Source organism: Nocardia sp. NPDC127606 (assembly GCF_042671725.1).
GTDB lineage: Bacteria > Actinomycetota > Actinomycetes > Mycobacteriales > Mycobacteriaceae > Nocardia.
The window spans coordinates 115344-171412 of record NZ_JBHXWQ010000006.1; the positions used below are offsets into that span (position 1 = coordinate 115344).

The 56069-nt window shown below is 68.5% G+C and carries 61 protein-coding genes (2 of these 61 cut by a window edge); 34 read left to right on the plus strand and 27 right to left on the minus strand.

Annotated elements, in window-relative coordinates:
• Positions 1-582, plus strand: partial view of an AMP-dependent synthetase/ligase gene (locus tag ACFVJ5_RS25020; RefSeq protein ID WP_379223567.1) — the 3' portion only. The gene continues 1215 nt to the left of window position 1, outside the view; the window shows 582 of its 1797 coding nt (coding positions 1216-1797); its start codon lies off the left edge, out of view; it ends in the stop codon at positions 580-582.
• Between the two features lie 52 nt (positions 583-634).
• Here ACFVJ5_RS25020 and ACFVJ5_RS25025 read toward each other — a convergent pair whose 3' ends face one another.
• Positions 635-1345 (minus strand): cutinase family protein, encoded by a 711-nt coding sequence (locus ACFVJ5_RS25025; RefSeq protein WP_379223568.1) that lies wholly within the window; start codon positions 1343-1345, stop codon positions 635-637.
• Between the two features lie 83 nt (positions 1346-1428).
• Positions 1429-1851: a hypothetical protein gene (locus tag ACFVJ5_RS25030; protein ID WP_379223570.1), complete on the minus strand. Its 423-nt coding sequence runs from the start codon at positions 1849-1851 to the stop codon at positions 1429-1431.
• 125 nt (positions 1852-1976) lie between these two features.
• Here ACFVJ5_RS25030 and ACFVJ5_RS25035 point away from each other — a divergent pair, with 125 nt between their 5' ends.
• Positions 1977-3581: a molybdopterin-dependent oxidoreductase gene (locus ACFVJ5_RS25035; RefSeq protein ID WP_379223572.1), complete on the plus strand. Its 1605-nt coding sequence runs from the start codon at positions 1977-1979 to the stop codon at positions 3579-3581.
• 50 nt (positions 3582-3631) lie between these two features.
• On the opposite strand, the gene ACFVJ5_RS25040 is transcribed toward ACFVJ5_RS25035, so the two are convergent.
• The 3 genes from ACFVJ5_RS25040 to ACFVJ5_RS25050 all read right to left on the minus strand — a co-directional run bounded on the left by ACFVJ5_RS25040 (position 3632) and on the right by ACFVJ5_RS25050 (position 6585).
• Positions 3632-5104: a DHA2 family efflux MFS transporter permease subunit gene (locus ACFVJ5_RS25040; RefSeq protein WP_379223573.1), complete on the minus strand. Its 1473-nt coding sequence runs from the start codon at positions 5102-5104 to the stop codon at positions 3632-3634.
• A 28-nt stretch (positions 5105-5132) separates the two neighbouring features.
• Positions 5133-5789, minus strand: coding sequence for a PadR family transcriptional regulator (locus ACFVJ5_RS25045; RefSeq protein ID WP_379223575.1), 657 nt, complete (start codon positions 5787-5789; stop codon positions 5133-5135).
• Positions 5790-5976: 187 nt separating this feature from the next.
• Positions 5977-6585, minus strand: coding sequence for a hypothetical protein (locus ACFVJ5_RS25050; protein WP_379223577.1), 609 nt, complete (start codon positions 6583-6585; stop codon positions 5977-5979).
• Positions 6586-6784: 199 nt separating this feature from the next.
• Here ACFVJ5_RS25050 and ACFVJ5_RS25055 point away from each other — a divergent pair, with 199 nt between their 5' ends.
• From ACFVJ5_RS25055 to ACFVJ5_RS25070, 4 genes are read left to right on the plus strand one after another with little or no spacing between them, the layout of a single operon-like run.
• Positions 6785-7717 (plus strand): ABC transporter substrate-binding protein, encoded by a 933-nt coding sequence (locus tag ACFVJ5_RS25055; protein WP_379223954.1) that lies wholly within the window; start codon positions 6785-6787, stop codon positions 7715-7717.
• A gap of 28 nt (positions 7718-7745) precedes the next feature.
• Entirely contained in the window at positions 7746-8894 is a 1149-nt protein-coding gene (locus ACFVJ5_RS25060; protein ID WP_379223578.1) for an ABC transporter ATP-binding protein, read from the plus strand.
• A complete protein-coding gene (locus ACFVJ5_RS25065; protein ID WP_379223580.1) occupies positions 8891-9550 on the plus strand; it encodes an ABC transporter permease in 660 nt (219 codons plus the stop codon). Before ACFVJ5_RS25060 ends, ACFVJ5_RS25065 begins: the two co-directional genes overlap by 4 nt.
• Positions 9547-10251 carry an ABC transporter permease gene (locus ACFVJ5_RS25070; RefSeq protein WP_379223582.1) on the plus strand — a complete coding sequence of 235 codons (705 nt, stop codon included), beginning with the start codon at positions 9547-9549 and terminating at the stop codon, positions 10249-10251. Before ACFVJ5_RS25065 ends, ACFVJ5_RS25070 begins: the two co-directional genes overlap by 4 nt.
• Here ACFVJ5_RS25070 and ACFVJ5_RS25075 read toward each other — a convergent pair.
• The 5 genes from ACFVJ5_RS25075 to ACFVJ5_RS25095 form a co-directional block, all read right to left on the minus strand.
• Entirely contained in the window at positions 10234-10443 is a 210-nt protein-coding gene (locus ACFVJ5_RS25075) for a ribbon-helix-helix protein, CopG family (protein WP_379223583.1), read from the minus strand. The two genes, ACFVJ5_RS25070 and ACFVJ5_RS25075, sit on opposite strands and share 18 nt — an antisense overlap.
• 70 nt (positions 10444-10513) lie before the next feature.
• Positions 10514-11734: an NADP-dependent malic enzyme gene (locus ACFVJ5_RS25080; protein WP_378638290.1), complete on the minus strand. Its 1221-nt coding sequence runs from the start codon at positions 11732-11734 to the stop codon at positions 10514-10516.
• A gap of 422 nt (positions 11735-12156) precedes the next feature.
• Positions 12157-13713, minus strand: coding sequence for an FAD-binding protein (locus tag ACFVJ5_RS25085; RefSeq protein ID WP_379223585.1), 1557 nt, complete (start codon positions 13711-13713; stop codon positions 12157-12159).
• Positions 13714-13764: 51 nt separating this feature from the next.
• A complete protein-coding gene (locus ACFVJ5_RS25090) occupies positions 13765-14031 on the minus strand; it encodes a hypothetical protein (protein WP_379223587.1) in 267 nt (88 codons plus the stop codon).
• Complete coding sequence (locus ACFVJ5_RS25095) at positions 14028-14882, minus strand: PHP domain-containing protein (protein ID WP_379223589.1); 855 nt, start codon at positions 14880-14882, stop codon at positions 14028-14030. Before ACFVJ5_RS25095 ends, ACFVJ5_RS25090 begins: the two co-directional genes overlap by 4 nt.
• Before the next feature lie 67 nt (positions 14883-14949).
• Here ACFVJ5_RS25095 and ACFVJ5_RS25100 point away from each other — a divergent pair, with 67 nt between their 5' ends.
• On the plus strand, positions 14950-16038 hold the full coding sequence (locus ACFVJ5_RS25100; RefSeq protein WP_379223956.1) for a magnesium and cobalt transport protein CorA: 1089 nt from the start codon (positions 14950-14952) through the stop codon (positions 16036-16038).
• On the opposite strand, the gene ACFVJ5_RS25105 is transcribed toward ACFVJ5_RS25100, so the two are convergent.
• The 3 genes from ACFVJ5_RS25105 to ACFVJ5_RS25115 all read right to left on the minus strand — a co-directional run bounded on the left by ACFVJ5_RS25105 (position 16035) and on the right by ACFVJ5_RS25115 (position 18111).
• On the minus strand, positions 16035-16616 hold the full coding sequence (locus ACFVJ5_RS25105) for a suppressor of fused domain protein (protein WP_379223591.1): 582 nt from the start codon (positions 16614-16616) through the stop codon (positions 16035-16037). The genes ACFVJ5_RS25100 and ACFVJ5_RS25105 overlap by 4 nt on opposite strands.
• A 4-nt stretch (positions 16617-16620) precedes the next feature.
• Positions 16621-17115, minus strand: coding sequence for a general stress protein (locus ACFVJ5_RS25110; RefSeq protein WP_056813349.1), 495 nt, complete (start codon positions 17113-17115; stop codon positions 16621-16623).
• Between the two features lie 66 nt (positions 17116-17181).
• Positions 17182-18111: an HpcH/HpaI aldolase/citrate lyase family protein gene (locus tag ACFVJ5_RS25115; RefSeq protein WP_379223958.1), complete on the minus strand. Its 930-nt coding sequence runs from the start codon at positions 18109-18111 to the stop codon at positions 17182-17184.
• A gap of 52 nt (positions 18112-18163) precedes the next feature.
• Between ACFVJ5_RS25115 and ACFVJ5_RS25120 the strand changes: the two genes are divergently transcribed.
• The 9 genes from ACFVJ5_RS25120 to ACFVJ5_RS25160 all read left to right on the plus strand — a co-directional run bounded on the left by ACFVJ5_RS25120 (position 18164) and on the right by ACFVJ5_RS25160 (position 25859).
• Complete coding sequence (locus ACFVJ5_RS25120) at positions 18164-19462, plus strand: magnesium transporter MgtE N-terminal domain-containing protein (RefSeq protein ID WP_379223593.1); 1299 nt, start codon at positions 18164-18166, stop codon at positions 19460-19462.
• Complete coding sequence (locus tag ACFVJ5_RS25125; RefSeq protein ID WP_379223595.1) at positions 19459-20049, plus strand: DUF1003 domain-containing protein; 591 nt, start codon at positions 19459-19461, stop codon at positions 20047-20049. The genes ACFVJ5_RS25120 and ACFVJ5_RS25125 overlap by 4 nt, the downstream gene beginning before the upstream one ends.
• 111 nt (positions 20050-20160) lie before the next feature.
• On the plus strand, positions 20161-21519 hold the full coding sequence (locus tag ACFVJ5_RS25130; protein ID WP_379223597.1) for a lytic transglycosylase domain-containing protein: 1359 nt from the start codon (positions 20161-20163) through the stop codon (positions 21517-21519).
• A 96-nt stretch (positions 21520-21615) separates the two neighbouring features.
• Entirely contained in the window at positions 21616-22479 is an 864-nt protein-coding gene (locus ACFVJ5_RS25135; protein WP_379223598.1) for a lytic transglycosylase domain-containing protein, read from the plus strand.
• Between the two features lie 73 nt (positions 22480-22552).
• Positions 22553-23689: an Mrp/NBP35 family ATP-binding protein gene (locus ACFVJ5_RS25140; RefSeq protein ID WP_379223600.1), complete on the plus strand. Its 1137-nt coding sequence runs from the start codon at positions 22553-22555 to the stop codon at positions 23687-23689.
• Positions 23690-23808: 119 nt separating this feature from the next.
• Positions 23809-24129: a DivIVA domain-containing protein gene (locus tag ACFVJ5_RS25145; protein WP_378638270.1), complete on the plus strand. Its 321-nt coding sequence runs from the start codon at positions 23809-23811 to the stop codon at positions 24127-24129.
• Positions 24126-24758: a DNA-3-methyladenine glycosylase I gene (locus tag ACFVJ5_RS25150; protein WP_379223602.1), complete on the plus strand. Its 633-nt coding sequence runs from the start codon at positions 24126-24128 to the stop codon at positions 24756-24758. Before ACFVJ5_RS25145 ends, ACFVJ5_RS25150 begins: the two co-directional genes overlap by 4 nt.
• Before the next feature lie 106 nt (positions 24759-24864).
• On the plus strand, positions 24865-25032 hold the full coding sequence (locus tag ACFVJ5_RS25155) for a DUF3117 domain-containing protein (RefSeq protein WP_011211259.1): 168 nt from the start codon (positions 24865-24867) through the stop codon (positions 25030-25032).
• Complete coding sequence (locus ACFVJ5_RS25160) at positions 25029-25859, plus strand: putative RNA methyltransferase (protein WP_379223960.1); 831 nt, start codon at positions 25029-25031, stop codon at positions 25857-25859. Before ACFVJ5_RS25155 ends, ACFVJ5_RS25160 begins: the two co-directional genes overlap by 4 nt.
• Before the next feature lies 1 nt (position 25860).
• On the opposite strand, the gene glgA is transcribed toward ACFVJ5_RS25160, so the two are convergent.
• Complete coding sequence (gene glgA / locus ACFVJ5_RS25165) at positions 25861-27027, minus strand: glycogen synthase (protein ID WP_379223962.1); 1167 nt, start codon at positions 27025-27027, stop codon at positions 25861-25863.
• 110 nt (positions 27028-27137) lie between these two features.
• On the opposite strand from glgA, the gene glgC reads away from it, so the two are divergent.
• Complete coding sequence (glgC, locus tag ACFVJ5_RS25170) at positions 27138-28355, plus strand: glucose-1-phosphate adenylyltransferase (RefSeq protein WP_379223604.1); 1218 nt, start codon at positions 27138-27140, stop codon at positions 28353-28355.
• Here glgC and ACFVJ5_RS25175 read toward each other — a convergent pair.
• On the minus strand, positions 28352-28984 hold the full coding sequence (locus ACFVJ5_RS25175) for an O-methyltransferase (protein WP_378915470.1): 633 nt from the start codon (positions 28982-28984) through the stop codon (positions 28352-28354). The genes glgC and ACFVJ5_RS25175 overlap by 4 nt on opposite strands.
• Positions 28985-29360: 376 nt before the next feature.
• Here ACFVJ5_RS25175 and sigE point away from each other — a divergent pair, with 376 nt between their 5' ends.
• The 9 genes from sigE (at position 29361) to ACFVJ5_RS25220 (ending at position 36534) form a co-directional block, all read left to right on the plus strand.
• Positions 29361-30023, plus strand: coding sequence for an RNA polymerase sigma factor SigE (gene sigE / locus ACFVJ5_RS25180; protein WP_378638262.1), 663 nt, complete (start codon positions 29361-29363; stop codon positions 30021-30023).
• A 59-nt stretch (positions 30024-30082) separates the two neighbouring features.
• Entirely contained in the window at positions 30083-30451 is a 369-nt protein-coding gene (locus ACFVJ5_RS25185) for a hypothetical protein (protein WP_379223606.1), read from the plus strand.
• Positions 30452-30461: 10 nt separating this feature from the next.
• Positions 30462-32024, plus strand: coding sequence for a trypsin-like peptidase domain-containing protein (locus ACFVJ5_RS25190; RefSeq protein WP_379223608.1), 1563 nt, complete (start codon positions 30462-30464; stop codon positions 32022-32024).
• 33 nt (positions 32025-32057) lie between these two features.
• Positions 32058-32477, plus strand: a complete 420-nt coding sequence (tatB, locus tag ACFVJ5_RS25195) for a Sec-independent protein translocase protein TatB (RefSeq protein ID WP_379223610.1) — start codon at positions 32058-32060, stop codon at positions 32475-32477.
• A 191-nt stretch (positions 32478-32668) separates the two neighbouring features.
• Positions 32669-33526: a hypothetical protein gene (locus tag ACFVJ5_RS25200; RefSeq protein WP_056813397.1), complete on the plus strand. Its 858-nt coding sequence runs from the start codon at positions 32669-32671 to the stop codon at positions 33524-33526.
• 116 nt (positions 33527-33642) lie between these two features.
• A complete protein-coding gene (locus ACFVJ5_RS25205) occupies positions 33643-34209 on the plus strand; it encodes a hypothetical protein (protein ID WP_379223612.1) in 567 nt (188 codons plus the stop codon).
• Positions 34210-34310: 101 nt separating this feature from the next.
• Positions 34311-35390, plus strand: a complete 1080-nt coding sequence (locus ACFVJ5_RS25210; protein WP_379223613.1) for an XdhC family protein — start codon at positions 34311-34313, stop codon at positions 35388-35390.
• A gap of 102 nt (positions 35391-35492) precedes the next feature.
• Entirely contained in the window at positions 35493-36086 is a 594-nt protein-coding gene (locus tag ACFVJ5_RS25215; protein WP_379223615.1) for a TetR/AcrR family transcriptional regulator, read from the plus strand.
• A gap of 1 nt (position 36087) precedes the next feature.
• Entirely contained in the window at positions 36088-36534 is a 447-nt protein-coding gene (locus ACFVJ5_RS25220) for a DUF6640 family protein (protein ID WP_379223617.1), read from the plus strand.
• A 55-nt stretch (positions 36535-36589) separates the two neighbouring features.
• On the opposite strand, the gene ACFVJ5_RS25225 is transcribed toward ACFVJ5_RS25220, so the two are convergent.
• The 5 genes from ACFVJ5_RS25225 to ACFVJ5_RS25245 form a co-directional block, all read right to left on the minus strand.
• Positions 36590-37528 carry a glucosyl-3-phosphoglycerate synthase gene (locus ACFVJ5_RS25225; RefSeq protein WP_378638247.1) on the minus strand — a complete coding sequence of 313 codons (939 nt, stop codon included), beginning with the start codon at positions 37526-37528 and terminating at the stop codon, positions 36590-36592.
• Complete coding sequence (gene folP, locus ACFVJ5_RS25230; protein ID WP_379223619.1) at positions 37525-38496, minus strand: dihydropteroate synthase; 972 nt, start codon at positions 38494-38496, stop codon at positions 37525-37527. The genes ACFVJ5_RS25225 and folP overlap by 4 nt, the downstream gene beginning before the upstream one ends.
• A gap of 124 nt (positions 38497-38620) precedes the next feature.
• The gene (locus ACFVJ5_RS25235) at positions 38621-40402 is read right to left on the minus strand and encodes a long-chain-acyl-CoA synthetase (RefSeq protein WP_379223621.1); all 1782 of its coding nucleotides are present in this window, start codon (positions 40400-40402) and stop codon (positions 38621-38623) included.
• A gap of 11 nt (positions 40403-40413) precedes the next feature.
• A complete protein-coding gene (locus tag ACFVJ5_RS25240; protein ID WP_379223623.1) occupies positions 40414-40962 on the minus strand; it encodes a TIGR00730 family Rossman fold protein in 549 nt (182 codons plus the stop codon).
• The gene (locus tag ACFVJ5_RS25245; protein WP_378652287.1) at positions 40956-41756 is read right to left on the minus strand and encodes a TIGR00730 family Rossman fold protein; all 801 of its coding nucleotides are present in this window, start codon (positions 41754-41756) and stop codon (positions 40956-40958) included. The genes ACFVJ5_RS25240 and ACFVJ5_RS25245 overlap by 7 nt, the downstream gene beginning before the upstream one ends.
• Positions 41757-41856: 100 nt before the next feature.
• On the opposite strand from ACFVJ5_RS25245, the gene ACFVJ5_RS25250 reads away from it, so the two are divergent.
• Complete coding sequence (locus ACFVJ5_RS25250; RefSeq protein ID WP_379223625.1) at positions 41857-42672, plus strand: hypothetical protein; 816 nt, start codon at positions 41857-41859, stop codon at positions 42670-42672.
• Positions 42673-42676: 4 nt separating this feature from the next.
• Here ACFVJ5_RS25250 and dapE read toward each other — a convergent pair whose 3' ends face one another.
• Entirely contained in the window at positions 42677-43771 is a 1095-nt protein-coding gene (gene dapE, locus ACFVJ5_RS25255) for a succinyl-diaminopimelate desuccinylase (protein ID WP_379223627.1), read from the minus strand.
• Positions 43772-43890: 119 nt separating this feature from the next.
• Here dapE and dapD point away from each other — a divergent pair, with 119 nt between their 5' ends.
• The 4 genes from dapD (at position 43891) to sigJ (ending at position 47720) form a co-directional block, all read left to right on the plus strand.
• On the plus strand, positions 43891-44841 hold the full coding sequence (gene dapD / locus ACFVJ5_RS25260; protein ID WP_379223628.1) for a 2,3,4,5-tetrahydropyridine-2,6-dicarboxylate N-succinyltransferase: 951 nt from the start codon (positions 43891-43893) through the stop codon (positions 44839-44841).
• Between the two features lie 170 nt (positions 44842-45011).
• Positions 45012-45629 carry a hypothetical protein gene (locus tag ACFVJ5_RS25265; RefSeq protein ID WP_379223630.1) on the plus strand — a complete coding sequence of 206 codons (618 nt, stop codon included), beginning with the start codon at positions 45012-45014 and terminating at the stop codon, positions 45627-45629.
• Between the two features lie 136 nt (positions 45630-45765).
• Positions 45766-46845 carry an NAD(P)/FAD-dependent oxidoreductase gene (locus ACFVJ5_RS25270; protein WP_379223632.1) on the plus strand — a complete coding sequence of 360 codons (1080 nt, stop codon included), beginning with the start codon at positions 45766-45768 and terminating at the stop codon, positions 46843-46845.
• Positions 46821-47720: an RNA polymerase sigma factor SigJ gene (gene sigJ, locus ACFVJ5_RS25275; RefSeq protein ID WP_379223634.1), complete on the plus strand. Its 900-nt coding sequence runs from the start codon at positions 46821-46823 to the stop codon at positions 47718-47720. Before ACFVJ5_RS25270 ends, sigJ begins: the two co-directional genes overlap by 25 nt.
• On the opposite strand, the gene ACFVJ5_RS25280 is transcribed toward sigJ, so the two are convergent.
• Complete coding sequence (locus tag ACFVJ5_RS25280; RefSeq protein ID WP_379223635.1) at positions 47695-48084, minus strand: PPOX class F420-dependent oxidoreductase; 390 nt, start codon at positions 48082-48084, stop codon at positions 47695-47697. The genes sigJ and ACFVJ5_RS25280 overlap by 26 nt on opposite strands.
• A 155-nt stretch (positions 48085-48239) precedes the next feature.
• Here ACFVJ5_RS25280 and ACFVJ5_RS25285 point away from each other — a divergent pair, with 155 nt between their 5' ends.
• Positions 48240-48911, plus strand: coding sequence for a molybdopterin-dependent oxidoreductase (locus tag ACFVJ5_RS25285; RefSeq protein ID WP_379223637.1), 672 nt, complete (start codon positions 48240-48242; stop codon positions 48909-48911).
• Between the two features lie 19 nt (positions 48912-48930).
• On the opposite strand, the gene ACFVJ5_RS25290 is transcribed toward ACFVJ5_RS25285, so the two are convergent.
• Positions 48931-50358, minus strand: a complete 1428-nt coding sequence (locus ACFVJ5_RS25290) for an acyl-CoA synthetase (RefSeq protein WP_379223639.1) — start codon at positions 50356-50358, stop codon at positions 48931-48933.
• A 125-nt stretch (positions 50359-50483) separates the two neighbouring features.
• Here ACFVJ5_RS25290 and ACFVJ5_RS25295 point away from each other — a divergent pair, with 125 nt between their 5' ends.
• A complete protein-coding gene (locus tag ACFVJ5_RS25295; RefSeq protein WP_379223640.1) occupies positions 50484-51335 on the plus strand; it encodes an oxygenase MpaB family protein in 852 nt (283 codons plus the stop codon).
• A 93-nt stretch (positions 51336-51428) separates the two neighbouring features.
• Positions 51429-52139: a hypothetical protein gene (locus tag ACFVJ5_RS25300; RefSeq protein WP_379223642.1), complete on the plus strand. Its 711-nt coding sequence runs from the start codon at positions 51429-51431 to the stop codon at positions 52137-52139.
• 28 nt (positions 52140-52167) lie between these two features.
• Here the strand turns inward: ACFVJ5_RS25300 and ACFVJ5_RS25305 are convergent, their stop codons facing one another.
• The 4 genes from ACFVJ5_RS25305 to ACFVJ5_RS25320 all read right to left on the minus strand — a co-directional run.
• A complete protein-coding gene (locus tag ACFVJ5_RS25305) occupies positions 52168-53790 on the minus strand; it encodes a serine/threonine-protein kinase (RefSeq protein ID WP_379223643.1) in 1623 nt (540 codons plus the stop codon).
• A 133-nt stretch (positions 53791-53923) separates the two neighbouring features.
• Entirely contained in the window at positions 53924-55027 is a 1104-nt protein-coding gene (gene dapC, locus ACFVJ5_RS25310; protein WP_379223645.1) for a succinyldiaminopimelate transaminase, read from the minus strand.
• Positions 55028-55035: 8 nt separating this feature from the next.
• Positions 55036-55359, minus strand: coding sequence for a ferredoxin (gene fdxA / locus ACFVJ5_RS25315; protein WP_056813450.1), 324 nt, complete (start codon positions 55357-55359; stop codon positions 55036-55038).
• Between the two features lie 108 nt (positions 55360-55467).
• Positions 55468-56069: the 3' end of a bifunctional FO biosynthesis protein CofGH gene (locus ACFVJ5_RS25320; RefSeq protein ID WP_379223647.1), read on the minus strand. The gene runs 1999 nt beyond the window's last position; 602 of the gene's 2601 nt are visible here — the last part of the coding sequence; the start codon falls outside the window, past its right edge; it ends in the stop codon at positions 55468-55470.

Here is a 56069-nt window from a genome sequence, read left to right on the forward strand (position 1 = left end):
GCCAAGATCGCCGAGGACGGCGAGCTGCTGCTCAAGGGCTCGGTCGTGTTCGACGGCTACTGGGGCAACGCCGAGGCCACCGAGGAGGCGTTCGAGGACGGCTGGTTCAAGACCGGCGACCTGGGCGCCATCGACGCCGACGGCTTCGTCACCATCACCGGTCGCAAGAAGGAAATCCTGGTCACCGCGGGCGGCAAGAACGTCTCCCCCGCGGTCCTCGAGGACTCCCTGCGCGCGCACCCGCTGATCAGCCAGGTCATGGTCGTCGGTGACGGCCAGCCCTTCATCGGCGCGCTGATCACCCTCGACCCGGAGGCCCTGCCGGGCTGGAAGGATCGCAACGGCGTCGCCGCCGACACCGCGATCGAGACCCTGATCGAGAACCCGGCGCTGGTCGCCGAGGTGCAGGCCGCGATCGACGAGACCAACAAGAAGGTCTCCAAGGCCGAGGCGATCAAGAAGATCCGCATCCTCCCGGTCGACTGGACCCAGGAGGGCGGCGAGCTCACCCCGAAGATGTCGCTCAAGCGCGCCGTCGTCATGAAGCAGTACGCGGGCGAAGTAGACAAGATCTACTCCTGATCCCACGCATACGAAAGGCCGGTTGCGTTCGCGCAACCGGCCTTTCGGCTGTTCAGAACCGTTGCGCCGCGAATTGTGCTGCGGTGACGGTCATTCCGTTGATGCTGTAGAGGCTGTGCACGGCATCGGGTTGGGCGAGTGGGGATCCGTCGCAGATGTTGTCCGAGGGGACACACAGCTCGATGGTCTTGTTCTTGTAGAGCGCGCCGACCGAGACCGCCGGTGCGTCCGCGTCGGCCATGAACCGATCCGACGGTTTGCCGAACAGCGCGACCGCCGCGACGTGCTCGGCCACCTCGGGCGCCATCGGCTCCGGCAGATACATCTCGTACTCCGGCAGCACACCCTCCGGCACACCGACGCCGGTCGCGAAACCGGCCAGCGCCGCGCCTTGGGAATATCCGCCGAGGACGATCCGGGCGCTCGGGCAGTTCGCCGCGAGGTATTCGACCCGTCGCTGGGCATCACCGATCCCCTCCACGACGGTGCGCGCGAAGGCCAGCCGGTCGGCGAAGTCGCTGCTGGCCGGGTAGTCGACGCCGTACGAGCCGACCGAGCGTCCGCCCGCGTTCGCGCGCAGCGCTTCGACGAAGGAGATACCGGTCAGACCGAGTTCGCCACCCGGCTCGGCGGTCCCGCGAGCGAACACCACCTCGATATCGGAACAGGGTGCGGCGGTAGCGGAATGGGTGGGCGATACCAGGGGAATCGCGGCTGCCAAGAAGACTGCAGACACGAATCGCGAAAAGGAACGTGCTGTCATTCCGCGCAGACTACCGACCGCGACCGTTCACCATCGCCTCGCCTCGGCCCGACGCGCCGCCGGGTGAGCGACTGCCCCGTCGTTCAGGCCACGCTCAACTCCCTGGACCGCAGCACCCGCAGACCCGCGACGCCGATCGCCAGATCGGCCGCGATCTCGAATAGTGCCGCGAACCAAGAGAATCCGGTGACCGCGGAGGCGGCGGGCGCGTTGATGAAGCTGTCGCTGAGCGGACCGAACCAGTCCGGGAGCAGGTGCACGATCGTGAAACCGATCGCGCTCGCGAAGCCGATGAACACCGCGGCGCGTGGGGCTGCCGGATGCCTGCGGAACACCAGGAACACCGTGAACAGGGCGAAGAGGATCTGCAGGGTGCCGAGGGCGTTCACCAGCGATGAGGTGGCGTCCATGCCGCGGCGTAGGTGGTCGGCGCCGTGAACCAGGAGGGCGACGGCGACGACCGCCGTCGTGGCGCGCAGTGTCGAGTCCGGTGCTGTCTCGGTCATCATGTCTCCTGCCGAGCGGGATCGCTTCTACTACACAGTGTAGTTTTGATCGCCGATCCGCGGGAGGTGTTCGGCCGTCACAAATCGGTCACCGGGGCGATCCGGCCGCGACGTACGCTCTGTACATGGCGTTCTTGCGGGCGGTGGCCGGGATCGTGGCCGCGGCACTGGTACTCGGTGTGGCGGAGTTGGTCGCGGTGTTCACCGGGTCCGGGAGCGCACCCGCCTACGCACTCGGCGCGACGGTGGTCGACCACACCCCCGACGGGATCAGGGAATGGGCGATCTCCACCTTCGGAACCAACGACAAGGCTGTGCTGTTCGTGTGCATGGGCATTGTGGCGGTTGTCGTCGCAGGGATCGCCGGGTACTTCGAGCGGCCGGCTCGACCGGTGGGGTCGGTCGCGTTCGCGATTTTCGGCGTGGTCGCCGCCGTCATCGGGACCGGGAGAGTCGGCGGGTTCGCCGGTGCGCTGCCCGCGCTGATCGGCACCGCCGCGGGGATTCTCGCATTGCGAGGATTGACCAGACGGATCGATGACACCTCCGACGCACGGCGATCGGCGACGGAACCCGCTGCGCCACAACTCGGTGCAGCCACCACGACGTCGGACGTGAACGGCGATGAAAGCCCGGTCCGCGCCGACGCATCGATCGCAGGGGCCGGGCGGCGGCGCGTACTCGGCGGCATCGCGGCGACCGGGGTACTCGCTCTCGGCGCCGGGCTCGCGGGTCGGCTGCTCGGCGGTGCTCGCCACGACGTGACGGCCGAGCGCGAGACCGTCGAATTGCCCAGGGCGACAGCACCGTTGCCGGAGCTGGCGCCGGATGCCGATCTCCGGGTGCCAGGACTCACTTCGTACATCACCCCGAACAGCGACTTCTACCGGATCGATACCGCGCTGATCGTTCCCCAGGTGTCCACAGACTCCTGGTCCCTGCGCATCCACGGGATGGTCGACCAGGAAATCACCCTCACCTGGGACGATCTCCTGTGCCGCACCCCGGTCGAACGCCTGGTGACCCTGGCCTGCGTGTCCAATCCGATCAACAGCGACCTCATCGGCAACGCCCGTTGGCTGGGCTACCGACTCGACGAACTGCTCGCCGAAGCGCGTCCGCACCCCGACGCCGACATGGTGCTGTCCCACAGCAAAGACGGCTGGACCGCGGGCAGTCCGCTCTCCGTGCTCACCGACGGCCGCGACGCCCTCCTCGCCATCGGCATGAACGGCGAACCTCTTCCCGTCCAGCACGGCTACCCCGCTCGCCTCGTCGTTCCCGGCCTCTACGGCTACGTCTCCGCCACCAAATGGGTCACCGAGCTCGAGGTCACCCGCTTCGACGCGGCCACGGCCTACTGGACCCGCCGCGGCTGGTCGGCGCAGGGCCCGATCAAAACCGGCACCCGCATCGACACCCCACGCGGGCGCGGCCGAATCCCGCAGGGCCGCACCGTGATCGCCGGTGTCGCCTGGGCCCAGCATCGCGGCGTCACCGGCGTCGAGGTGCAGGTCGACAACGGCGACTGGCGCCCGGCCCGCCTGTCCACCGAGGTCACCGTCGACACCTGGCGCCAGTGGACCTACGACTGGGAAGCCACCCCCGGCCAGCACACCCTGCGCGCCCGTAGCATCGACACCACCGGTCAGCCACAGACCGCCGTCGAACAAGGCGTCGTCCCCGACGGCGCCACCGGCTATCCCACCCTCACCATCCAGGTGAACTGAACCTGCCCGCCACGTTCGCACGTGACGGGCAGGCGATTCGACACTGGCGATCAGGCCGAAGCGTCGGCCTTCTCCCGCGTGGGAGCGTTTCCGGCGGACTTACCGTGACCGACGAACAGCGCCGAGGCGATGACGCCGATCACCAGGATCGAGGCGGGCAGGATCATCGACTGGGCCAGCGCGGTGCTGAACTCGTCGATGATCTGCGGCGGGAGCGGGCCGGTGGCCGCGCCTTCACCGACCGGGCCGCCACCGCCGAGGCCGTTGGCGGTCAGGCGGGCGGCGATCAGGGCGCTGATCGCGGCACTACCGAGGACCGAGCCGACCTGGCGGGTGGTGTTGTAGATACCGGCGCCGGCACCCGCCTGGGTGACCGGCAGGTTGTGGGTGGCCGTCGTGGCGAGCGGAGCCCAGATGCAGGCGTTGGCCAAGCCCGCGACGGCCGCGGCGAGCAGGAACCAGACGATCGACGAATCCGGGCTCATGAGCGCGCCGAACGACGCCACCGAACCGGCGAACAGCACGAATCCGATCGTCGGCAGCAGCCGGGGCGGCAGCTTGTCCGACACCTTGCCGATGAACGGCGCGGTGAAACCGGTGATGATCGCCATCGGCGCGAAGACCAGCGCCGACATGGTCGGCGTCATCTCGCGCACCGCCTGCAGGTAGAAGTACGAGGGCACCATCATCGAGGTGATCGCGGCGCCCATCGCGGCGATCGCCAGGTTCGACAGCGCGAAATTGCGGTCCCGGAACAGGCTCAGCGGCACCAGCGGTTCGCCCTTGTTGCGCGCCTGGTTGATCACGAACACCACCAGCATCACCACGCCGAAACCGATCAGCAGCCAGATCCGCAGCGACCAGTCCTGCGAATTGCCCTCCTGGATACCGAAAACCAGGGCGAGCATGCCGACTCCGCTGAGGACCACGCCGACGATGTCGAACTTGTGGTCGCTGGTCGGCAGCGCGGGCACCAGCCACACGGCCAGGCCGAACGCGATGATGCCCACCGGCACGTTGACGAAGAAGATCCATTCCCAGCCGAGGTTGTCGACCAGCACGCCACCGAGGATGGGGCCGATCAGCGTCGCCAGCCCGGCGACGCCACCCCACAGGCCCATCGCGGCGCCGCGCTTGTCCGGCGCGAAGGTGCGGGTGATCACGGCCATCGTCTGCGGCGTCATCAGCGCGGCGCCGATGCCCTGGGCGGCGCGCGCGGCGATCAGCATGCCGATGCTGCCGGACAGGCCGCACCACAGCGAGGCGCCGGTGAAGATCGCGAGGCCGATCAGGTAGATGTTCTTCGGCCCGAACTTGTCACCGAGCCGACCGGTGACCAGCAGCGGCACCGCATAGGTGAGCAGGTAGGCGCTGGTGACCCAGATGACGTTGGAGATGTCGGTGCTGAGGTCGGTCATGATGGCCGGATTGGCGACCGCGACGATCGTCATGTCCAGCAGGATCATGAAGAACCCGACCACCAGCGCGAAGAGCGCTAGCCACGGATTGCGTTGGGTGGTCATCGAATTCGTTCCAATCGAGGAGAAGGATTCAGCTTCGGGCGGCCCAGCGGGGCCGGGGCGCGGCTTCGGGGGAATCCCCACTGGGCCATTCGTGGATGTGATCGTCGGTGATCCGTTCGCCGGTGTCGGGGTCGTACTGCTCCCACGGCACGGCACCGCTGCCGAGTTCGGCGGCGAAGTCTTCGATCCACGTGAGCTCGGCGTGGATGGTGGCGCGAATGTATTCCAGGACAACGAAATAGCGGCGCGGGATGGCACGGCTGCGCGTCCAGTCGAGCAGCACGTCCATGTCGGCCAGCGACTGAGTCAGGTACTCCACGCGCTCGTCGAGCAATGCGACGACCTGTTCTTGCGGAAGGGTGTGTGCTTCGGCCAACGCCACCCGGAAGATCGGATATTCCTGCACCGGTGTCCGCAGCAGGTCAGCGATCCGCCCCCGCAGCGCGGTCCGCCCGGAATCGGTGATCCGATAGGTGGTCCGCTCCGGCCGGTTCCCGGCCCGGCCGATCCCCTCCGCCGCCACCATCTCGTCGTCGGCCAGCCGGGCCACCACGTGATACAGCGACCCGGGCCGCACCTTGACCAGCAGATCCTCCCGCCGAGTGATCAGCAGTTGATACATCTCGTACGGATGCATCGGCCGCTCGTCGAGCAACCCGAGCACCGCGATAGCCAACGGCGTCATCACATTCCGCCCGGGCTGCCCCACCCCGCCACCTCCACTCAGCACTATGTTCCACACCAAATATTCCAGTAGGAATATACGGAGCGGAACATAGCTTGGCAAGGGCGCGACAGAGCCACCGACACCGCTGCCGCCATGACAGAGGTTCGGAGTTGGCGGGGGTGCCTGACGATAAGGCGCAGCGGCGCTAGAGGCTGTGGGCGTCGAGCCAGGAGCGGGCGGCGTCGGCGGGGCGAGTGCCGGTTTCGATGTCGTGGATCAGATCGGCCAGTTCATCGGTGGTCAGTTCGCCTGCTACGTAGTTGAGCTTCTTCAGCTGTTGGCGGTCGAAGATGCCGCTGCGGTAGAGGGCGACGATGCTCTGGGTGCGGGCGGTGTCCTCGGGGGCCCCACCCTCCGCGCGGGGGCGCAGGTCGGTGCCGTCCGCGGCGTCGGAGACCGAAATGCCCTGAGGGAGCGCCGAGTTGACCGCGGCGACCACCTCGTCCGGTGTGCGGGCCGGGGAGGCGGGGTTCCAGCGGTCCACGAGGGCGCCGTTGCGGGCGGGCAGGACGGCGATGCGGCCCGCGTCGAGATCGGTGAGGGGGGTGGCCAATCCGGTCATGACGGTGGAGTCGGCGCCCGCACGGTCCAGTGCTTGGGAATAGATCTCGGCGAGCAGAACCGATTCCGTCGTCGAATTCCCACCCACCACAACCACCGGGCGCGCGTCGTCGGAGGCGCAGGAAATAGTGGTGAAAGCGCAGGCTGCGGCCAGGATCGCGGCGGCGGTACGACGCACAGCGACCGAGTACATCCGGCGACACCAACTTTCCGTATTTGCCGTCAACCCGCGCAATTCGGCCCGACGGCGGGCAGTATGAACTACCAGAATGTACCTGTGGCCCCCGGGTCGCACGCACAGCGCACTGCCCGCCTTTGCCGGAAGGACACCAGTGAAAACCGACTTCGCCTCCTCATCGCCAGGACAACGTCGACCGGCACGCCGCCTCGCGATGCGGGCGGGCCGGGTACTGGTTGCCGCGGTGGCGCTGGCCGCCGCCATGATCGCCTCCGCCTGCGGCAGCAACGATCCGCTTGCCGCCAAGGGTGATTGCACGAGCGACGCGTTGATCATCGGGTCGGCCAACTTCCCCGAGTCCGAGACCGTCGCCAACATCTACACCGAGGTGCTGCGGATCAACGGCTTCAAGGTCGACACCAAGTTCGACATCGGCTCGCGCGAGGCCTACATTCCCGCACTGCGCCAGTGCGCGATCTCGCTCATTCCCGAATACACCGGCAACCTGCTGCAATACCTCGACAAAGACGCCACGGCCACCGCCGCGCCCGAAGTGAACGCCGCGCTCACCACGGCACTCGGCGACGACCTCGCCATCGCGACGCCCGCCCCCGGCGAGGACTCCGACGCGGTGGTCGTCACCCGCGCCACGGCCGACAAGTGGAACTTGAAGTCCATCGCCGACCTCGCGCCGCACTCGGCCGAGGTGAAGTTCGGCGGGATGGCCGAATTCGCCCAGCGCCCGGGCGGACTGCCGGGCTTGAAGAAGAACTACGGCCTCGATATCACCGACGCCAATTTCGTGCCGATCGCCGACGGCGGCGGCCCCGCGACGGTGCGCGCGCTGGTCGACGGCCAGGTCACCGCGGCCGACATCTTCACCACGTCGCCGGCGATCGCGCAGAACGACCTGGTCGTCCTCGCCGATCCGAAGCACAACTTCGCGGCGCAGAACGTGGTACCGCTGTTCAACGCCGCGAAGAAGACCGACAAGGCCGTCGCCGTGCTCGACGCGGTCTCGGCCAAGCTCACCACCACCGAACTGATCTCGCTGAACACGGCCGTCTCCGGCGACAGCAAGATCGAACCGAAGGCCGCCGCGCTCGCCTGGATCACCGCCCAGGGGCTGAACTCCCCCATCGGTTAGGCGCAGCTGGGCTGCGAGGAGAAATCCATTGTCCGACATCGAATTCCGCGGTATCGACAAGACGTATCCGAACGGCACACACGCGGTGCGCGATCTGAACCTGCACATCGACTCGGGATCGTTCACCGTGTTCGTCGGGCCGTCCGGCTGCGGCAAGACCACCTCGATGCGCATGATCAATCGCATGGTCGACCCCTCCGCGGGCACCATCACCGTCGACGGACGCGACATCGCGACGGTCGATCCGGTGAAACTGCGCCTCGGTGTCGGCTATGTGATCCAGAGCGGCGGGCTGCTGCCCAACCGCAGGGTGATCGACAACGTGGCGACCGTGCCGATGCTGCTCGGGCAATCACGCAGGGCGGCCCGCGCGGCCGCGCTGGAGGTGATGGACCGGGTCGGGCTGGATCGCGATCTGGCCGAGCGGTATCCGGCGCAGTTGTCCGGCGGTCAGCAGCAGCGAGTCGGGGTGGCGCGGGCGTTGGCCGCCGACCCCCCGGTGCTGTTGATGGACGAGCCGTTCAGCGCGGTCGACCCGGTGGTGCGCGCGGAACTGCAATCGGAGATGCGGCGGCTGCAGTCCGAACTACACAAGACGATCGTGTTCGTCACCCACGATATCGACGAGGCGATCACGCTCGGCGACAAGATCGCGGTGTTCGGGCTCGGCGGGGTGCTCCAGCAGTACGACACACCGGAACATGTATTGGCCCAGCCCGCAACGGATTTCGTCGCCGGGTTCGTCGGAAGGGATCGCGGCTATCGAGGGCTGTCGTTCCGCAGCGCCGAAGCTGTTGCGCTGGCACCGATTCGGACGATCGAACCGGACGACATCGCCGAATTGCGGCTCACCCAGGGCGAATGGGCACTCGTCGTCGACGCGCTCGGCAAGCCGGGCGGCTGGATCGATGTCACCGGCGTGGAGCGGGTGCGCGCCGGAAAACCTTTGGACTCCAGCGTTTCCGCGGGCGGTTCGCTGTTCACCCCGGACGGCGACCTCCGGCAGGCACTGGACGCGGCGATCTCCTCACCCTCGGGAATCGGCGTCGCCGTCGACGAGGCGGGCGCCGTGCGCGGCGGGCTGCTCGCCACCGACGTGCTGACCCAGCTCGCCGAACAGCGGGAAGCCGAAGACTCCGAACGCAATCAGGAGTTCTTCACCCAGGGCACCTCGTGAGATATCTGATCGACAACTTCGCCGAGATCATGGCGATCACCCGCACGCACCTGGTGCTGGCGCTTGTCCCCCTGCTGCTCGGCCTGGTGATCGCGGTCCCGGTCGGCGCGCTGGTGCACGGGAACCGCTGGGCCCGGCGGATCACCACCACGACGTCGAGCCTGGCCTACACCATCCCGTCGCTCGCGCTGTTCGTGATCATTCCGCCGCTTGTCGGCATCTCGATGATCGACCCGCTCAACGTGATCATCGCGCTCACCGTGTATTCGACCGCGCTGCTGCTGATCGCGGTGCCGATGGCGCTGGATACGGTGCCCGACAGCGTGATCGATGCCGCCGACGCGATCGGGTTCGGCCGGTTGCGGCGCACCGTCACCGTCGACATGCCGTTGGCGCTACCGGTTTTCACCGCCTCGCTGCGCGTGGTGGTGGTCACCAACATCGCGATGGTATCGGTCGGCGCGCTGATCGGAGTCGGCGGGCTCGGGAAGCTGTTCACGCAGGGCTATCAGCGTGATTACCCCGATCAGATCGTCGCGGGCATCATCGTCACCCTGGTGCTCGCGCTGATCTTCGATCGGCTGGTGTTCCTGCTCGGCACCCTCGCGACCCCGTGGACCAGGGCCGACGCCCGCGTGAAAGGGGCACGCTCGTGAACCTCTTCGTCGAAGCCTGGAACTATCTGAGCGACAGCGCGAACTGGGGCGGACCCACCGGCATCGAACATCGGCTGCTACAACACCTCTGGTACAGCTTCCTCGCGGTGGCGTTGTCGGCGGTGATCGCGGTGCCGCTCGGGTCGATCATCGGGCACACGCGCCGAGGCAGTGCGGTGATGGTCGGCTTCGCCAATGCCATGCGAGCGCTACCGACACTGGGTCTGCTCACCTTTCTGGTGCTCGGACTCGGGCTCGGGCTGATCCCGCCGCTGCTGGCGCTGATCACTGTCGGCATTCCGCCGCTGCTGGCGGGGGCGTACGCGGGGATCGCGAATGTGGCCGCCGATGTGGTCGACGCCTCGCGGGCGATGGGGATGACGGAGCGCCAGATCCTGTTCCGGGTCGAGGTGCCCAACGCGATGCCGGTGCTGCTCGGCGGATTGCGCGGCGCCACTCTGCAAGTCGTCGCCACCGCGACCATCGCGGCCTATGTCAACCTGGGCGGGCTCGGCCGCTACATCTTCGACGGCATCGGACTCTACCGATACGACCTCGTGCTGGTCGGCGCGCTGCTGGTCGCGGTGCTGGCGCTGGTGCTCGACGGGCTGCTCGCGGTGGCGGTGTGGGCGAGCACCCCGGGCACCGGCAGGCTCACCCGCGCGGGGACCGACCCCCGGATCTCAGTCGTCGCCGAGTAGCGCCCGCAGGTGCGGGTCCTCGGCCAGCACCTGCTGCATCCTGGCACGTTCCCGGGCACGCTGAGCGTTGGCGTGAATCCACTCCTGCGCTGCCTGCACCATCGCCACATTCACCGAAACGCCGGTAGCCGCCGCGGCGGCCGCGAGCTGCTCGGCGACGTCATCGGGAAGCTGCACGGTGATGGTGGTCATCGTTCGATGATCCCAGACAACGCGACAGCGCCCCCGTTCCGGTGGGAACGGGGGCGCTGTCAGGGAGAAACTAGGCGACGCCCTCGGCGCGCGCCGCTTCCGCGACGGCCTCGGCCACGGCCGGAGCCACGCGCGGATCGAGCGGGCTCGGGATGATCTTGTCGACGGCGAGCTCGTCGGCGACGACACCGAAGATGGCGTTCGCGGCGGCGACCTTCATGCCCTCGGTGATCCGGCGGGCACCGGCGTCGAGCGCACCCTTGAACACGCCGGGGAAGGCGAGCACATTGTTGATCTGGTTCGGGAAGTCGCTGCGGCCCGTCGCCACGATCGCCACGTACTTGGCGGCCACGTCGGGGTGGATCTCCGGGTCCGGATTGGACATGGCGAACACGATCGCCTCCGGCGCCATCGAGGCGATGAGCTCCTCGGGGATGGTGCCCGCGGACAGGCCGAGGAACACATCGGCACCGGCCAGCGCGTCGGCCGGACCACCGGTCAGGCCGCGCGGGTTGGAGCGGGCGGCCAGGTCGGCCTTCACACCGTTGAGACCGTCGCGACCGGTGCTGACGATGCCCTTCGAGTCGAGCACGACCACATCGGGCACGCCCGCGGCGATCAGGATGTTCGCGCACGCCACACCCGCCGCGCCGGCACCGGAGACGACGACCTTCAGGCCCGACATGTCACGGCCCTGCACCGCGGCCGCGCCCTTGAGGGCGGCCAGCACCACGATGGCGGTGCCGTGCTGGTCGTCGTGCATGACCGGGCAGTCCAGCGCCTCGATGACGCGACGCTCGATCTCGAAGCAGCGCGGGGCGGAGATGTCTTCCAGGTTCACCGCGCCGAAGCTCGGACGCAGGTGGATCAGCGTCTGGACGATCTCGTCGGGATCGGTGGTGTCGAGCACCAGCGGGATCGAGTTCAGGCCGGCGAACTTCTTGAACAGCGCGGCCTTGCCCTCCATCACGGGCAGCGAGGCGCGCGGGCCGATGTCACCGAGGCCGAGCACGGCGGTGCCGTCGCTGACCACGACCACGAGCCGGTCGGTCCAGGTGTAGGTCTTGGTGAGCGCGGGGTCCTCGGCGATCGCACGGCTGACCTGGGCGACACCGGGGGTGTAGGCGATGGACAGATCGCGCTGGGTCTCGAGGGGTGCGCTGAGCTCGACAGACAGCTTTCCACCGAGGTGACCCGCGAAGATCTCCTCCTGGGTGATCGCAGCGAGGCTCGCTGCGTCATCGGCCTTGGGCGCCGCGGTGGCATTCGGTGCGTCAGTCACAGGTGACACGATTTCACTCCTGCTCGAGTCGGGCTCAACCGGGGGACGGTTACCGCCGGGTATATCGGAACTACGAATTTCTGGGGCGCCGGATTGCTACGACGCTGGATCGCTATCACGCTCATCGGGTGCGCGACCACACGCGTTTCGCGGTGGCAACCGGTACACGTGGCGCGGCACTGATCCGCCGAGCGGAACCGGACGGGTGTGTCCGGGCGAGCAAACGGGTCGACCAACGCTGCGACGGTGCGTCGCACGGCGGAAGGTCACCGATGTCCCCGAACCCGGCGGTGGCAAGGGAAGGGAATCCGCAACATTCTGCCAGCACGATGCGTCGATTGCCAAACCGCGTCACGTGTCGAGCGTAGCCCTGTCGAATTGCCGTGGCGTAAGCGAAAACTCGCAGCGCAGCGGGAACATCCGGTGAACTTTCACACCGTGGCGGGGGTGGCCGCGGTGAGCTCGCCGCCGAGCGGCTCCGGCCATTCCTCCCGGCGCACCCACACGTCGTCGAGCCCACCGCAGCGCAGCCGGACCAGCCAGTCCGAGTGCGCGGCGGGGTGGTCGATGCGCCGGTGGATACCGCGGCTCTCGGCGCGCACGAGCGCGCTGTAGCCCGCCCACCGGGCGACAGCGAGCAGGGCAGCCGCCTGGCGCGCCCGCAACTGCCCCACCCCGAGGCCGCCCAGGTCGAACTGGGCGCCGGGCCACATCGCGTCCAGCTCGGCGATGCTGTCACCGAGGCTGCCCGCGCTACGCCGGTAGCTACGGCGCAGCGGCAGCGTGTGCTCCTGCACCAGACCGATCACCGACCGCGGGTCGATGTGAGCGTGCGGCCCGAGGCCCGCGCCCGGCACCGGACTCGCACTGCTCGCCCTTTCGTTGGCGACCGCGAACGCGGCGGCGCCCTGCCCCGCCCAGGCGCCCGAGGCCAGCGCCCAGGCGCCGTTGAGGCCGCCGCCCGCGCCCGCCGCTCCGGTGACGATCTGTCTGCCGGTCACGTCGCCCGCACCGAACAGGCCGCGGATCGTCGTCGAGCAATCGGTATCGGCGAGGGCCAGCCCGCCCGCGCCACGGATGGTTCCCTCCAGCACCGCCCGCACGGGCACCCGTCCCGCGGCGTCGACCGCGCCGTGCCTGCTCAGCCAGTGCCGGACGGTGTCGGGCACCTCGCTCAGCGCCGCGAAGACCCGCCCGCCGTCCGCGATGGCGGTGAGCGCCGCCGGGTACCGGTCGGACAGTTCGGCGCCCGCTTCGTCGTAGAGGGCCGCGAAATGCACCGACAGACCGGGCGCGACCGCCGGATGCGGATGTACTCGCGACAGCACCGGCGCCAGTCCGTAGGCGCTGGAGAATTCCATCCCGCACAGTTCGGCGCCCGCCTCGGCCGCCATCAGCAGGCCCTCGCCGGTGCTCACCTCGGTGCCCGCACCGCCGGACAGGAACGCGCACCCACCGGTGGCGACCACGACCGCACCCGCCCGGATGGCCCACGGTCGAAACTTGTTGTGGCGCTGGACCCCCGCCGCACCGACCACGGTGCCCGCCGGGTCGACGAGCAATTGCAGCGCCGGATGATGATCGAGGATGCGCACGCCCGCCTCGAGCGCGCCGCGCCGCAGCCGGCGCAGGTAGCTCGCGCCGTCGAAGTGCACGTGGGCGGGGTCGCCGTTCGGATCGGGCACGCGATGGCGGGTGCCCGACCAGGTCTGCAATCGCCGGTGGGTCTCGTCGACCACGCGGTGCAGCCAGGCCCGATCACCGAGCCCGCCGCCGGCGACGAACGCCTTCTCGACAGCCTCGGCGCGGCCCGGACCGGGCGGAATGTCCCAGAGCACGGTCGTGCCGTACACGGTGGGACCGCTGGAACCGCAGCGGCTCTTGTCGACCAGCACCACCCGCGCGCCCGTCGCCGCGGCCGAGACGGCAGCCCAGAGCCCAGCGGGTCCGCCGCCGAGGATCAAGACATCCGTTTCGATGCTGGTCACAAAGAGAAATATTCGGGCACAGTTCACCCGACCGCAACCATTACTTGGCCGCTAACCCCACCATTGTGTCCAAAGCAATACACCAGCCGTGACCAAGACCGCCACGGACCCGAACAATGTGGACATTCCGCGGCGCCGGTCGGCGAAGACCTGCGCGACGACCACCACGACAGCGGCCACGAAATGCACCGACAGCGATTCCGCGCCCGGCCCGGGAAAGTCGCGGCGCGAGCCGATCACCGCCGCGCCGACGACCACGCACAAGAGCACGAGAACCCCACCCGCGACAACGCCGCTGACCGTGCGCACCAGCGTCACGGGGCGATCACCGGCGTCCCGCTCGCCTTGTCGATGAGTGCTTCGTACTGATCGGGATCGGTGCCACACGCGCCGATCTCGATGGTCTTGTTGCTGCCGTGATAGTCCGACGAGCCGGTGCGCACCAGACCCAGTTCTCGCGAAAGTCCGGTCAGCACAAGGCGATCGGCTTCGTTGTGATCCGGGTGATCGATCTCGAGCCCACCCAGGCCGAGCCCGGCCAGCTCCCTGATGTCGTCGAGCGCCAGCAGCCTGCCCCGCTTACGGGCGCGCGCATGGGCGATCACGCTGACCCCGCCCGCGGCCGCGATCAACTGCACCGCCCTCGGCAGCGGGGTGTCGGCCTTCTCGGCGTAGTACGGCCCGTGCGGAGCGAGCAGATCGATGAACGCGGCATTCACGCTCTCGACGACTCCCGCCGCCACCAGCGCCTGCGCCAGATGCGGCCTGCCCACCGCCGGACCCGCGCTCGCCATCACCGCGACGGGATCGATCGGCAGTCCGTCGGCCGCCATCTTCTCCGCCATCGCCCGCACCCTGGCCACCCGCTCGCCGCGCAGGCGCTCACGCTCCTCGGCGAAACCGCGGTCGGCGGGGTCGAACAGATACGCGAGCAGGTGCACCGGCACCGGGTAGCCGTCCTCCCCCGTGCCCGTGCACGACATCTCCATGCCACGCACGAGCGTGAGCCCCGACGGTCGGGCCGCCTGGGCCTCGGCCCAGCCACCGGTGGTGTCGTGGTCGGTGATCGCGACGACGTCGAGGCCGGCCGCCGCGGCATGCCGCACCAGTTCGGCGGGAGTGTCGGTGCCGTCGGAGGCGGTGGAATGGGTATGCAGGTCGATGCGCACACCTCAGTCTTACAGTGCGGTGTCGGGTCCCGCGCGCTCCCGGGTGCGCGAGGTCGGTGCCCGTAGGATCCACTCGGTGCCCTCATTTCCGCCGATGCCGTCGTTCCACGGGCCGAATCGCGCGACGAAAACGCCGCGACCACAGGTCCCCGTGCCGACGGCGCGAGCGATCGTCGACTGTGGGGTCTACGTCGACGGCGAGCGGCAGCCGGGACATTTCTCGCCGCAACAGGCGCTGACAGCGGCGGAGAAGACCGATGCGGGATTCGTCTGGATCGGCCTGCACGACCCGGACGAGCGGCAGATGAACGACATCGCCTCGATCTTCGGCCTGCACCCGCTGGCGGTGGAGGACGCGGTGCAGGGCAGGCAACGCCCCAAGCTCGAGCGCTACGGCGACACACTGTTCCTGGTGATGAGCACGGTCTGCTACGTCGAACACGACATCGACTCGACCAGCGAGATCGTGGAGACCGGCGACATCATGGTCTTCACCGGGCCGCGCTTCGCCGTCACGGTGCGCCACGGCGAACACACCCACCTGTCCACCGTGCGCCACGAGCTCGAACAGCAGCCCGAGCAGCTGAAATACGGACCGACCTCGGTGTTGCACGCCGTCGCCGACCACATCGTGGACACCTACGTCGATGTCACCGAGTCCGTCGGTGTCGACATCGACGAGATGGAGGAGGCGGTGTTCACGCCCGCCTCGAAGATCGGCATCGGCTCGATCTACCAGCTCAAACGCGAGGTGGTGGAATTGCGAAGGGCGGTCGCGCCGCTGGCGGTTCCGCTGGAGCGGCTGGTGAACAACACCGACTTACCGGTGCCGACCGAGATCCGCCGCTATCTGCGCGACGTGGCCGACCACCAGGCCAGCGTCTCCGACCACATCAGCTACTTCGACGAAGCGCTCAGCGGGTTGGTCAATGCCGCGCTGGCCAAGATCAGCGTTCAGCAGAACACCGACATGCGCAAGATCTCGGCCTATGCCGCGATGGCGGCGGTGCCGACGCTCATCGCCGGCATCTACGGCATGAACTTCGACAATATGTGGATCCTGCATCAGTGGTGGGGATACCCCTCGACGGTGGTCCTCATGGCCGTGATCTGCGCCTGGCTGTTCCGCAGTTTCCGCCGCAACGGCTGGCTCTAGAGATTCACCGCGCCACGCTCGGGATCACGCACGTCGATCCCGGCTTCGGCCCAGGCCTCGCGCAGCGCTTGGGCGCCACGCACGCGCACCCAGGCGGCCTCGGTCGCGGTCACCGGGGTGACGCTGAGGTAGCGCACCGGGTCGGCCGGGTCCGGCAGCGCGATCGCGGGGATATCGCTCTCGCCGAGCACGACCGCGGTGAACTTCGCGTTGCGCCACAACGGTTCGCCGAGATCGAGTAGCGCGTCGGCTTGCAGCACAACGCCTTCCACCGCGGGCGAGGCGACGAGTACACCGAGGGATTTGGCCACCCCGACCTGCGGGTCGGCGCTCATCAACAGCGTCAGAACCAGTTCCGCGCGCGGTCCGCGCACCGGGTCGGCCAGCAGATCGGTCGGATCACCCATCGGATGACGGGAACCACCCAGCGTCGCGTAGTGGACCGCGCCGTCACCCGGGATACGCAGGATCTCGACCGGTTCCAGCCCGAGGAAGGTCAGCGAGGCCGAATCGACCTGTGCGCGTTCGACATCGAAGTGGTCCAGCACCGCGGCGCGGACCGTGTTCTCCACATCCATCGCGCTACAGAGCCAATCGAGCCAGCATGTCGCGGGCTTGTTCGGCGGACTTCGGATCGCACAGCACGTCGTAGCGCCCCGCGACCAACTGCATGGTCGAGGCGAAGTCGCGCTGACCCTTGGTGGCCGCGTACGGGATCGACGTGGTGATGACGCCGAAGACGATGCCGCCCAGCAGACCGACCACGAGCGGTCCGAGCGCACCGCCGGTGGTGGTGAACAGGCTCAGCAGCAGACCGAGGAACAGGCCGAGCCAGGCGCCCGACACCACGCCACCGCCGATGACCTTGCCCCACGTGAGCCGGTAGAGCACCCGCTCCACCTGCATCAGATCGACACCGACGATGGTCACGTCCTGCACCGGGAACTGCCCGTCGGCCAGGTAGTCGACCGCGCGCTGCGCCTCCGCGTACGTGGGATACGAGCCGACCGGCCAGCCCGACGGCGGCGTCGGCAACGCCTGCCGCCCGCGATTCGAGTTGCCCAAGGGATTCGTCATAGTCCTATTCTGCTATTCGTCGGCCGACTGTGCCGCAGTGAAACGCGCCATTCCACCCCCGCGGGATCAAACGCCGGTTCTCGACATTCCCGCGGCACGCCCCTTGTCGGCTACGACCTGAGCCATCTTGGCGCTTGCTTCGTCGATCATCTCATCTCCCAACATGACAGCGCCACGCGCGCCACCGGCCTCGGAGGTGTGGAAGGCGTAGGTCTCCAAGATCAACTCGGCGCGGTCGTAGTCGGCCTGACGTGGACTGAAGATCTCGTTGGCCGCGTCCACCTGGCCGGGATGGAGCACCCACTTGCCGTCGAAACCCAGTGCGGCCGTACGGGCAGCGGCCCGGCGGAAGCCGTCGACATCGCGAATCTGCAGGTAGGGGCCGTCGATCGCCTGTAGACCGTGTGCGCGGGCGGCGAGCAGGATCGTCATCAGGATGTGGTGGTAGGCGTCGCCGACGTCGTAACCTTCCGGCTGCTCCCCCACCACCAGCGTGCGCATATTGATACTGGCCATGAAATCGGCGGGCCCGAACACCAGCGTCTGCACGCGCGGGCTCGCGGTGGCGATGGCGTCGATATTGCGCAGGCCCAGCGCGTTCTCGATCTGCGGTTCGATGCCGATCCGGCCGACCTCGAGACCGCTCGCCTTCTCCACCTGGGTGAGCAACAGGTCGAGTGCTCGCACCTGACCCGCGTCGGTGACCTTGGGCAACAGGATCGCGTCGAGCCAGCTGCCCGCGCCCTCGACCACGCTGATCACATCGGCGAAAGTCCATTCGGTCGACCAGTCGTTGACCCGCACCACCCGCAACTGCGAACCCCAGCCCGGTTCGTTCAGGGCGGCGACGATATTCGCGCGCGCGGCCGCCTTGGCACCGGGGGCGACCGCGTCCTCCAGATCGAGGAAGACCTCGTCGACCGGCAGAGTCTTCGCCTTCGCGATCATCTTCGGGTTGCTACCCGGCACCGCGAGCACCGAACGACGTGGCTTCATGAGGAGCGCCTCCTGGTTCGAGCGGCCGTACCCGACCGATAGCCTGATGGTCATGGCAACCACCAGGGTGTATGTCGCCCGGCTCGCCGGCCTGACGGTGCTGGGTCCGGACGGGGAGTCTATCGGCCGGGTCCGCGACGTGGTCGTCGCCGTCCGGAACGCGCGCCAGCCGCCGCGTGTGCACGGGCTCGTCGTCGAATTGCTCACCCGGCGGCGAATTTTCGTACCGATCCTGCGGGTGACCGCGATCGAACCCGGCATGGTCACGCTCAATACCGGGACCGTGAGCCTGCGCCGTTTCGCACCGCGAGCCGGCGAGCTCCTGGCCATGGCGCAGATCGTCGACTCACAGGTGCGGGTGAACGACCCGGATCTGCCGGATCTGGCCGACGTCGACGTGCTGGTCGCCGATCTGGGTATCGAACAGACCAGGACCAGAGATTGGATCGTCAGCCGGGTCGCCGTGCGCGGACATCGGCGGATCGGGCGCAGGCGCGCGGTGCATGTCGTGGAGTGGTCACAGGTCGACGGGCTCACCCCCGCCGAGGTGGACCGGCCCGGCCAGGACGTGACCACCCTGCTCACCCAGTTCGAGGGACTGCGCGCGGCCGATGTCGCGCATCGGTTGCGTGAGCTGCCGGAAAAGCGCCGCATCGAGGTGGCGATCGCCCTCGACGACGAACGCCTCGCCGACGTGGTCCAGGAACTGCCCGATGACGACCAGGTCGACTTGCTCAGCCACCTCGAGGTGCGCCGCGCCGCCGACGTCCTCGAGGCGATGGACCCCGACGATGCCGCCGACCTGCTCGGCGAGCTGCCCGAGAGCGAAGCCGAATCACTGCTGGCCCTGATGGATCCCGAGGAATCCGAGCCGGTGCGCCGACTGCTCGCGCACTCCCCCGACACCGCGGGCGGTCTGATGACGCCGAAACCGATCGTGCTCGGGCCGGCGACGACCGTCGCCGAAGCGCTGGCCCGGGTCCGCGACCCCGACCTCACGCCCGCGCTGGCCTCGATGGCCTTCGTCGTGCGACCGCCGACAGCCACGCCGACCGGCCGCTACCTGGGCTGTGTGCACATTCAGCAGCTGCTGCGGGAACCGCCCGCGCATCTGGTGGGCGGGATCGTCGACAGCGATCTGGCGCCGCTGTCACCCGACCTGCCGCTCTCGGCGGTGACCCGCTACTTCGCCACCTACAACCTGGTGTGCGGGCCGGTGGTCGACGCGGAGAACCATCTACTCGGCGCGGTGACCGTCGACGACGTCCTCGATCATCTGCTGCCCGAGGATTGGCGCGAAGAAGAGCCCCCGGCACTGCAGCAGGTCGAGGCGAGCGGGAGTACGGCATGAGTGAGAAGAATCCGGCGCGGCTACGTTTGGAGACGCCGGTCGGGTCGCGCTTCCGCTTCGACTGGGATTCGGACGCCCTCGCACAGGCCAGTGAGCGCGTCGCCCGGTTCCTCGGCACCGGGCGCTACCTCGCGATTCAAACGGTGATCGTGATCGTGTGGATCCTGCTCAATGTGTTCGCGGTGGCGCTGCGCTGGGATCCGTACCCGTTCATCCTGCTCAATCTGGCCTTCTCCACCCAGGCCGCCTATGCGGCGCCGCTGATCCTGCTGGCCCAGAACCGCCAGGACAACAGGGACAAGGTCTCGCTCGAAGAGGACCGGACCCGGGCCGCGCAGACCAAAGCCGATACCGAGTTCCTCGCCCGCGAACTCGCCTCGCTGCGGCTGGCGGTGGGCGAGGTCGCCACCCGCGACTACCTGCGGCGTGAACTGGAGGAGATCAAGGACGTGCTCGACCGCATCGATGCGGTCACCACGCCCGACGGCGCGCCGAAGCCGGACAAAAAGCGAAAAGCGGTCCGCAAGAAAACCTCCGGTCAAACGCCCTCTTCCGCCCCGATTTCGCCTGGTGCCCCAGATGTATGACCGGAAATGCTCAACAACTTCCTGACCGGTAGGTAACCTGGATCACGTTGTTCCGGGTGGGCCGGAGGGGGACTCTGCGGCCCGCCGCTTTTCGACGAAAAGGGTGTGGCCGTGCGAATCTCTGCTCCGATAACGATGTCGGCCCTTGTAGTCGCAGGTCTCGTCGCCTCCGGGTCCGGGGTGCACACCAGCGACCCGAGTACCGCGCCGACCGCACCGGAGGCGCTGCTGGCCGCCACGGCGAGCACCGCCGAGGACACACCCGAAACCGATCCGTCCGAGATCGTCGGCCTGCTGCCGGTCGCGCAGGAGGCGCCGCGCCGGTTGCGCGCGCTCAACGCCAACACCGCCGCGCCCTTCGCGGGAACCGTGCCGCTGCAGAGCATTTCGCTGCCCACCGGCAGCGGCGCGCTCGGCATCCCGGAGATCGTGCTCGCCGCCTACCGCAACGCCGAGCTGGCCATGGAATCCGCGCAGCCCGGCTGCGGGCTCACCTGGAACCTGCTCGCGGGCATCGGCCGGATCGAATCCGGGCACGCCAGCAGTGGCCGCACCGACCCCGCCGGTACGACGACGACGCCGATCTTCGGCCCCGCGCTCGACGGCACCCTGCCCGGCAACGAGGTGATCAAGGAGGCCGACGGCGGTTTCGTGCGAGCCCTCGGTCCCATGCAGTTCCTGCCGAGCACCTGGGCGCACTACGCCGCCGACGGCAACGGCGACGGCGCCGCGGACCCGCACAATGTCTTCGACGCCGCGCTGGCCGCGGGCAAGTACCTCTGCTCGGGCGGCATGAACCTGCGCGAGGCGGCCCAGGAGCTGCGGGCGGTGCTGCGCTACAACAACTCGATGTCCTACGCGGCCAACGTGCTGAGCTGGTCGGCGGCGTACCGGACCGGCGGCGCGCCGAGTCAGGTCGCCATCTCGCCGGAGATCATCCCGCCGGGCAGTGGTCCGCTGGTGGCGCCCAATGTGCTGGCGGCCTCGACCAACACGCCCACCACCACGCCCACACCGACGACGCCGAAGGTCACCACGCCGACGCAGGTGATGATCACGCTGCCCGGTCTGCCGCCGATCCCCTGCGGGATCTTCTGCCCGGCGCCGGTCGCACCACCCGAGAAGTGCGTGAGCGAGCCGCTGCCCGCGCAGATGCCGAACCCGCTCGAACCCGAGCCGCAGCGTGCCGACAAGCCCGCCGAGCAGACCTTCGGCGCCGCGGCGCCGAAGGATCCGGCCGCGCCCGAGCAGCCGGTGATCGCGCCCGCCGCGTGTACCCCGGAGGCCGTCGCCCCCGCCGAGACACCCGCACCCACCACGCCGGAGAAGACACCGGAACCGGGTGTCGCCCCGGCCGAGGAGCCCGCACCCGCCGAGCCCGCGCCGGTGGCGCCCACCCAGCAGCCCGGCATCACGCTGCCGTTCGGCATCGTCATCCCGCTGCCGCCTGCCCCCGCACCGGCCCCGTAGAAATCAAACCGAAACTCAGATCACGGAGGGGTAACAAAAAGGTCTCGGGTGCGGTAATCTCTTCTCATCCAACACGGTTGAGGAGGGCACCACACAGTGGGTCGTCATCGGAAACAGCCTGCTACGACAGTTCGCCGTAGCTCGCTCATCGCACTGACCGGTTTGGTCCCCGCTGGATTGGTAGCCGTTACCGCGGCCGCCACCGAGGCGACCCCGGCAACGAACGCAGCTGTCGAGCACGACCTGGGGCCCGGCGCCGAGCCGGAGGCCGCGGCCGATCTGGTCGCGTCCCCCCAGGCCGACATCGCCGAGATCGTCCACGCGGAAGCGCGCCAGTCGCCCTCGGCCGCGCCGGTCGTGAAAACCGTTGCACTGCCCGATGATCGCGCGTCCGCTGATCTGCCCGCGGGCCCGCTCGGCATTCCTGGCATCGCCGTGGCCGCTTATCAGACCGCCGAACAGCAACTGGCCGTGGAGAATCCGAACTGCGGGATGTCCTGGTCGCTGCTGGCGGGCATCGGCCGCGTCGAATCCACCCACGCCTACGGCAAGGCCGACGCGCAGGGTAACCCGATCAAGGCGGTCTACGGACCCGTCCTCGACGGCAGCCTCTCCGGCAACAACGTCATCCACGACACCGACGGCGGCGACCTCGACGGCCTCGGCGGCTACGACCGCGCCATCGGCCCGATGCAGTTCCTGCCCGAGACCTGGCACCGCTATGCCGCCGACGGCAACGCCGACGGCATCGCCGACCCCCAGAACCTCTTCGACGCGGCCCTCACCGCGGGCCGCTACCTGTGCGACGGCGGCCTGAACATGCGCGACCTCTCCCAGCAGTCGAAGGCGATCCTGCGCTACAACAACTCGATGGCCTACGTCGCCAACGTGATGGCCTGGTCGGGTTCCTACTCCAGCGGCCTCGCCCCCAAGCCCCAGGACCTCCCCCGAATCCACTAGGAAGCGGGCCTACCGGCCATCGACTGTCGTCCCCGGATCGTCGACCGATCCGGGGACGCATAACATCGGGGGTATGTCAGTGATTACGGAAGCGGATGTGCGGGCGGCGCTCGCGAAGGTCGACGACCCGGAGATCCGCAAACCGATCACCGAGTTGGGGATGGTCAAGTCCATCGCCATCGCCGACAGCGGTGATGTGCACATCGAGATCTACCTGACCACCTCCGGGTGCCCGCTGCGGACCGAGATCATTCAGCGGGTCACCAAGGCCGTCGCAGACGTCAACGGAGCGGGCGCGGTGACCGTCGACCTCGATGTGATGAGCGACGAGCAACGCACCGAGCTGCGCAAGTCGCTACGTGGCGATTCGGCCGAACCGATCATCCCGTTCGCCCAGCCCGGCTCGCTGACCCGCGTCTACGCGGTGGCGTCCGGCAAGGGTGGCGTCGGCAAGTCCAGCGTCACCGCCAACCTCGCCGTGGCGCTGGCCCAGCGCGGGCTGTCGGTCGGGGTGCTCGACGCCGATATCTACGGCCACTCCATCCCGCGCATGCTCGGCTCCGACGCCAAGCCCACCCAGGTCGAGCGGATGATCATGCCGCCGGTCGCGCACGACGTGAAGATGATCTCGATCGCGCAGTTCACCCAGGGCAATACCCCGGTGGTGTGGCGCGGTCCGATGCTGCACCGCGCGCTGCAGCAGTTCCTCGCCGACGTGTTCTGGGGCGACCTGGACGTGCTGCTGCTCGACCTGCCGCCCGGCACCGGCGACGTCGCGATCTCCCTCGCCCAGCTCATCCCGAGCGCCGAGATCCTGGTCGTGACCACCCCGCAGATCGCCGCCGCCGAGGTGGCCGAGCGTGCGGGTGCGATCGCCCTGCAGACCCGCCAGCGCATCGCCGGGGTCGTGGAGAACATGTCCTGGCTCGACCTGCCCGATGGTTCACGCATGGAGCTCTACGGCTCCGGCGGCGGCCAGGTCGTCGCCGACCGCCTCACCCGCGCCGTCGGCTCGAATGTGCCGTTGCTCGGCCAGGTCCCGATCGAGCAGGCCCTGCGCGAAGGCGGCGACGACGGCAACCCGATCGTGCTCTCCGACCCGACCAACCCGGCCGCGGTCGCCTTGCTCGAAGTCGCCGACAAACTCGCCGTCCGCAAGCGCGGCCTCGCGGGCATGTCCCTCGGCATCGATACCACTCGACACCTGTAGAACATGGGTAACTCACCGGGTACGAGCAAACCTGACAACCTCGAGAACCGTCGGCCGCCAACGGCGCGCAAGTCCGCGCACGAGTCCGGCTCGAATACGCGGAGAGGCGGAGGAGCTTCATGCTGACGCTGCTTCTATACGTGCTCATCGTCGGGTTGGTCGCGGCGATGCTGTTCCTCGTCGCCAGTGCGGTATTCGGGCGGTCCGAGGAACTCGGGCCCCTGCCCGAGGGGACCACCGCTACCGTGCTGCCCGCCGACGGCGTCACGGGGGCCGATGTGCGGGCGTTGCGATTCCAGCAGGTGGTGCGCGGGTACAAGGCCGGCGAGGTCGACTGGGCGCTGGGCAGGCTGGCCGAGCGGATCGACGAACTCGAGTTCGAGCTGGCGCAGGCTCGGCAGTGGCAGGCACAGGTGGCGGCGGGCCAGGATCGCGGGTGAGCGAGCTCGCCGACGACGGCCTCGTGCGCTGCGACTGGTCGACTGGTTCGCAGCTGTACCGCGATTACCACGACACCGAATGGGGTCAGCCCCTACACGGTGACGACGCCATGTTCGAACGGCTCTGCCTCGAGGCCTTCCAGTCCGGCCTGGCCTGGATCACGGTCCTGCGGAAACGCCCCGCCTTTCGCACCGCGTTCGCCGGTTTCGAGATCGCGAAGGTCGCCGAGTTCGATGATCGGGACCGCGCGCGGCTGCTGGCCGACGCGGGCATCGTGCGAAACCGCGCCAAGATCGACGCGGTGATCAACAATGCCCGGGTTGCTCGCGACCTGCCGGTGAGCCTGGACGAGCTGCTGTGGTCGTTCGCACCCGCGCCACGCCCACGGCCGACCTCGATCGCGAATGTGCCCGCCACCACACCTGAATCCATTGCTCTGGCAAAGGAATTGAAGCGGCGAGGGTTCGCTTTCGTCGGCCCGACGACGGCGTATGCCCTCATGCAGGCAACCGGCATGGTGGACGATCACCTGGATGTTTGCTGGGTGGGAGCGGTACCGAACGGAACCGACTCTGCAGTCACATTTCGCACTCAGGTGTCCGCCCGCGACGGCAATAGGGAAGAATAGGACCGGTGTGGCCCGCCGAACACCCGGCGAGCCCGCTGGTTGGCGACAACCGGCAGACGAGAAAACAGTGCGCAGAACCACCGCGCAGATCTGGAGGGAGCAGAGGATGGCGGCCATGAAGCCCCGTACCGGGGACGGTCCCCTCGAAGCAACCAAGGAAGGTCGTGGAATCGTCATGCGGGTTCCACTCGAGGGTGGCGGGCGTCTGGTCGTCGAACTCACACCGGACGAGGCTGCGGCGCTCGGTGACGAACTGAAGAGCGTCACCAGCTGAATGCGCTGACCGAGGTCGCCGCACTTCTGGCCTGCCCGGAGTGCGGCAACGAGCTGCAACCGCACGATCGTGCGCTGCGATGCGGTACCGGTCACAGCTTCGACATCGCCCGCCAGGGTTATGTCGGACTGCTGACCGGCGCATCGACGAAAATGACCGGCGACACCGCCGACATGCTCGACGCCCGCGCCGCTTTCCAGGGTGCGGGCCATTTCGCCCCGATCGCCGCGGCGATCACGCGCGCCTTCGACACCGAGGCGACGGTGCTCGAAATCGGCGCGGGCACGGGCTACTACCTCGCCGACGTGCTCGACGCGCACCCCGATGCTCTCGGCATCGCCCTGGATGTGGCCAAGCCCGCCGCCCGTCGAGCCGCCCGCGCGCACCTTCGCGCGGCCTCCGTACTCGCCGACGCCTGGCGCGGCCTGCCACTGCGCGACGATGCCGTCACCGGCGTGCTCTCGGTGTTCGCCCCGCGCAACCCCGCCGAGGTCGCCCGCGTCCTCGCACCCGGCGGACGCTTCGTCGTCGTCACTCCCACGACGCGTCATCTGGGCGAGCTGATCGGCCCCCTCGGCATGGTCAGCGTCGACCCGGACAAGGACCGGCGCCTGGCCGACTCGCTCGCGGGCACGTTCGCCCGTGCCGAGCACACCCTCGTCGAGTTCCCGATGAAGCTGTCTCGCACCGATGTCACCCATGTCGTCGCGATGGGCCCGTCAGCCTTCCACCGCACCTCCGCCGACGATCCACGCATCGCGGCACTACCGGACATCACCGAAGTGGCGGCGTCGGTCACCGTGTCGACCTATCTGCCGAACCACTGACCTAGCGCGACACACTCCGGTACACCTCGAGCGTGCGCTCGGCGATCCGCGCCCAGTCGAACTCCGCGATCGCCCTCGCCCGCCCGGCCTCGCCGTAGCGCACAGCCAGGGCCGGATCCCCCGCGACTTCGTTCACCGCGGCGGCGAGCCCACGCTCGTACTCCCCTGTCGACTCCGGGTCGTAGTGCACCAGACGCCCGGTGACCCCGTCGTCGACCACCTCGGGGATCCCGCCCACGTCCGAGGCCACGACCGCGGTCGCGCACGCCATCGCCTCCAGGTTCACGATGCCCAGCGGTTCGTACACCGACGGGCACACGAAGACCGAAGAGGCGGACAGGATCTGGCGGACCTGCTCGGCGGGAAGCATCTCCTTCACCCAGAAGACGTTGCCGCGCTGCCGCTGCAATCCATCGACGGCGGCAGCGACCTCCACCTCGAGCTCCTTGGTATCGGCCGCGCCCGCACACAGCACCACCTGGATGTCAGGGGTGAACGAGGCGGCCGCCGCCAGCAGATGTCCGACGCCCTTCTGCCGGGTGATCCGCCCGACGAAGGACACGATCGGCAGATCGGCGCGCACGCCGAGCCGCTCGAGCACCGGCACCTCGTCGGCCGCGGGCGGGCCGGGGTGCCACACGCTCGCATCGATACCGTTGTGCACCACATGAACTCGATCGGGGTCGATCGCGGGATAGGCGTCGAGCACGTCGTGGCGCATGCCTTCGCTGACCGCGATCACCGCATCGGCGTTCTCCATCGCGTTGCGTTCCGACCACGACGACAGCCGATACCCGCCACCGAGCTGCTCGGCCTTCCACGGCCTGCGCGGTTCCAGCGAATGCGCGGTGAGCACATGGGGGATCCCGTACAGCATGGCGGCGAGATGACCGGCCAGGCCCGCGTACCAGGTGTGTGAATGCACCACGTCCACGCCGCCCGCCGCGTCGGCCATCCGCAGCTGCGCCGACATCATCTGCAACGCGGCGTTGGCGGCGTACAGCTCGGGGTCGGGGCGGTGCACCACCGCACCGGTGCGCGGCGCGCCCATGCAGTGCACGGTCACGTCGCAGAGCTCACGCAATCGGGACGTGAGTTCGGTGACATGTACTCCCGCACCGCCGTACACCTCGGGGGGATACTCCCGGGTCAGCATCGCCACCCGCAGCGGTTGCGCTGGAGTCTGCTCGCTGTCGGTGCCATCACTCACCGGTCCAAATTAGACCCTCGGGTCGACATGGGCCACCGTAACCTCGCTGGCCCTGTACTTTGAGCAGGGTGAGGAGCCAGCCGCACGTACTCGGGATCGTGCTCGCCGGTGGCGAGGGCAAACGACTGTTTCCGCTCACGGCCGACCGCGCCAAGCCCGCGGTTCCGTTCGGTGGCGCCTACCGGCTCATCGACTTCGTGTTGAGCAACCTCGTGAACGCGGGATACCTGCGCCTGTGCGTGCTCACCCAGTACAAGTCGCACTCGCTCGATCGCCACATCTCCCAGACCTGGCGGCTGTCCGGCTTCACCGGTGAGTACATCACCCCGGTGCCCGCCCAGCAGCGTCTCGGGCCGCGCTGGTACACCGGCAGCGCCGACGCGATCATGCAGTCGCTCAACCTGATCTACGACGAGGATCCCGACTACATCGTGGTGTTCGGCGCCGACCACGTGTACCGGATGGATCCGGAACAGATGGTGGCCAGCCATATCGCGTCGGGCGCCGGCGTCACCGTCGCGGGAATCCGGGTGCCCAGGGCCGAGGCCAGCGCGTTCGGCTGCATCGACACCGACGAGTCCGGCAAGATCACCCAGTTCCTGGAGAAGCCTGCGCACCCGCCGGGCACCCCCGACGACCCGAACGTGACGTTCGCCTCGATGGGCAACTACGTGTTCACCACCCGCGTGCTGGTCGACGCCATCCGCGCCGACGCCGAGAACTCCGATTCCGACCACGATATGGGCGGCGACATCATCCCGAAGCTGGTCGCCGACGGCAAGGCCGCCGTCTACGACTTCGCCGACAACGACGTCCCCGGCGCCACCGAACGCGACCGCGGCTACTGGCGCGACGTCGGCACCATCGACGCCTTCTACGAGGCGCACATGGACCTGGTCTCGGTGCACCCCGTCTTCAACCTCTACAACAAGCACTGGCCGATCCGCGGCGCGGCGGAGAACCTGCCGCCGGCGAAGTTCGCCCAGGGCGGGCTCGCCCAGGAATCGATCGTCGGGGCGGGCTCGATCCTGTCGGCGGCCACGGTCCGCAATTCGGTGCTGAGCTCGAACGTGGTGATCGAGGACGGCGCGACGGTCGAGGGCAGTGTGTTGATGCCCGGTGTGCGGATCGGGCGTGGCGCGGTGGTGCGCCACGCGATCCTGGACAAGAACGTGGTGGTCGGCGAGGGCGAGATCATCGGCCTCGATCTCGACCGCGACCGCGAGCGTTTCGCGGTCAGCAACGGCGGTGTGGTCACCGTCGGCAAGGGGATCTGGGTCGGTTAGCCCCGCGAGGCGCAGAGCAGACCGTCACCGATCGGAATCAGCACGCTGGTGAGTTCGGGGTTCTCGGCGATCGCCCTGGTCGCCGCGCGCACGGCCTGCGTCGCCGGGTCGCGCTGCTCCTGATCGGGCACCCGCCCTCCTAGTAGCGCGTTGTTGAGGATGAAGGCGCCACCCTCACGCAGCAGCCGCACGCCCTGTTCGACGTAGTGGGGGTGTTCCATCGGCGCCGCGTCGATGAAGACCAGGTCGTAGGAGCCGTCGGCCAGCCGGGGCAGCACGTCGAGCGCGCGCCCGTTGATCAGTCGCGTGCGCGACGGCGTGATCTCGGCGGTCCGGAACGCCTCCTTGGCCGCGCGCTGATGCTCGGGCTCGGAGTCGATCGTCGTCAGGGTCCCGTCCTCACGCATCCCGTCGAGCAGCCACAACCCGCTGACGCCGGCCCCGGTACCGACCTCGACCACCGAGCGCGCGCCCAGCATCTGGGCGTACATGCTCAGCAGCGCGCCGACCGCCGCGGGCACCGGCGCGGCACCCAATTCGGTGGCCCGCTCACGCGCTTCGAGAAGGACCTCGTCCTCGACGACGGACTCCTCCACATAGGCCAGGTTCCGCTCCACGTTCGATGCCACAGCTATGAGGCTAAGCCACCGGAGGGGTCTGTGTATTCAGCAAAGGGACGGATCCGACACTGTGTCGCACAGATCCCGAACAATTGCCGAAGGTTTGCGGATCGGTCACAACCGTCCCCGAACTGCTGGTTCTCCGTTGCCGACGGGGTTAGGCTCGAGTCCGACCAGAATTCTCAGGTCACACTCAGGATCTCCACACCTGACCCATATCAGGGCAGGAAATAGTTGCCCTACGCAAGGCCAGCCGATCGCGGCGGGCACGAAGCTCGGGAACAACCGCACACAGTTGCTGGTTGATTGTCGGTAAGCAAGGTTCGCTGACCCGGACCAGCCAGGTTTCGTGCCAGCGGTCCCGAGTAGGAGGTGTCCCATCCCGATGGTAGACACGGCGCGTCAAGACGCCACCGACCAGACTCTGCCCGCTGATCTCATCGCGGCAGAAGCCGAAGAACTCGACGCCGAACTCACCGGCACCGCCGCTTTCGACGCGACCGGCGATCGCGCCGCCATGCCGTCCTGGGACGAACTCGTCCGCGAACACGCCGACCGGGTCTATCGACTGGCCTACCGCCTCTCCGGCGACGCCCAGGACGCCGAGGACCTCACCCAGGACACCTTCATCCGGGTGTTCCGCTCGCTGCAGAACTACCAGCCCGGCACGTTCGAGGGCTGGCTGCACCGCATCACCACCAACCTGTTCCTCGACATGGTCCGCCGCCGCAACCGCATCCGCATGGAAGCGCTGCCAGAGGACTACGACCGGGTGCCCGCCGAAGGGCCGACCCCCGAGGACGCCTACCACGACTCCCGCCTCGACCCCGACCTGCAGAAAGCACTGGATTCGCTGGCGCCGGAGTTCCGTGCCGCAGTGGTTCTGTGTGACATCGAGGGTCTGTCCTACGAAGAGATCGGCGCCACGCTCGGGGTGAAGCTCGGCACCGTGCGCAGCCGGATCCATCGCGGGCGTCAGGCACTGCGCGAGTACCTTGCGCATAATGGAAGTGAGCAGCGGTACTCCGCTGAAGCCCCATCGGTGTGACGGGTGTTCCGACGTCACCCGGTGGCTCAGGTGATGTCGGTCGGAAGGAAGAACTCCGCATGAGTGTGGACCCCAGTGCCGCAGGTCGCCCGCCGCGCTTTCAGCCCACCGAGCACTTGGCCAGTGAGGCTGTCGCGGCCTTCGTCGACGGCGAACTCCGGATGAACGCGTATCTGCGCGCCGCCCAGCATCTTTCGGTCTGCACCGAATGCGCGGCCGAGGTCGATGCCCAGCAGCAGGCGCGGATCGCGCTGCGCCGGGCCGCCGAGGTGGCGATTCCGCGCAGCCTGCACGACAGCCTCTCGCGTATTCCGCTGGCCGACCTCCCCGGCAGCGCACCCGAACCGCAACGCCGTAACGAGGCATTTCTCGGATTCATCACAGATTCCTTCACCGCGACCCGGTGGACAACGTGGCGGCGCAAGTAGAGTCTGCGACGTGACAGGCGAATCGACGAATTCCGGATCGGCCGACCACTCGGATTCGGGGGCTGAATCACCCAGGGCGGATTCACGCAAGGACGCGCGGGGCACCCTGCGCCCTTCCGACGCGCCGAGCCTCGGGCCGCGCCCGGTCTACCGGCCGCACATCGACAGCCACACCGCGCGCGCGTTCCGCCGCCCGAACGGCCAAGCCGGTTCGTTCGCACCGCACGACCCCCAGCGCGCAGCCGGTAACGGCGCCGACGAGGGCATCGTCCAGCGCCCGCCGGACGGCGTGCTCGCCGAGGCGTTCGCCCGGCCCGAGGGCTCCTCGGAGCTGCTGCAGCGCGAGCCCGGCGCCGACGAGCCGAAGACCGTCATCGCGGGTCCGGTGGATCCGTGGCGTGACCCCGACGCGGCGGCCCGGCTCGGTTCGCCCGCCGTCGACACTCCCCCGCCCGCCCGGCTGCCTGTCGCGGACAAGCTGAGCGCGCGCGAGGTGCTGTTCGGTTCCCGGGTGGCGCCCAAGGCGTTGGCGATCTTGGCCGTGCTGGCGCTCGGCATCGCCGTGGTGGGCGGACTCGTCGGCCGGGTCACCGCCGAGACCGCGTCCACGCTCACCTCACGCAAGGTGACCCTCGATCAGAGCGCGGGTGTCGAGACGCCGCACAGTCAGATCGCCGCTGTCGCCAATGCTGTCCTGCCCTCGGTGGTGTCGATCCGGGTCACCGTCGGCGACAACGGTGCGACCGGTTCCGGCGTGGTGATCGACGGCGGCGGGTACGTCGTCACGAACAATCACGTGATCTCGATGGCCGCCACCGACAAGTCCAACCGGGCCGCCATCCAGGTGCAGTTCTCGGACGGCACCCGGGTGCCCGCGCAGATCGTCGGCCGCGATCCCAAGACCGACCTCGCGGTGCTCAAGGTCGAGGCGAAGAACCTGACCGTGGCCAATCTCGGCAAGTCCGCCGACGTGCAGGTCGGCGACGACGTGCTGGCGGTCGGTTCGCCGCTGGGCCTGAGCAAGACCGTCACGTCCGGCATCGTCAGTGCCCTGCACCGTCCCGTGAAGCTCGCGGGCGAGGGCAGCGACACCAACGCGGTGATCGACGCCGTGCAGACCGACGCCGCGATCAACCCGGGCAACTCCGGTGGCGCGCTGGTCGACATGCAGGGCCGCGTGGTGGGCATCAACACCGCCATCCGCAGCGAGACCGGCGGTTCGGTGGGCCTCGGCTTCGCCATCCCGGTCGACGTGATGACCACCGTCACCCAGACCCTGATCCGCGACGGCCAGATGCACCACCCGGTGATCGGCCTGAGCGCGCGCACCAAGACCGTCGCCAACGAGGTGATGAGCGGTGCCGCCGTCGCCGATGTGACGCCGGGCAGCCCCGCCGACAAGGCGGGCATCGTCGAGGGCGACGTGGTCGTGCGGATCGGCGACCGCGAGGTCACCGGGCCCGACGAACTGGTGGTCGCCGTGCAGCAGCACAAGATCGGCGACCGGGTGAACGTGCAGTTGATCCGTGATGGCAGGCAGGTGGACGTGCCGGTCACCCTCGAATCCGACTGAGCTCCGACGCCGCGCGACGGGTAACCTGGATCCGTGTTCAGCAACATCGGGTGGAGCGAGATGATGATCCTGCTCGTCGCCGCCCTCGTGATCCTCGGCCCGGAGCGACTGCCCGGCGCCGTCCGCTGGACCACGGGGGCGCTGCGCCAGGCGCGTGACTACGCCAGCGGCGCCACCTCCCAGCTGAAGCAGGAACTCGGGCCGGAGTTCGACGACCTGCGCAAGCCGCTCGCGGAGCTGAACGAGCTGCGCGGGATGAGTCCGCGGGCCGTGGTCACCAAGCACCTGCTGGGCGGCGACGATTCGGTGCTGCGCGATCTGGAGAGCGCGGTGCCCGACAAGCAGCAACTGTTCGGCACCAGTAGCGGCATGCCCGGCACCCCGTCGAAGCCCGAGCCGCAGAAGTCGCTGGAGCGCAACGAGCGCCCCCCGGTCGACTACGACGCGACCTAGCACGCTCCGGACCAGGGAACACACCGCACGGTCGGCATTTGCTACGAGGTCGCGCCGAGCGAACACTGCGGCGGCGACCTCGCCCCTCTGTGATTTGCCGACAATCCGCGCCCGAGACCGTTGTCTCGCAAGACAGTTCGATGTCAACCGTTATAGACACACAACGCTGTCGAGCTGTCTAGACTTCGCACATGTCGGCCGATGACGTGGCACGAGTTTTCGCGATCGAAGACAAGGTCGAGAGACTCAAAGCAGCCACCGACGGGGTGGCGGCTGCACAGCAGACCATCAACGAACTAACGAGGATCCGGCGAGCCGTGATCCGAGAACTCCATGCCGACGGCTGGACGTTCGCCCGGATCGGTGCCGCCGCCGGATTGTCGCGTGCGCGCATCCACCAGGTGAGCACCCAGGGCCCCGTGCCGGAGGGACTGTTCTTCGGGCACGGCACGCTCACCGTGCTCGCCCCCGAGGTGCGCTCCGGCAGGCTGCTCGGCGCACCCGACCCACAAGCCGCCCAACGTCTGGCCGAGCTCCTGCGACAGCTCGGCTTCGCCGCGAACGTCGAGACGTTCATGCCGGGCAGGCCGATCGACCTCAATCGCGACGGGCTGGTGATCCTCGGCGGGCCCGAGCTCTCGCCGAGCCTGCGTCAGCTGGTGGTGGCCGATCCCCGCCTGCGCCGCACCGTCACCCGTGCGGGCGATACCCGGCGCGGCATCGAGGACAGGGCCGCGCGCCGGGTGTACCGGCCGGGCGGCACCGAACCCCACGACATCGCCTACCTCGCCCGACTGCCCCGGCCCGACCGCCGCGGCAGCATCATGCTGATCGACGGGCTGCATCCGCCCGGCTCGCTGGGTGCGATCCGATTGCTGGCAACCCGGTTGGCGACCCTGCACGAGCGTGCGAGCAGTCATCTGTTCTCGGTTCTCATCGCAGTCCGGTACGACCGCGCAACCGGCGAACCGGTTGATGCGGATCTCCTCACCCCGGTATACCGCCATGAAACAGACCCAAAGTTGGCTACGACCCGGGTTCGTCCATAGGTTGATCTAAACTCGCCGTGCTTGGTGATCTGCATCACTGTACTGTTATGGATCACAAGTCGCCCGCGATGGTTAGATTGCTAGCGAGTAACCGAGTGTGAGTAGGTGAGCATCAGATGTTCTCGTCTCCCGAGGCCAGCGCATGCCGGGTTCTGCCCGTGCACGCGACAGGCCACCCAAGGCCCGTTCCGCCCTTCGACGCGGAGCCGACCACCGGCGACGTCATTGTCACCACCCATCGCGTCACCTACAGCGACCGCCTGAAGGTCTTCATCGGCCCGCACGAGGACGTGGACAGCTTTTTGCGTCCCCTGCGCCGGATGGACGGCCATCAGCGCTACGCGCTCGATATGACCGTGCTGCCCGAACCGGTGCCCGCCACCGAGGTCACCACATCGGTGAGTTCGGCGCGCGGCGATCTCGCGCTCGGCTGCGTCGGCTCGGCGGACGCGATGACGCTGCAGCTGCGCAGGACGGTCGATCACGTCACCCGGCGCTTCACCCTCGGCCTAACCGGCGGACGGCTCGGCCTGCCGACCGTCTACCTCCCGCACGGCGACGAGGACACCTACGTATACCCGGAAGAGGTGTTCACCGCCGACAACGCGGTGGAGATCTTCCGCGACTTCTTCCACACCGGTGCGGTGCCGAGCGGCCTGCAGCAGCGCGAGATCCTCGACTGACGACTCCCCGGCCGCTCGCCGCGCGAGCATGCCCGGAGATAGCTAGGCTGGTCAGCACGGTCACAACGCCTGGACGGTGATCGTGGAGAGGCCGGTGCGCGATGCGTGATCTGCTCGGGCAGGTGCTCGAATTGCTCCCCGATCAGGCCCTCGCGCTGGCCAGGATCGTCGACCGGACCGGTGCGGGGCCGCGCGAAACCGGTGCCGCGATGGTGGTCACCGAAGACGGACGGGTCCTCGGCTCGCTGTCCGGCGGCTGCGTCGAATCGGCGGTTCTCACCACTGCCCACCAGGTTCTCCTCGACGGCCACGCCACCCGCGAGCGATTCGCCGCCGCCGATGAACTCACCGTCGGCCTGCCGTGCGGTGGCGAGATCGAAGTCTTCGTCGAACGCCTCGATCGCACCGACCTGCCCACACTGCGCGCACTCCACGCCGCGCTCGACGCGCACCACCCGGTCGCCTACGCCACCACCCTCGAGTCGGCCCCCGATCGAAAACTCCTGCATCCCGGCGATCGCCCGCCATGGCGCGGCCTCGATCACGATGCCGCCGCCCTCCTCACCGCAGGCCACAACGGCCTCGTCGGTGCCCAGGACTGCACCCCGGCCCAAGCCGAGCGCCCCCGCACCTTCGTGCAGGTCTTCCGCTCGCCCGCCCGGATGATCCTGGCCGGCGCCAACGACTACACCCGAGCACTGACCGTCGCCGCGACGAACCTGGGTTACCACGTCACCGTCGTCGACGCCCGCGAAACCTTCACCACCCCAACCCGTTTCCCGGCAGCCGACGAGGTGGTCGTCGACTGGCCGCATCGCTACCTCGAAGCGGAACACGACGCGGGCCGCATCGACGACCGCACGGTGGTCTGCGTCCTCACCCACGACCCGAAATTCGATGTCCCCCTGCTGGCTTCGGCCCTGCGCCTGCCGGCCGTCGGATTCATCGGCGCACTCGGCTCACGCCGGGCGCACGCCGAACGCACTGCACGCCTCCGCGATGCCGGCCTCACCGCCGCCGAAACAGCCCGCGTCCGCAGCCCTCTCGGCCTCGACCTGGCCGCCGACACCCCCGAGGAAACCGCCGTCTCCATCCTCGCCCAGATCCTCGCCGACCGGGGAAACACCACGGCCCAACCTCTGGCGAACCTCGACGGCCCCATCCACCGCCGACCGAACTAGCGGCGCCTCGAGAACTCGAACAACCCGGCATCTGTTCATCCGCGGACAATTTCGATACAGTTTGTTTCAAAGTTCTGAAACAGATTGTCCGGAAGGAGTGAGGTGCGACCACCCGACCCACGAACAGTGCGCAGTCGCGATGCCGCGCTCGCATCGGCCCGTGAACTCTTGATCGAGCAGGGATTGGCCGGGCTGACACACGGCGCCGTCGCGGCGCGCAGCGGGATCAGCCGGGCCACCCTGTACCGGCTCTGGCCGGAGCCGACCGATCTGGTTCGCGCCACCTTGACCCGGCACATCACCCTCGCGCAGCCGGAGCCGACCGGGGTGCTGCGCGCCGACCTGCTGACCGAACTGGCGGCCACGCGCGCGATGCTGCACGAACCGGCGACCGAGCAGGGCATGCGGGTGATGATCGAAAGGGCCGCTGTCGACCCGAAATTCGCGGAGGTCAAGGAGGCGCTGTACCGGTCGGGAACCCGGGCGGTGCGCACGACCTTGACCGAGGCCGTCGCCCGCGGCGATCTGCCCGCCGAACTCGATGTCGACCTCGCGGTCGATCAGCTGCACGGTCCGCTGTTCTTCCGTCGCCTGGTCGCCAACCGGACTTTCGACCTCGACTATGTGCGTGATGTCCTCGACGACTTCCTGCGCGCCCACTCCTCGAAACACCCACGTCAGCAAGGAACCTCGTGACATGACGACCGTCGTCTCCAGAAACCTCTCCGCCCCGCGTGTTCTCGCCGTGCTCGTCGCGGTCATCACCGTATTCGGCGCTCTGCTAGCGGATTTCATCATTCCGGCGAGTGCGGCACAGCACCTGCGCAACGAGGCGTGGCCGCCGCACGCGAAATTCCACGATGCCCAGTACATCGCCATGTCGATCCTGCTCGGTGTGCTCGCGTTGACACTGCTGCTCCGGGGCAACGGCGCAACCCGGTCCCGCCTGTGGACGGCCTGCGCGATCCTGGCCACGCCGTGGCTCGGTCTGCTGGCGGCAATGCTGTTTCCCGGCACCGCCGTTCACGATCCGGAGTTCGCCGGCACCACGGTCATCGGTCTGCACCCGCAGGTGCTGCTGGCGGTGATCCTGTTGGCGCTGCTGGCCCTCGCCGGCGCGCTCAGCGCGCGTCATCGGGGCTGACACGCCTCGGGCGCCGCACCGGTCTGCCGACCGAGGCGACGCCCGAGGTGGACGATTACGCCGCGACTTGTTCGGGGCGAAGGGTTTTCATCGGGGGGCGGTCTTCGAGGGAGACCGTGGTGGTGTGGGCGATGAATTCACCTTCGATCAGCGGGAATTGGGTGAGGGGCGCGCCGGAGTCGGGAACGCCGCTGCGGCGCAGAGCGGTGCCGAGGATCTGGCGGCTCATGACGCCCAGGTCGGCGAGCGGGCGGTTGCGGTGGGTGCGGACGCCGAGGTTCACCTGGGTGATGGCGTCGAGGCCCATCGCGTCGTAGGTGTCGAGGAGCAGACCGATCTCGACGCCGTAGCCGGGAGCGAACGGGACCGATGTGAGCAGTTCACGGGTGCCCGCGTATTCACCGCCCAGCGGCTGGAGGACCTGGGCCAGTTCGGGGCGAAGAGCGGCCAGCAGGGGGCGGGCGACGAGTTCGGTGACGCGGCCGCCGCCGTTGGCGTCGACCGACTCGCCCTGGCGTAACGGACGGCGGTAGTAGGCCTTGGACAGGTGGGTGCCCTGCATCATCAGCAGCGGGCCGAGGAGCTTGGGCACGAAGGCTGGGTCGGGATCGATCAGGTCGGAGTCGACGAAGGCGATCAGGTCGCCGGTGGTGGCCGCCAGCGACCGCCACAGCACCTCGCCCTTGCCGGGGACCGGGTCGAGTTCGGGAACGGCCTCCTCGCGCGAGATCACCTCGGCGCCCGCCGCGCGTGCGCGTTCGGCGGTGGCGTCGGTGGACCCGGAGTCCAGCACGATCAATTCGTCGACGAGCGTGCCGAGCAGCGGCCGGATGCTGGCCACGACATCGGCGACGGTGTCCTGTTCGTTCAGCGCGGGCAGCACCACCGAAACGGTGCGGCCCTCCTTGGCGGCGACGAGTTCGCCGACCGTCCAATCAGGGGTGTCCCATGTGTGGGTAGTGGCCCAGGCGGGCTCGCGGTGTTGGATTTTCATGCCAGACCTCGCAGAGTTCGTGCGGGGGGCCGGATGCCCTGGATCGCGGCGATCATGTCCACGACCCGCCGGGTTTCGGCGACTTCGTGAACCCGGAAGATCCGAGCGCCCGCGGCGGCCGACCATGCGGTTGCCGCCAGTGTGCCCTCGACCCTTTCGGTAAGACCTACCCCTAGAGTCTCCCCGATAAAATCCTTGTTGCTCAGTGCCATCAGGACTGGCCATCCGGTTTTTACAAGACCGTCGATTCCACGCAACAACTCGAGCCCGTGATAGGTGTTTTTCCCGAAATCATGGGTGGGATCGATCACGATGCCATCGGCTCGCACCCCCGCGGCCGCGGCGTTCTCGGCCGCGGCGACCACCGTCGCGGTCACCTCGGCCACCACATCGGCATACCGAACACGGTGCGGACGGGTGCGCGGCACGGCGCCACCGGTGTGGCTGCAGACGATGCCCGCGCCCGTTTCGGCGGCGACGTGCACGAGCTCGGGGTCGGCTCCGGCCCAGGTGTCGTTGATCAGGTCGGCACCCACGGCGACGGCCGCCCGCGCGACGTCACCACGCCAGGTATCCACACTGATCAACAGGTCGGGGTACTTCGCCCGGATCGCCGCGACGAACGGCACCACCCGCTGCGTTTCCTCGGCCGCGTCGACGGTGACGCCCGGCCCGGCCTTCACCCCGCCGATGTCGACCAGATCGGCGCCCTCGTCGACCGCGCGCGAGACCCGTTCCATCGCGGCCTCGTCGCTGAACGTGGCACCACGGTCGTAGAACGAGTCCGGCGTGCGATTCACGATCGCCATCACCAACGCGCGATCCGTCGCCACCTCGCGCCCGCACAGGGTCCGCTCGTTCCGCCTCCCCGAGGCTTCCGCCGACAACTCGGGACCGCGACTGCTGATGCTCCGGGCAGGCGGTTCGTTCTCTGGTCGGGGTCCGGGCGTACCCGACGAGTTACCCATGTGCTTTTCCGCCCCTCCGCGACTCCTGGCCAGACTCGAGTGGTCGAAATTCGCGTTGGCGACCTGCGGACAGGCGGTGGCTCGGTGTGCCGGTCCCCGGTGAGTTACCCATGTTCATGCGAAATCAGACGTTACCTTGCTGCCTCGGGGCTTTGCCGGCGGCAACGTCAGCCGCGTATTCGTCGTAAGCGGGGATGTAGCCATCTGTCGGGCCGGACAGCACATACAGCAGGCTGTCCGGATCTGGTGTGTAGCCCTGCTTGCGCAGTTCCACCTTCCGGCTCTTGAACGTCGAGGTCTGTTCCAGCTCCTGGACCACCCGCACGTACAGCGGGACCGCGTACAGCGGCAGGCGCCCGTAGGCGGTGGCGGCCAGTGCCTTCCCGTCGAACGAGGCATCGGCGGCGAGGGTGATCGCGGCCATGCCCGCCTTTCCGTCGGTGCCGGGGATGTCGACACCGTAGACAACGGCCTGTTCGATGCTCTCGTTGTGCCCGAGCGCGCCCTCGACCTCCGTGGTCGCCACGTTCTCGCCCTTCCAACGGAAGGTGTCGCCGAGTCGGTCGACGAACGCGATGTGCCAGAAGTGCTGATCGCGGACCAGGTCGCCGGTGTCGAACCAGCAGTCGCCCTTCTTGAAGCCGTCGCGCACCAGCTTGGACTCCGACGCCTTCTTGTCGGTGTACCCGTCGAACGGCTGACGGTTGTTCACTTTCGCCAGCAGCAGCCCCACCCCGCCGGACCGCACCCGGCGCAGCTTCCCGTCACGACCGCGCCGGGCATGGCCGGTTTCGTCGTCGTACTCCACCACCGCGTACGGCAGCGGGCACAGCCCGGCGGTGCGGTCGACGCCGAACGCGTTGACGAACGCCAGCGGCGCCTCGCTGGACCCGTAGAACTCGACCACCCGGCTGATCCCGAACCGGCGCCGGAACTCGTCCCACAGTTCGGGTCGCAGCCCGTTGCCGACGGCCAGCCGGACCCGGTTGCCCTTCTCGGCAGGCCGCACCGGCTGGTTGATCAGGTATCGGCACAGCTCACCGATGTAGATGAACGCGGTGGCCCGTTCGCGTGCGATCTCGTCCCAGAACCCCGACGCCGAGAACTTGCGGCTGAGCACATAGGTCGATTCGCCGGCGAGCACCGCCGACAGCGCGACCGTGAGCGCGTTGTTGTGATAGAGCGGCAGGCAGCAGTACAGGGCGTCGTCGGCGCGCAGCCGGACGCCGAGGCCGCCGAGCCCGGACATGCTCTTGGTCCAGCGCTGGTGGGTCATCACGCTGGCCTTGGGCAGGCCGGTGGTGCCGGAGGTGAAGATCAGGAACGCCCGCTCCCCCGCCCGCACCCGCTCGCACACGGCGGGATCGGAATCGGGCGCGGTGCGGGCGGATTCGGCCAGTTCCTCGGCGGTGAGCACGTTCGCCGCCGGCTCCGGCAGCGATTCCAGCGCCTCGGCGCACTCCGCGCCGACGACGTCGAGCACGCTGCCGAGCAGGCCGATGCTGTGGGCGAGGACCTGATCGCGCTGGTTGTAGTTGAGCAGACCGACCGTGGCGCCGAGTTTGAGCACGGCCAGCACCGTGAACAAGGTCTCGGGCCGGTTGGTCATCAGCACACCGACCACATCGCCACGGGAAACCCCGCGCGCGGACAGCACCGCGGCGTAACGGTTCACCTCGCCGTTGGCGGCGCGGTAGGTGTAGGAGCGGCCCTCGAAACGCAGGAACACGCGATCGGGTCTGCGGTGCGCGACCCGCTGGAAGTACAGGCCGATGGAGGCTTTGTCCTTGGGCCCCACCAGCATTCCGCGCGCGTTGCGCAGCATGCCGGGGGCGTCGAGTGCCATTGCGGGCAGGGCTTTGGCCAGGTCGAACACGCTTACCGTGTCGCGGGCGTCTTTGCTCACGTCGATCTCTCCTACTGTGCGGCCGGTTCGAGCGCGGCGAACGCGGTGGGCAGGTCGGTGGCCACGATGAGGCGCTCACGCGCCTGCCTCGGCACAATTGTGCGTTCGGACAGTTCATCGATCCAGCGGAACAGGCCGTCGTAGAAGCCGTTCGCGTTCAGCAGGACCACGGGTTTGGCGTGTTCGCCGAGGTAGCCGCCGGTCCAGGTCTCGAACAGTTCCTCGAGTGTCCCGATGCCGCCCGGCAGGGTGAGGAACGCGTCGGCGCGCGCTTCCATCAGCTGTTTGCGCTGGCGCATGGTGTCGGTGACGAGCAGTTCGTCGGCGTCGACATCGGCGACTTCCTTGTGCACCAGGTGTTTCGGGATCACGCCGATGGTGTGCGCGCCGCCGGCCCTCGCCGCGGTCGCGACCGCGCCCATCATCGACACGTGACCACCGCCGGAGACCAATTGCCAGCCGCGCCGGGCGATTTCGGTGCCGACTCGCGCGGCGAGGCTGATCAGGTCGGGATCGGTGGTGCTGGCGGAGCAGTAGACACAGACGGAATAGCTCACCATTGATCCTCGGTGCCGAGACGCTCGATGTTCGCGTGGTCGCCGGTCTCGCCCTGGATGATCCGCACGACCTCGTCGACGCTGTCGGTGAGCTGGATCAGATCGAGATCCTCGGGCGAGATCTTGCCCGAGCCCGCCAGCGAACTGCGCAACCAGTCGACCAGGCCCGACCAGTAGTCGACCCCGAACAGGATGATCGGGAACCGGGTGATCTTGCGGGTCTGCACCAGGGTGAGCGCCTCGAACAATTCGTCGAGAGTGCCGAAGCCACCGGGCAGGCAGACGAAGGCCTGGGAGTACTTCACGAACATCGTCTTGCGGACGAAGAAGTACCGGAAGTTGATCCCCAGATCCACCCAGTTGTTGAGCCCCTGCTCGAACGGCAGCTCGATGCCGAGCCCGATCGAGTAACCGCCCGCCTCCGAACAGCCACGGTTGGCCGCTTCCATCGCGCCGGGCCCGCCACCGGTGATCACCGCGAAACCGGCTTCGCTGAGCGCGGTGCCGATCGCCTTGCCCGCCACGTACTCGGGATGATCGGGACCCGTACGCGCCGAGCCGAACACCGTCACCGCGCGCGGAATCTCCGCGAGCGCACCAAAACCCTCGACGAACTCGGCCTGGATCCGCAGCACCCGCCACGGATCGGTGTGCACCCACTCGCTGTCCTGCCGCGTATCGAGCAGGTTCCGGTCGGCGGTCCGCACGCCGGGCTTGCGCTCCCGGCGGAACATCACCGGCCCACGGAACTTCGGCTTGGCCTTCCCAACCTGTTCATCAGCGGAATCGGTAGACATGAACCCAACCTACTGTGTTGGAATCCGAGCACGGGCGCGCACTTGGTGGATCGGCCGGGCCACGGCCACCCCGCGCACTCGATCGAGCCGAAGGATTTCCGTGTCCCTTGCAGTTCCGGCGCGTTCCGGTCGCGTTCTCGCGGCGCTGGTCGCCCTGGCCGGTGCGTTGATCGCCGCGTTCGTTGTCGCTCCGCGCCTGCTGGCGAACGGTACGGGCGCCGGCTTCCGCGACGAGAGCGATCTGCGGCGAGGGTTCCGCTCGGCCTTCGTCGAGTACTGGCAGACCGGGACCCGGAGCTTCCCCGCCGAGCTGGCGGCGGTGGTCGACTATTGGTTCCGCTATCACCTCGCCAAGGCGGTGCTCGCGGCGATGCTGCTGGCCGTGCTCGTCGCACTGGCGGTGCGGCTCTGGCGGGCGTTCCTGGCGGCGGGTGCGGCCGGACGCGGTCAGCGGGTGACGCTCGCGGCGTCGGGTGGCGTCGCCGCGGTGCTGGCGCTGTGCTCGCTGGTGCTGGTGCTCGCGAATGTGCAGGGCGCGGTGACGCCCTTCGCCTCACTGTTGCCCCTGTTGACGGGCGACGATGCCCCCACCACGGTCCTCGCCCAGGTCGACCAGCGGTTGGCCGACGGCACGCGGATACCCCCGCTGGAGGTGATGGTCGAGGCGTTCGCTCGGTATCACGTCGCGATGGCCGCGCTCGCCGCCGTCACTGCCGTTTCCCTCGTCGGAGCGTGCGCCGTCCTGTGGCGTGCCGCCGTCCGGTCCGCCGACCGGCGCTCCCGCCGCGTGCTCGCCGTGTTCGGCACCTTCTCGGCGGTGCTCGCGCTGATCATGGTCGTCGTCGCCGTCGCGAACACCACCAACGCATCCGACCCGGTGCCCGGCTTGGCCGCCCTGTTCGCCGGCGGTTGGTGAGCGACTAAGGCTTCGAGAGGTAGGTCCGCAGCATCGCGGTGACGGCGGTGATCTGGCTGAGCGGGACGTGCTCGTCGCGCTTGTGGGCGAGGTTGGGATCACCGGGGCCGAAGTTGACGGCGGGGATACCCCGGGCTGCGAAGCGGGAGACGTCGGTCCAGCCGTACTTGGCGCGCACGCCGCCACCGCCGTGGGCGTTGACGGAGTCGATGAGCGTGCGAGCCGCCGGGGAGGTCAGGCCGGGGAGGGCGCCGGGCGAGGAATCGGTGACTTCGAAGGCGATATCGAGCCCGTCGAAGACCTCGCGGACGTGCGCGACGGCCTGCTCGACGCTGCGGTCGGGGGCGAAACGGAAGTTCACATCCACCTCGGCGACATCGGGCACCACATTGCCCGCGACCCCACCCGAGACCCGCACGGCCGACAGCCCCTCGCGGTACACACAACCGTCGATATCGACTTCGCGCGCCTCGTAGGCCGACAACCGCGCCAGCACCGGAGCGAGACCGTGAATCGCGTTCTCCCCCAGCCACGCTCGCGCCGAATGCGCGCGCACACCCGAGGTGGTCAAGCGCACCCGCAACGTGCCCTGGCAGCCCGCCTCGATCCAACCCGCCGAGGGCTCACCGAGAATCGCTAAGTCGCCTTCCAGCCATTCCGGCAATTCCCGCTCGATGTGCCCGAGGCCGTTGAACTCCGCGGCGATCTCCTCGCCGTCGTAGAAGATCAGCGTCAAATCATGGGCCGGATCGGCGATCGTGGCGGCCAGGTGCAGGAATACCGCATCACCGGACTTCATATCGACTGTGCCACAACCGAACAGCACCGCTTCGCCGTCGACTTCGTCCGGTCGGCTCGGCACGTTGTCCGCGATCGGCACGGTATCCAGATGGCCCGCCAGGATCACCCTCGTCGGCAGCCCGCGCCGCGTGCGCGCCAGCACCACGTTTCCGTGCCGCAGAATCTCGAACCCGGTGGTCTGCTCCCGTAACGCCTGCTCGACCAGATCCGCGATCTTGGCCTCGTCACGCGACACACTCGGCACGTCGACGAGGGCGGCGGTCAACTTGATGGGGTCGGCACGCAAATCGAGAGTCACATCTTCGACAGTAGTACGGGTGCGCCCCGATCCCGGAGATCCGGGCGAAGCAGACCGCGTGGTCGAACGCACAGGGCCCGCGGCACACCGCGACGGCCGGAACGGGCAAAATAGCGTCCGTGAGTATTCAGGGAGCAACTGCAGTCGGTATCGCCAATGTGACCTCGGACGGGACCGTCCTCGATACCTGGTACCCCAGCCCCGCGCTGGGCGAGTTCACCGAGACCGGCTCCCAGCGCCTCGACGCCGCCGACGTGCCCGAGTTCGCCGAACTCCTCGGCGTGGACGCGGCGCGGGGGGTCGAGGTGATCGCGGTGCGCACCACGATCGCGGACCTGTCGGCGGCCCCGGTCGACGCGCACGAGGTCTACCTGCGTCTGCACCTGCTCTCGCACCGCCTCGTGCGACCGCACGGCCTGAACCTCGACGGCCAGTTCGGCCTGCTCAGCAATGTCGTGTGGACCAACCACGGCCCGTGCGCGGTCGAGGGCTTCGAGCAGACCCGCCTGAAGCTGCGCGCCCGCGGCCCGGTGACGGTGCTCAGCGTCGACAAGTTCCCCCGCCTGGTCGACTACGTGGTTCCCTCCGGTGTGCGCATCGGCGACGCCGACCGGGTTCGGCTCGGCGCGCACCTCGCCGCGGGTACCACCGTCATGCACGAGGGCTTCGTCAACTTCAACGCGGGCACTCTCGGCAACTCGATGGTCGAGGGCCGTATCTCGGCGGGCGTCGTGGTCGGCGACGGCTCCGATGTGGGCGGCGGCGCCTCCATCATGGGCACCCTGTCCGGCGGTGGCACCCAGGTCATCTCGGTCGGCGAGCGTTCGCTGCTCGGCGCCAACGCGGGCGTGGGCATCTCCCTCGGCAACGACTGCGTGATCGAGGCGGGCCTCTACGTCACCGCGGGCACCAAGGTCACCGGACCCGACGGCACCGTCGTCAAGGCCGCGAGCCTGTCGGGTCAGGACAATCTGCTGTTCCGTCGCAATTCCACCACCGGCGCCGTCGAGGTCGTGCCGCGCAAGGGCACCGGCGTCGAACTGAACGCCGCATTGCACGCCAACGATTGATCTCCTCGAATTGCCGGGCCGAGCGGCCCGGCAATTCTCGGCACCAGAAACAATTCAGCAAATATTGCGGTTTCATGACAATGAACCTGAATGTGCGACAAGCAATTTCGCACGCTAACCTTCGTTTCGCTGGTCCGATCAGGACAGCGAAAAAGCGGAGGGATTGAAGAATGAAGTTCGGAAAGATCACTACTGCTGTTTTCATGGCAGTCGCTGCGGTGGGGATTACCGCGGCCACTGCTCACGGTGCGCCCGCGGTGGCCACCGAGCAGCCCGCTGTAGTGGCTTCGGGGGGCGTGACTTCTGGCGTGACGCACGGAATCAACTACCAGACCACGGTCTCGCCCGCTGACAAGACCGTCACCTGGGCGGTCGACAGCGGCAAGTTCGAGGTCGCCGCCGACGGCGCCTCGGTGCTGCTGAAGGCCACCGACGGCGCCATCGTCGACCAGGCGCCGCTGCGCTCCGAGGTCGCAGGCCTGCCGATCGCCGTGAACCAGCAGATCAGCGAGGACGGCCGTACCGTCAAGCTGACCTCGACCATGGCGCCCGAGGATTCCGCGAAGCTGAGCAACATCGCGGAACTGAAGGACATCAGCTCCTACGACCGGCTCGTGGAGCAGGTCAACAAGAACCTGCCCGGCGTCGTCATCGGCGGCGTCATCGGCGCGTTCTTCCCGTTCCTGTGGCTGTTCACCATCCCGGCCGGCATGGTCATCGGCGGCTACGTGATGGGTGGCCAGGAATTCCTGGATGCCGTGATCGCGTTCGCGACCGGTCAGCCCTGATCTGACCTCGCGATAGGGAAAGGCCTCGTACTTCTGCGGAGTACGGGGCCTTTCGCTGTGACGCACATCACCGTCACGAACGGGCGCCGAGCCGCATCCCATGGTCGAACGCATCAGTCCATGGCAGGAGGCACAGATGAACATCGTGGTTATCGGCGCGGGATACGCGGGTACTGTCGCGGCGAATCGGCTGAACCGCAAGGCCCCTGATACGCGGATCACCGTGGTCAATCCGCGCGGCGTCTTCATCGAGCGGGTGCGATTGCACGAACAACTCGCGGGCAGCGGGACCGCGGACCGGCCGCTCACCGAGATGCTCAGAGACGGGATCACGGTCGAGACCGCGAGTGTGGACAAGATCGGCGACGGTGCGGTCACCCTCGACGACGGCCGGAGCCTGGACTTCGATCACGCGATCCTCGCGGCGGGCAGCATCGCGAACCCACTACCCGGCGCGATTCCGGTCGGCACATGGGAAGGTGCCGAACAGGCACGAATCGCGCTGGAGGCGCTGCCCGCCGGCGGGATCGTCACGGTGATCGGCGGTGGGCTGACCGGGATCGAGACCACGACCGAGATCGCCGAAGCCCGTCCCGACCTGCGCGTACGACTGGTGAGCGAGACGGTCGCCGCCGCGCTCTCGGCCGGTGCGCAACGGCATATCCGCAATACGCTGGCTCGGTGGGAGGTGGAGATCGTGGCCGACCGGATCGCCGAGATCGACGGGACGACACTGCGACTGGGCTCGGGCGCCGAACTCGATTCCGACCTCACCCTGTGGGCGATCATCTCGGCGGTGCCCGAACTGGCCGCCCGCAGCGGACTCGCGGTGGACACCGACGGCCGTGCCCTGGTCGACGCCTCCTTGCGCAGCGTCACCGATCCCCGCGTCTTCGTCGTCGGCGACTGCGCGGCCGTCCCCGGTATGCGCATGGCGTGCGCCACCGCGGCACCCCAGGGCGCGCACGCGGCCGATACGCTGGCCAGGATGATCAAGGGACGCGAGCCGCGGCCGTTTTCGATGGGCTACGGCGGCCAGGGCATGAGCCTGGGCAGGCGTGACGGCCTGATGCAGACGACCGACCGCGAAGACACTCCGCAGCGGCTGTACATCAGCGGACCCGTCGCGGCGTTCGCCAAGGAACGCATCAGCCGCTATGCCGCCTACGCCTCCCGCACCGGCAACAGCGTGTGGATCAGCGGCCCGAAACAGTGATCCAGGCGCACGAGGACACCTTCACCGAGAACCGGCGGCTGCTGTTCTCGATCGCCTACGAGATCCTCGGCTCGGTGGTCGACACCGAGGACGTCCTGCACGACAGCTACCTGCGCTGGCGCGGGGTCGACCTCACCATGGTCGACAACCCGCGCGCCTACCTCGCGCAGATCGTCACCCGTCAGGCGCTGGGCGTGCTGCGGTCCACCGCCCGCAGACGCGAGGAGTACGTCGGGCCGTGGCTGCCCGAACCGCTGGCCACCGAGATGGACGGCGGGGTCGAGCACGTCCTGACCGGCGAGGCCGTGACCACGGCGATGCTGCTCGTGCTGGAAACGCTCACGCCGGTGCAGCGGGCGGTGTTCGTGCTGCGCGAGGTGTTCGCGTTCGACTACCCGGAGATCGCGGCGGCGGTGGACAAATCCGAAGCCGCTGTGCGGCAACTGAACCAGCGCGCCCGCGACCGCGTGCACGCAGCTCGCCACACCGCCGTCGCCACACCCGCCGAGGCCAGGTCGGTGGTGGAGAGGTTCTCGATCGCGGCCGCCACCGGCAATGTGCAGGCCCTGATGGATGTGCTGGCTCCCGAGGTGGTGTTCCTCGGCGACGGCGGCGGTGTGGTGAACGCGGTGCGCAGGCCCGTGCACGGCCAGGACAAGGTGGCCCGGCTGGTCATCGGGTTGCTCGCCAAGGGGCAGCGGCTCGGCGTCCTGGGCGCGCACCTCGGCATCTACAACGCGATGCCCACGATCCTGGCGACTGTCGACGGCGTGCTCGACCAGGTGACGTCCATCGAGGTCACCAACGGTCGGGTCACCGCGATCTACTCCATGCGCAACCCCGAAAAGCTCAGTGCTGTGCGGGTTCCGCACTGAGGCCGAAGGCGATCACCCGGTCGGGGTGGATCCGGATGAGCGCGTCCGACTGATCACCGATGTAGGACTCGACCCCGGTCAGCGCTTCGGCGGTGCCGCGGATCTCGAGGCAGCGCACCCGCCACGGGCGCACCGAGGCGATGTCGTCGACGACGAAGGCCACCTGTGCGTTGTCGGCGAGATTGCGGAACTTCTTGGAGGCGGCCAGGTTCCAGCCCGCGATGTCGATGGTGCCGAGTTCGGCGTTGTAGCGGAAGCCGACCGGGTTGTTCTGCGGCGAGCCGTCGGGGCGGACCGTGGCCAGCCGCCCGAGCCGCTGGGTCGAGAGGTACGCGAGATGCTCCGGTGTCAGCGTTGTGCTCATATACCGACGCTAAAACCTCGAGTGCTGTCGAGGTCAAGGGCCGTCGGAGGTGAGGTGGGCGAACGCACAGCCGCGAGCGGGCTTCGCCCCTCGACCTCGCACGGTCCGCGCGCTAGGCTGAAAAATATACGGCACCGTATAACTGGAGGTTCGACATGACACTTCCCCCCGGTCAACGCGCGATCGATGGCTTCCCCCGTTTCGGTACACACCTGCATCACCCACCGCCACCGATTCCCGCGGACCCGGTGATCGAGGTCGGCGGGGCGCTGACGGAACCGTTCACGCTCACCACGGCGGACCTCGCCGAGCTACCGCGCGTGGAGGTGAAGGCCGACTTCCACTGCGTGGCCGGCTGGTCCGCCACCGACCTGCGGTGGGAGGGCGTCCCGTTCGCCACGCTCTATCGCACGCGCGTGGAACCGCTGCTCGCGCCGGGTAGGCCGATCAGCCATGTCGTCTTCGCGGGGCTCGACGGGTATCAGTCGGTCGCGCTGCTGGAGGACGCGCTGGCCGATGATGTGCTCATCGCCGACCGACTCGACGGACAGCCACTCACCAGCGACCACGGCGCGCCGATCCGGCTGGTGAGTCCCGGCCAGTACGGGTTCGTCAACACGAAACACCTGTGCCGCATCGAATTCCACACCACCCAGCCCATCGACCCGGACAAGTGGTCACCGCTCGCGGCGCACCGCAGGGCGCGCGTCTGGGCGGAAGAGCGCCATCGCTACCTGCCGGGCCGGGTGGTTCGGCCGATCTACCACGCGTTGATCGGGCCGATCCGCCGGATGAGCGCTCGCGGAAGTACCGAACGAACTGCGTGAATCCCGGTGCCGGACAGCCTCAGTCGAGCAGTTTCTTCTGTACTTTGCCCATCGCGTTGCGCGGGAGCGAGTCGACGAAGCGAACCTCCCGTGGGCGCTTGTGGGCCGAAAGCTGTTCGCCCACATAGGCGGTCAGCTCGACTCCGAGCGCGTCGGAACTCCCGTCGCGCGCGACGACGAAGGCCACGATCCGCTGCCCGAGATCGTCGTCGGGCAGCCCGACCACGGCGACCTCGCCGACCTCCGGATGCCCGAGCAGCGCGGTCTCGATCTCCCCCGCGCCGATGCGGTACCCGCCGGATTTGATGAGGTCGATGGACTCGCGCCCGACGATGCGATGGAATCCGTCGGCATCGATGACAGCTACGTCACCGGTGCGGAACCATCCGTCCTCGGTCCAGTCCCGCGCGGTGGCCTCCGGCCGATTCAGATACCCGTCGAACAACATCGGTCCGCGAACCTGCAGGCCACCGATGCTCGCACCGTCATGCGGGACGGGCTCGCCCGCTTCGTCGCGCAGCCTGGTTTCCACCCCCCGCACCGGCGTGCCGACCCAGCCGGGCCTGCGCTCTCCGTCGGCCCGGGTGGACAGCGTGATCATGGTTTCGCTCATCCCGTACCGCTCCACCGGCGGCTGCCCGGTGAGCTCTGCCAGCTTCTCGAACACCGGCACCGGCAGCGGCGCGCTGCCCGAGACGAGCAGGCGCGCCTTGCTCAGCTCCTTGGCCAGTTCGGGCTTCTCGACCACGCGTGACCACACCGTCGGCACCCCGAAATACAGGCTGCCGCCCGCGGCCGCGTAGGCCTCCGGCGTCGGCTTGCCGGTGTGGATCACCGGACTGCCGACCCGCAACGGCCCGAGCAGCCCGAGGATCAGCCCGTGCACGTGGAACAGCGGAAGCCCGTGCACCAGCGTGTCTTTCCACGTCCACGCCCACGCCTCGGCCAGCGCGTCGAGCCCGGCGGCGATGGCGCCGCGGCTGAGCATCACGCCCTTGGGCGCCCCGGTGGTTCCCGAGGTGTAGAGGATGAAGGCGATCGCGGCCGGATCGGGTTCGGGGTAGGTGTGCCACGACCGGGCGTGCAGCCGCACCGGTACCACCGGCAGGTCCGTGCCCTCCGGCGCCGGGCCGAGCCAAGCCTGCGCGCCCGAATCGCACAGAATGTGCTCGCGTTCGGCGGTGCCCGAGTCCGGCGGCACGGGAACCACGGTCACCCCCGCGATCAGGCAGCCGACCACGGCGATCACGGTGCGCAGGGTCGGTTCGGCCAGCACCGCGACACGGTCGGCGCGAGCGATGCGTTCGGCTACCGATGTCGCCGAACCCAGCAGATCGCTGCGCGAGACGGTGGCATCATCGATGGTGACGGCGTCGGGAATGTCATCCCCGGCGGCGACGGCGGCCGGATTCAGCGAAGCGAGCAGCAGCGGCGGACCATAGGGCATCCGTCAACGCTAACGCGACACGATCGGGCGCGTGCGGCCGCCGCTGTCGTTGACACCCCGACAACATGGTGAGACATTAAACGTGCAAGTCTCTCATGCTCTCTTCGACGAAAACGGGGTCAACGATGACCATCCTGTCGCGCTCGCGTTCGCAGCGGTCCGAACCGGTACCCTTCGACATCCGCGACTACGTCGACGGTTCCGCGGCCTTCTACGGCGCGACCGCCAATGTGATCATGCAGCTCAGTCTGGCCCCCGTCGGCCACGGCGTCGCCGAATCGACGGTGCACAGCGGCAGCATCATGAAGCACCCGGTGAAGCGCACCCGAACCACGCTCACCTACCTGTCGGTGGCGCTGATGGGCACCGACGCGGACCGCGAGGCCTTCCGCACCGCCGTGAACGGCGCGCACCGCCACGTCCACTCCACCGCCGCCAGCCCTGTGAAGTACAACGCCTTCGACAAGAACCTGCAGCTGTGGGTGGCCGCCTGCCTGTACTGGGGCTCGGTCGACGTGATGCATCGCCTCTACGGCCCCGTCGACGACGCCGTCGCCGACACCTTCTACGACTACGCCCACTACCTCGGCACCACCCTGCAGGTGCCCCGCGAGATGTGGCCCGCCGACCGCGCCGCCTTCGATGCCTACTGGTCCGAGCATCTGAAGCTCACCAGCGTCGATGCCACGATCAAGGCTTACTTCGACGACCTGCTCGACCTGAAGATGGTCAGCCCGCCCCTGCGCCTGTTCTTCGCCCGCTTCCACCGCTGGTTCACCACCGGCCTACTCCCCCAACACCTCCGAGACGAACTCGGCCTGTCGTGGAGCCCCGCCGACGAGCGCAAACTCAACCGCATGATGCGTACCACCGGCACGGTGACGGGCCACATGCCACGTCCCCTGCGCAACTTCCCCTTCAACGTCACCCTCATCGACATGCGCCGCCGCAACCGGCGCGGCAAACCGCTGATCTGATCGGCATTGCCGCGCGCCTCCCACGCCGACCTGCGACGTTCGGGTTTCATTCCCCACGATCGCAACGCCGTCGCGCGGAATCGGAGGACGTTCGTGAGCATTCGAACAGTGACATGGTGTGCGGCGGCGGTCGCCGTCGGCCTCATGGCGGCTGCGCCCGCCGCCCACGCCGACGAGGACCCGGCGACGGTGCCGCCGCGAACCGCCATGTCGCTGCGGATGCCAGGCGGATTCGCCTGGGGCACCGCCAACGAGCACGAATCGCGGGCGGCGCTGTCGATGTCCAAGCTCTACCTCGCCGATTACGCGCTGCGCCACGGCGACGGTTCGCCGCAGGACCGCGCGCTGTCGGAACGGATGATCCGTGACTCAGACGACGGCGCCGCCACCCAACTCGCCGGCAAATATCCGGAGGCGATCGAAGCGACCGCCGGCGAGTACGGATTGCGCGCGACGCACGGCAGCTCCGACTGGGCCCGGTCGAGCACCAGCACCGCCGACATCACCGAGTTCCTGGCCGCCAAGCAGCGCACCGACGCCGGTTCGCCGATCTTCGAGTGGATGGCGGGTGCGAGCAACACCGCCGCCGACGGCACTCCCCAGAACTGGGGCACCGCCCAGCTGCCCGGCGTCCAGGGCAGCAAGTGGGGATGGTCGGATGTGGGCGCCCCCGAGGTGGCTTCCGCATCCTTCGGGCCCAGCTTCTCGGTCGCCGCGCACACCTACGGCACCCCGGCCGACCAGTCCGCCGACGTGCTCGACGCCCTGCCCGCGTTGATCCTTCGCCTCGCTGGGGCGTACTGACAGAGGTCCGTGGTGCGGCCCGCCCGGGTCAGAAGGGCGCTTGCTGCCACCAGTTGTCGCGGGCTTCCTCGAAGGTGTGACCCGGCCACGACACCTCGACCACCGAGTTCGCACTGAACACATTGCCGCGTTGCCTGGCCGCGAGCGTGAACGGCGCGGCGGGGTCGCGAGGGCGGTAGGCGGCGAGACTGGTGTGGTGCAGCTCTCGCGAGGTGTCCTCGGTGGCGTGCCGCAGAAGGTAGGCATCGGCGTCGGCGGCGGAGGGGTACTCGGTGTACCACGCGATGAGACCGTCGGTGTCGGTGCAGGTGATCTGCTGGAGCGGCGCCGGGTCGCCCGGCAGCACGACCAGCGACGGGGTCGCCGAACAGTTCGCCTCCCGCCAGCCGCGCCCGGCGGGTCCCGACGGGATCAAATCGGTGAATCCCGAGGCCACCGACGCGTGCGCACCCCAGGTGGGCGGCGGCGGAACTCGATTCGGGCGCACGAACTTCCAGTAGACCGCACCGACGCCGATCACACCGGCCCCGGCGACCATGGCCAGCACGAGCAGACTCACCGCGAGTACCCGCCACCGCGAGGAAACCGCCCGCGGTGGCCGCGACCGCGCACGGCCGACCGGCACCCCACCGCGATGCACGGCCTGCCGCGGCACGGAGGGTGAGCTCACCAGCGTCGGGTTCAGCGAATTCGCCGCAGGATCCGCCGACCACACTTCCCGACCGGAAGGACGCGGCGCTGTACCGGAATCGCTTGCCGCGCTGCCGACTTCCCGAGCACGGGCTGGCCCGAACCCGCCGACGCCCGGCGACACGAGATCGGTGCGGGCCAGCGCCGCCGTCGCCGCCTGCGCGAATTCCACACAGCTGTCGAATCTTTCGGCAGGTTCCTTCGCCATGACCCGCGCGATGACCGCGTCGATTCCGGGCGACAGATCGTCGATCATCGCGGACGCGCGTGGTACCGGTTTGGTGAGGTGGGCGGCGACCACCGCACCGGGATTGTCCGCGGGAAAGGGGCTTTGGCCGGTGAGCAGGGTGAACAGAGTGCAGCCGAGCGAGTACTGGTCGGAGCGGTGGTCGACCGGAACGCCCGAGAGTTGTTCGGGCGACGCGTAGGCGAGGGTGGCGAGAAAGGCTCCGGTGCGGGTGAGCTGGCGGGCGTCGCCGCGCAGCCGGGCGATTCCGAAATCGGTGAGCAGGACGCGGTCGCCGGAGCGGCTGGGGGCCAGCAGGATGTTGGCGGGCTTCACATCTCGGTGCAGCACGCCGCGATCATGGGCGTAATCCAGTGCTTCGGCGGTCTGCGTGATGATCCCGATCGCCCGCGCCGGATCCAGCGGCTCGCCGCGGAACACCGAGGCGTCGCGACCGTCGACGTACTGCATGGAGATCCACATCAGGCTGTCTTCGACGCCACGGTCGAGCACCGAGACGATGCCGGGATGATCGAGATGGGCGGACACGTCCGCCTCACGCTCGAACCGCCCACGGACCTCGTCGTCGGAATACAGTTCGCGGTTGAGCAGTTTCAGTGCCACCTGCCGAGGCAGGCGCGGATGCGCCGCGAGATAGACGGTACCCATCCCGCCCCGGCCGAGCAGCCGGTCGATCCGATACCCCGCGAAGACCGTGCCTGCACTGAACTCCACCCCGTGCATTCCGTTGTGCCTCTCGGTCTTGTGCAGGACAGCCACGCCCCCTGTGCTCCACACGATATCGGCAGCCGCAGGCAGCGCGAACCGCTGGGCGCGATCTGCCCAGCGGTTCGTACGGAGGCGGTGTTCAGGACAGGCGGGCTGCCGCTTCGGCGATGCGTTCGTCGGTGGCGGTGAGGGCGATGCGCACGTGTTCGGGCGAACGGGGACCGTAGAAATCGCCCGGGGCGGCGAGGATTCCGCGTTCGGCGAGCCAGTCCAGGGTGACGCGGCAGGGTTCGCCGCGGGTAACCCACAGGTACAGACCGGCTTCGGAGAAGTCGATGCGGAAACCTGCCTGCACCAGAGCTTTTCGCAGGATCTCGCGACGGGCGCGGTAACGCTCGCGCTGCTCGGCCTCGTGGATGTCGTCGCTGAGCGCGGCGGTCATCGCGGCCTGGATCGGGAACGGCATGATCATGCCGGAGTGCTTGCGCACCTCGAGCAGCTCGGCCACCAGTTCCGGGTCGCCGGCGAGGAATCCGGCGCGGTAGCTGGCCAGATTCGAGGTCTTCGACAGGGAGTGGATGGCCAGCAGACCGGTGTGGTCGCCGTCGCAGACGCGCGGGTCGAGGATCGACACGGCCTCGCCCTCCCAGGTCAGGCCCAGGTAGCACTCGTCGGAGGCGACGATCGCGCCGCGCTCGCGGGCGAACGCCACCACCTTGCGCAGGTGCTCGACGGGCAGCACCTTGCCGGTGGGGTTCGAGGGCGAGTTCACGAAGATCAGCGCCGGGTTCTGCGGGCCGACCTGGGTGAGACCGTCTGCGCGCCAAGGCTTCGCGCCCGCCAGCAGCGCGCCGACCTCGTAGGTCGGATAGGCGATCTCGGGGATCACCACCAGATCATCGGAGCCGATACCGAGCAGTCGCGGCAGCCCGGCGATGAGCTCTTTCGTGCCGAGCACCGGCAGCACCGCCGCCGGGTCGACGCCGGTGACGCCGAACCGGCGCGCCAACGCGGCGACGGCGGCGGAGCGCAGCTCAGGGGTGCCGTGCGTGGTCGGATAGCCGGGCACAGCCGCCACCGAACCCAAGGCCGCCCGGATCAGCGGATCGACCGGGTCCACCGGTGTACCCACGGACAGGTCGACGAGGCCACCGGGATGGGTGGCCGCCTTCTGTTTGACCGCGGCGATGGTGTCCCAGGGAAAGTCGGGCAGCAGGCCGCTCACCCGCCCACGGGTGGGCACCCCTGCGCTCACTCTTCGGCCATCGGGGGCAGCGCCTTGATGAAGGCGGGGTCGAAGTCGACCACACCGACCTTGGTCGCGCCACCGGGGGATCCCAGCTCGTTGAAGAAGTCGACGTTGGCGTTGATGTAACCGCTCCACTGGTCCGGAGTGTCGTCCTCGTAGAAGATCGCTTCCACGGGGCAGACCGGCTCACACGCACCACAGTCCACGCACTCGTCGGGTTGGATGTAGAGCATGCGACCGCCCTCGTAGATGCAATCCACGGGGCATTCCTCGATGCACGCCTTGTCCTTCACGTCAACGCACGGTTCAGCGATGATGTACGGCACTGCCGTTCTCCTAGTCTGTCCTCACCTGCGGGGTTACTCCGCCCACGAAACACTATCCCGACCGCCCACATTACTCCCAGGTCAGCCTGCCCTAACTCATACTGACAATCATCCGATAGCCAATGGCAGTGGTGGCGGTTTGGCTTCCACCACTCCGTAGGTGGTGGTGCGTTCGCGGACCGGCCGGTTGATGCCCGCCGCGATCTCGGTGAGTTCGGCGACGGTTTTCGCGGAGCCGTGCTGGGAACCGGCCATCCGGGAGATGGTCTCTTCCATCAGCGTGCCACCCAGATCGTTGGCGCCGCCGGTGAGCATGGCCTGAGTACCGAGGGTACCCAGTTTCACCCAGCTGGTCTGGATGTTGTGGATGCGGCCGTGCAGCATGATCCGGGCCAGCGCGTGGACCGCGCGGTTGTCGCGGTTGGTAGGGCCCGGCCGGGCCGCGCCGGCGAGGTAGAGCGGCGCGCTCTGGTGGACGAACGGGAGCGGGACGAACTCGGTGAAGCCGCCCGTCTCGTCCTGGATGCCGCGCAGCACCCGCAGGTGGCCCACCCAGTGCTTCGGGTTGTCCACATGTCCGTACATCATCGTCGAGCTCGACGGGATGCCCAGCTTGTGCGCGGTGGTGATGACCTCGATCCAGGCCGAGGTGGGGAGTTTGCCCTTGGTGAGCACCCAGCGGACCTCGTCGTCGAGGATCTCGGCGGCCG

What these genes read in the sequence shown, in the direction of transcription:
- ACFVJ5_RS25025 (WP_379223568.1), bottom strand. Translation starts at nt 1,345, where the DNA reads ATGACAGCACGTTCCTTTTCGCGATTCGTGTCTGCAGTCTTCTTGGCA.
- ACFVJ5_RS25030 (WP_379223570.1), bottom strand. Translation starts at nt 1,851, where the DNA reads ATGACCGAGACAGCACCGGACTCGACACTGCGCGCCACGACGGCGGTC.
- ACFVJ5_RS25035 (WP_379223572.1), top strand. Translation starts at nt 1,977, where the DNA reads ATGGCGTTCTTGCGGGCGGTGGCCGGGATCGTGGCCGCGGCACTGGTA.
- ACFVJ5_RS25040 (WP_379223573.1), bottom strand. Translation starts at nt 5,104, where the DNA reads ATGACCACCCAACGCAATCCGTGGCTAGCGCTCTTCGCGCTGGTGGTC.
- ACFVJ5_RS25045 (WP_379223575.1), bottom strand. Translation starts at nt 5,789, where the DNA reads ATGACGCCGTTGGCTATCGCGGTGCTCGGGTTGCTCGACGAGCGGCCG.
- ACFVJ5_RS25050 (WP_379223577.1), bottom strand. Translation starts at nt 6,585, where the DNA reads ATGTACTCGGTCGCTGTGCGTCGTACCGCCGCCGCGATCCTGGCCGCA.
- ACFVJ5_RS25055 (WP_379223954.1), top strand. Translation starts at nt 6,785, where the DNA reads ATGCGGGCGGGCCGGGTACTGGTTGCCGCGGTGGCGCTGGCCGCCGCC.
- ACFVJ5_RS25075 (WP_379223583.1), bottom strand. Translation starts at nt 10,443, where the DNA reads ATGACCACCATCACCGTGCAGCTTCCCGATGACGTCGCCGAGCAGCTC.
- ACFVJ5_RS25105 (WP_379223591.1), bottom strand. Translation starts at nt 16,616, where the DNA reads ATGGATGTGGAGAACACGGTCCGCGCCGCGGTGCTGGACCACTTCGAT.
- ACFVJ5_RS25110 (WP_056813349.1), bottom strand. Translation starts at nt 17,115, where the DNA reads ATGACGAATCCCTTGGGCAACTCGAATCGCGGGCGGCAGGCGTTGCCG.
- ACFVJ5_RS25115 (WP_379223958.1), bottom strand. Translation starts at nt 18,111, where the DNA reads ATGAAGCCACGTCGTTCGGTGCTCGCGGTGCCGGGTAGCAACCCGAAG.
- ACFVJ5_RS25120 (WP_379223593.1), top strand. Translation starts at nt 18,164, where the DNA reads ATGGCAACCACCAGGGTGTATGTCGCCCGGCTCGCCGGCCTGACGGTG.
- ACFVJ5_RS25125 (WP_379223595.1), top strand. Translation starts at nt 19,459, where the DNA reads ATGAGTGAGAAGAATCCGGCGCGGCTACGTTTGGAGACGCCGGTCGGG.
- ACFVJ5_RS25140 (WP_379223600.1), top strand. Translation starts at nt 22,553, where the DNA reads ATGTCAGTGATTACGGAAGCGGATGTGCGGGCGGCGCTCGCGAAGGTC.
- ACFVJ5_RS25145 (WP_378638270.1), top strand. Translation starts at nt 23,809, where the DNA reads ATGCTGACGCTGCTTCTATACGTGCTCATCGTCGGGTTGGTCGCGGCG.
- ACFVJ5_RS25155 (WP_011211259.1), top strand. Translation starts at nt 24,865, where the DNA reads ATGGCGGCCATGAAGCCCCGTACCGGGGACGGTCCCCTCGAAGCAACC.
- sigE (WP_378638262.1), top strand. Translation starts at nt 29,361, where the DNA reads ATGGTAGACACGGCGCGTCAAGACGCCACCGACCAGACTCTGCCCGCT.
- ACFVJ5_RS25185 (WP_379223606.1), top strand. Translation starts at nt 30,083, where the DNA reads ATGAGTGTGGACCCCAGTGCCGCAGGTCGCCCGCCGCGCTTTCAGCCC.
- ACFVJ5_RS25200 (WP_056813397.1), top strand. Translation starts at nt 32,669, where the DNA reads ATGTCGGCCGATGACGTGGCACGAGTTTTCGCGATCGAAGACAAGGTC.
- ACFVJ5_RS25205 (WP_379223612.1), top strand. Translation starts at nt 33,643, where the DNA reads ATGTTCTCGTCTCCCGAGGCCAGCGCATGCCGGGTTCTGCCCGTGCAC.
- ACFVJ5_RS25210 (WP_379223613.1), top strand. Translation starts at nt 34,311, where the DNA reads ATGCGTGATCTGCTCGGGCAGGTGCTCGAATTGCTCCCCGATCAGGCC.
- ACFVJ5_RS25220 (WP_379223617.1), top strand. Translation starts at nt 36,088, where the DNA reads ATGACGACCGTCGTCTCCAGAAACCTCTCCGCCCCGCGTGTTCTCGCC.
- ACFVJ5_RS25225 (WP_378638247.1), bottom strand. Translation starts at nt 37,528, where the DNA reads ATGAAAATCCAACACCGCGAGCCCGCCTGGGCCACTACCCACACATGG.
- folP (WP_379223619.1), bottom strand. Translation starts at nt 38,496, where the DNA reads ATGGGTAACTCGTCGGGTACGCCCGGACCCCGACCAGAGAACGAACCG.
- ACFVJ5_RS25240 (WP_379223623.1), bottom strand. Translation starts at nt 40,962, where the DNA reads ATGGTGAGCTATTCCGTCTGTGTCTACTGCTCCGCCAGCACCACCGAT.
- ACFVJ5_RS25245 (WP_378652287.1), bottom strand. Translation starts at nt 41,756, where the DNA reads ATGTCTACCGATTCCGCTGATGAACAGGTTGGGAAGGCCAAGCCGAAG.
- ACFVJ5_RS25265 (WP_379223630.1), top strand. Translation starts at nt 45,012, where the DNA reads ATGAAGTTCGGAAAGATCACTACTGCTGTTTTCATGGCAGTCGCTGCG.
- ACFVJ5_RS25270 (WP_379223632.1), top strand. Translation starts at nt 45,766, where the DNA reads ATGAACATCGTGGTTATCGGCGCGGGATACGCGGGTACTGTCGCGGCG.
- ACFVJ5_RS25280 (WP_379223635.1), bottom strand. Translation starts at nt 48,084, where the DNA reads ATGAGCACAACGCTGACACCGGAGCATCTCGCGTACCTCTCGACCCAG.
- ACFVJ5_RS25285 (WP_379223637.1), top strand. Translation starts at nt 48,240, where the DNA reads ATGACACTTCCCCCCGGTCAACGCGCGATCGATGGCTTCCCCCGTTTC.
- ACFVJ5_RS25290 (WP_379223639.1), bottom strand. Translation starts at nt 50,358, where the DNA reads ATGCCCTATGGTCCGCCGCTGCTGCTCGCTTCGCTGAATCCGGCCGCC.
- ACFVJ5_RS25295 (WP_379223640.1), top strand. Translation starts at nt 50,484, where the DNA reads ATGACCATCCTGTCGCGCTCGCGTTCGCAGCGGTCCGAACCGGTACCC.